This window comes from Asticcacaulis sp. (assembly GCA_024707255.1).
GTDB lineage: Bacteria > Pseudomonadota > Alphaproteobacteria > Caulobacterales > Caulobacteraceae > Asticcacaulis.
On the sequence record JANQAC010000001.1, the window covers coordinates 115,344 to 171,407 of the forward strand.

The 56,064-nt window shown below is 60.7% G+C and carries 56 protein-coding genes, 3 pseudogenes and 2 riboswitches (2 of these 61 running past the window's edge); of the genes and pseudogenes, 31 read left to right on the top strand and 28 right to left on the bottom strand.

From position 1 onward, the window contains the following. Together NVV72_00490 and NVV72_00495 are read right to left on the bottom strand one after the other, a co-directional pair. Positions 1-169, bottom strand: partial view of a hypothetical protein gene (locus NVV72_00490; GenBank protein ID MCR6657874.1) — the 5' portion only. 2 nt of this gene lie to the left of the window's left edge; 169 of the gene's 171 nt are visible here — the first part of the coding sequence; the start codon lies at positions 167-169; its stop codon straddles the left edge of the window (only 1 of its three bases is visible, at position 1). Positions 170-228: 59 nt separating this feature from the next. Further along, positions 229-2,703 (bottom strand): glycoside hydrolase family 9 protein, encoded by a 2,475-nt coding sequence (locus NVV72_00495; protein ID MCR6657875.1) that lies wholly within the window; start codon positions 2,701-2,703, stop codon positions 229-231. 93 nt (positions 2,704-2,796) lie between these two features. On the opposite strand from NVV72_00495, the gene NVV72_00500 reads away from it, so the two are divergent. From NVV72_00500 to rpmB, 5 genes are all read left to right on the top strand, one after another. Further along, a complete protein-coding gene (locus NVV72_00500) occupies positions 2,797-3,141 on the top strand; it encodes an RNA-binding S4 domain-containing protein (GenBank protein ID MCR6657876.1) in 345 nt (114 codons plus the stop codon). Positions 3,142-3,238: 97 nt separating this feature from the next. Then, positions 3,239-3,577, top strand: coding sequence for a ferredoxin family protein (locus tag NVV72_00505; GenBank protein MCR6657877.1), 339 nt, complete (start codon positions 3,239-3,241; stop codon positions 3,575-3,577). Between the two features lie 53 nt (positions 3,578-3,630). Next, on the top strand, positions 3,631-3,870 hold the full coding sequence (locus NVV72_00510; protein MCR6657878.1) for a DUF1294 domain-containing protein: 240 nt from the start codon (positions 3,631-3,633) through the stop codon (positions 3,868-3,870). Between the two features lie 375 nt (positions 3,871-4,245). Continuing rightward, a complete protein-coding gene (locus NVV72_00515; protein MCR6657879.1) occupies positions 4,246-4,761 on the top strand; it encodes a CarD family transcriptional regulator in 516 nt (171 codons plus the stop codon). A gap of 201 nt (positions 4,762-4,962) precedes the next feature. After that, positions 4,963-5,256, top strand: a complete 294-nt coding sequence (gene rpmB, locus NVV72_00520; protein MCR6657880.1) for a 50S ribosomal protein L28 — start codon at positions 4,963-4,965, stop codon at positions 5,254-5,256. Between the two features lie 283 nt (positions 5,257-5,539). Here rpmB and NVV72_00525 read toward each other — a convergent pair whose 3' ends face one another. From NVV72_00525 to NVV72_00565, 9 genes are all read right to left on the bottom strand, one after another. After that, complete coding sequence (locus NVV72_00525; protein ID MCR6657881.1) at positions 5,540-7,168, bottom strand: IS66 family transposase; 1,629 nt, start codon at positions 7,166-7,168, stop codon at positions 5,540-5,542. A 71-nt stretch (positions 7,169-7,239) separates the two neighbouring features. Continuing rightward, positions 7,240-7,587, bottom strand: a complete 348-nt coding sequence (tnpB, locus tag NVV72_00530; GenBank protein ID MCR6657882.1) for an IS66 family insertion sequence element accessory protein TnpB — start codon at positions 7,585-7,587, stop codon at positions 7,240-7,242. Next, positions 7,584-8,000 (bottom strand): transposase, encoded by a 417-nt coding sequence (locus NVV72_00535; protein ID MCR6657883.1) that lies wholly within the window; start codon positions 7,998-8,000, stop codon positions 7,584-7,586. Before NVV72_00535 ends, tnpB begins: the two co-directional genes overlap by 4 nt. Positions 8,001-8,562: 562 nt before the next feature. After that, positions 8,563-9,546, bottom strand: coding sequence for an AraC family transcriptional regulator (locus tag NVV72_00540; protein MCR6657884.1), 984 nt, complete (start codon positions 9,544-9,546; stop codon positions 8,563-8,565). Further along, on the bottom strand, positions 9,546-10,145 hold the full coding sequence (locus tag NVV72_00545; GenBank protein MCR6657885.1) for a hypothetical protein: 600 nt from the start codon (positions 10,143-10,145) through the stop codon (positions 9,546-9,548). The genes NVV72_00540 and NVV72_00545 overlap by 1 nt, the downstream gene beginning before the upstream one ends. Before the next feature lie 377 nt (positions 10,146-10,522). Beyond that, positions 10,523-10,786: a hypothetical protein gene (locus tag NVV72_00550; GenBank protein ID MCR6657886.1), complete on the bottom strand. Its 264-nt coding sequence runs from the start codon at positions 10,784-10,786 to the stop codon at positions 10,523-10,525. Positions 10,787-10,798: 12 nt separating this feature from the next. Beyond that, entirely contained in the window at positions 10,799-12,658 is a 1,860-nt protein-coding gene (cobT, locus tag NVV72_00555) for a cobaltochelatase subunit CobT (GenBank protein ID MCR6657887.1), read from the bottom strand. Between the two features lie 158 nt (positions 12,659-12,816). Further along, positions 12,817-13,818 carry a cobaltochelatase subunit CobS gene (gene cobS / locus NVV72_00560; GenBank protein MCR6657888.1) on the bottom strand — a complete coding sequence of 334 codons (1,002 nt, stop codon included), beginning with the start codon at positions 13,816-13,818 and terminating at the stop codon, positions 12,817-12,819. 97 nt (positions 13,819-13,915) lie between these two features. After that, positions 13,916-14,365 carry a GFA family protein gene (locus NVV72_00565; protein MCR6657889.1) on the bottom strand — a complete coding sequence of 150 codons (450 nt, stop codon included), beginning with the start codon at positions 14,363-14,365 and terminating at the stop codon, positions 13,916-13,918. 72 nt (positions 14,366-14,437) lie between these two features. Between NVV72_00565 and NVV72_00570 the strand changes: the two genes are divergently transcribed. Next, positions 14,438-15,151 carry a GNAT family N-acetyltransferase gene (locus NVV72_00570; GenBank protein MCR6657890.1) on the top strand — a complete coding sequence of 238 codons (714 nt, stop codon included), beginning with the start codon at positions 14,438-14,440 and terminating at the stop codon, positions 15,149-15,151. A gap of 117 nt (positions 15,152-15,268) precedes the next feature. On the opposite strand, the gene NVV72_00575 is transcribed toward NVV72_00570, so the two are convergent. Next, entirely contained in the window at positions 15,269-15,934 is a 666-nt protein-coding gene (locus NVV72_00575; GenBank protein ID MCR6657891.1) for a J domain-containing protein, read from the bottom strand. Positions 15,935-16,005: 71 nt separating this feature from the next. Between NVV72_00575 and NVV72_00580 the strand changes: the two genes are divergently transcribed. Together NVV72_00580 and NVV72_00585 are read left to right on the top strand one after the other, a co-directional pair. Beyond that, the gene (locus NVV72_00580; protein MCR6657892.1) at positions 16,006-16,296 is read left to right on the top strand and encodes a BolA family transcriptional regulator; all 291 of its coding nucleotides are present in this window, start codon (positions 16,006-16,008) and stop codon (positions 16,294-16,296) included. 29 nt (positions 16,297-16,325) lie between these two features. Next, a riboswitch (cobalamin riboswitch) is annotated at positions 16,326-16,514 on the top strand. Between the two features lie 176 nt (positions 16,515-16,690). Next, positions 16,691-18,553, top strand: a complete 1,863-nt coding sequence (locus NVV72_00585; GenBank protein MCR6657893.1) for a TonB-dependent receptor — start codon at positions 16,691-16,693, stop codon at positions 18,551-18,553. A gap of 34 nt (positions 18,554-18,587) precedes the next feature. On the opposite strand, the gene moaC is transcribed toward NVV72_00585, so the two are convergent. The 3 genes from moaC to NVV72_00600 are packed head-to-tail and all read right to left on the bottom strand — an operon-like array spanning position 18,588 to position 19,773. Continuing rightward, positions 18,588-19,070 (bottom strand): cyclic pyranopterin monophosphate synthase MoaC, encoded by a 483-nt coding sequence (gene moaC / locus NVV72_00590; protein MCR6657894.1) that lies wholly within the window; start codon positions 19,068-19,070, stop codon positions 18,588-18,590. Further along, positions 19,067-19,540 (bottom strand): molybdenum cofactor biosynthesis protein MoaE, encoded by a 474-nt coding sequence (locus NVV72_00595; GenBank protein ID MCR6657895.1) that lies wholly within the window; start codon positions 19,538-19,540, stop codon positions 19,067-19,069. Before NVV72_00595 ends, moaC begins: the two co-directional genes overlap by 4 nt. Before the next feature lie 2 nt (positions 19,541-19,542). Beyond that, on the bottom strand, positions 19,543-19,773 hold the full coding sequence (locus tag NVV72_00600; protein ID MCR6657896.1) for a MoaD/ThiS family protein: 231 nt from the start codon (positions 19,771-19,773) through the stop codon (positions 19,543-19,545). Between the two features lie 129 nt (positions 19,774-19,902). On the opposite strand from NVV72_00600, the gene NVV72_00605 reads away from it, so the two are divergent. After that, complete coding sequence (locus tag NVV72_00605) at positions 19,903-21,069, top strand: SDR family NAD(P)-dependent oxidoreductase (protein MCR6657897.1); 1,167 nt, start codon at positions 19,903-19,905, stop codon at positions 21,067-21,069. 70 nt (positions 21,070-21,139) lie between these two features. On the opposite strand, the gene cydX is transcribed toward NVV72_00605, so the two are convergent. The 3 genes and pseudogenes from cydX to NVV72_00620 all read right to left on the bottom strand — a co-directional run bounded on the left by cydX (position 21,140) and on the right by NVV72_00620 (position 24,091). Continuing rightward, positions 21,140-21,262, bottom strand: a complete 123-nt coding sequence (cydX, locus tag NVV72_00610; protein MCR6657898.1) for a cytochrome bd-I oxidase subunit CydX — start codon at positions 21,260-21,262, stop codon at positions 21,140-21,142. A gap of 49 nt (positions 21,263-21,311) precedes the next feature. Continuing rightward, positions 21,312-22,471 (bottom strand): annotated as a pseudogene (cydB, locus tag NVV72_00615) (cytochrome d ubiquinol oxidase subunit II). A 27-nt stretch (positions 22,472-22,498) separates the two neighbouring features. Then, positions 22,499-24,091, bottom strand: coding sequence for a cytochrome ubiquinol oxidase subunit I (locus NVV72_00620; protein ID MCR6657899.1), 1,593 nt, complete (start codon positions 24,089-24,091; stop codon positions 22,499-22,501). Between the two features lie 129 nt (positions 24,092-24,220). On the opposite strand from NVV72_00620, the gene NVV72_00625 reads away from it, so the two are divergent. Further along, positions 24,221-25,891: an ATP-binding cassette domain-containing protein gene (locus NVV72_00625; protein MCR6657900.1), complete on the top strand. Its 1,671-nt coding sequence runs from the start codon at positions 24,221-24,223 to the stop codon at positions 25,889-25,891. Next, positions 25,888-27,429 (top strand): ATP-binding cassette domain-containing protein, encoded by a 1,542-nt coding sequence (locus NVV72_00630; protein ID MCR6657901.1) that lies wholly within the window; start codon positions 25,888-25,890, stop codon positions 27,427-27,429. The genes NVV72_00625 and NVV72_00630 overlap by 4 nt, the downstream gene beginning before the upstream one ends. Here NVV72_00630 and NVV72_00635 read toward each other — a convergent pair. Beyond that, positions 27,419-28,072, bottom strand: coding sequence for a TetR/AcrR family transcriptional regulator (locus NVV72_00635; GenBank protein ID MCR6657902.1), 654 nt, complete (start codon positions 28,070-28,072; stop codon positions 27,419-27,421). The two genes, NVV72_00630 and NVV72_00635, sit on opposite strands and share 11 nt — an antisense overlap. Before the next feature lie 127 nt (positions 28,073-28,199). Here NVV72_00635 and NVV72_00640 point away from each other — a divergent pair, with 127 nt between their 5' ends. The 4 genes and pseudogenes from NVV72_00640 to NVV72_00655 all read left to right on the top strand — a co-directional run bounded on the left by NVV72_00640 (position 28,200) and on the right by NVV72_00655 (position 33,584). Then, a complete protein-coding gene (locus NVV72_00640; GenBank protein MCR6657903.1) occupies positions 28,200-29,648 on the top strand; it encodes an efflux transporter outer membrane subunit in 1,449 nt (482 codons plus the stop codon). 23 nt (positions 29,649-29,671) lie between these two features. Beyond that, positions 29,672-30,825: pseudogene (locus tag NVV72_00645) on the top strand (HlyD family efflux transporter periplasmic adaptor subunit). A gap of 186 nt (positions 30,826-31,011) precedes the next feature. Further along, positions 31,012-32,565: a DHA2 family efflux MFS transporter permease subunit gene (locus NVV72_00650; protein MCR6657904.1), complete on the top strand. Its 1,554-nt coding sequence runs from the start codon at positions 31,012-31,014 to the stop codon at positions 32,563-32,565. A 155-nt stretch (positions 32,566-32,720) separates the two neighbouring features. Further along, positions 32,721-33,584 (top strand): isoaspartyl peptidase/L-asparaginase, encoded by an 864-nt coding sequence (locus NVV72_00655; protein ID MCR6657905.1) that lies wholly within the window; start codon positions 32,721-32,723, stop codon positions 33,582-33,584. On the opposite strand, the gene NVV72_00660 is transcribed toward NVV72_00655, so the two are convergent. Next, positions 33,581-34,495: a polysaccharide deacetylase family protein gene (locus NVV72_00660; GenBank protein ID MCR6657906.1), complete on the bottom strand. Its 915-nt coding sequence runs from the start codon at positions 34,493-34,495 to the stop codon at positions 33,581-33,583. The genes NVV72_00655 and NVV72_00660 overlap by 4 nt on opposite strands. A gap of 162 nt (positions 34,496-34,657) precedes the next feature. Here NVV72_00660 and NVV72_00665 point away from each other — a divergent pair, with 162 nt between their 5' ends. From NVV72_00665 to NVV72_00695, 7 genes and pseudogenes are all read left to right on the top strand, one after another. Continuing rightward, positions 34,658-35,044, top strand: a complete 387-nt coding sequence (locus NVV72_00665; protein ID MCR6657907.1) for a hypothetical protein — start codon at positions 34,658-34,660, stop codon at positions 35,042-35,044. An 89-nt stretch (positions 35,045-35,133) separates the two neighbouring features. After that, positions 35,134-36,351, top strand: coding sequence for an aspartate/tyrosine/aromatic aminotransferase (locus NVV72_00670; protein MCR6657908.1), 1,218 nt, complete (start codon positions 35,134-35,136; stop codon positions 36,349-36,351). A gap of 2 nt (positions 36,352-36,353) precedes the next feature. Next, complete coding sequence (hppD, locus tag NVV72_00675) at positions 36,354-37,397, top strand: 4-hydroxyphenylpyruvate dioxygenase (protein ID MCR6657909.1); 1,044 nt, start codon at positions 36,354-36,356, stop codon at positions 37,395-37,397. Positions 37,398-37,498: 101 nt separating this feature from the next. Then, positions 37,499-38,767 (top strand): homogentisate 1,2-dioxygenase, encoded by a 1,269-nt coding sequence (gene hmgA, locus NVV72_00680; GenBank protein ID MCR6657910.1) that lies wholly within the window; start codon positions 37,499-37,501, stop codon positions 38,765-38,767. 145 nt (positions 38,768-38,912) lie between these two features. Continuing rightward, positions 38,913-40,178: a fumarylacetoacetase gene (gene fahA / locus NVV72_00685; protein ID MCR6657911.1), complete on the top strand. Its 1,266-nt coding sequence runs from the start codon at positions 38,913-38,915 to the stop codon at positions 40,176-40,178. Positions 40,179-40,205: 27 nt separating this feature from the next. Continuing rightward, positions 40,206-40,863: pseudogene (gene maiA / locus NVV72_00690) on the top strand (maleylacetoacetate isomerase). Beyond that, a complete protein-coding gene (locus NVV72_00695) occupies positions 40,860-41,216 on the top strand; it encodes a Rieske (2Fe-2S) protein (GenBank protein MCR6657912.1) in 357 nt (118 codons plus the stop codon). Before maiA ends, NVV72_00695 begins: the two are co-directional and overlap by 4 nt. Here NVV72_00695 and NVV72_00700 read toward each other — a convergent pair. Further along, complete coding sequence (locus NVV72_00700; protein ID MCR6657913.1) at positions 41,213-42,097, bottom strand: DMT family transporter; 885 nt, start codon at positions 42,095-42,097, stop codon at positions 41,213-41,215. The two genes, NVV72_00695 and NVV72_00700, sit on opposite strands and share 4 nt — an antisense overlap. A gap of 14 nt (positions 42,098-42,111) precedes the next feature. After that, a riboswitch (guanidine-III (ykkC-III) riboswitch) is annotated at positions 42,112-42,181 on the bottom strand. A gap of 96 nt (positions 42,182-42,277) precedes the next feature. Between NVV72_00700 and NVV72_00705 the strand changes: the two genes are divergently transcribed. Continuing rightward, a complete protein-coding gene (locus NVV72_00705) occupies positions 42,278-43,318 on the top strand; it encodes a glycosyl hydrolase family 18 protein (GenBank protein MCR6657914.1) in 1,041 nt (346 codons plus the stop codon). A 370-nt stretch (positions 43,319-43,688) separates the two neighbouring features. After that, positions 43,689-44,405: a phenylacetate-CoA oxygenase subunit PaaC gene (paaC, locus tag NVV72_00710; GenBank protein MCR6657915.1), complete on the top strand. Its 717-nt coding sequence runs from the start codon at positions 43,689-43,691 to the stop codon at positions 44,403-44,405. Positions 44,406-44,475: 70 nt separating this feature from the next. On the opposite strand, the gene NVV72_00715 is transcribed toward paaC, so the two are convergent. From NVV72_00715 to NVV72_00725, 3 genes are read right to left on the bottom strand one after another with little or no spacing between them, the layout of a single operon-like run. Then, positions 44,476-45,195 carry a quinate 5-dehydrogenase gene (locus NVV72_00715; GenBank protein ID MCR6657916.1) on the bottom strand — a complete coding sequence of 240 codons (720 nt, stop codon included), beginning with the start codon at positions 45,193-45,195 and terminating at the stop codon, positions 44,476-44,478. After that, on the bottom strand, positions 45,192-45,395 hold the full coding sequence (locus NVV72_00720; protein MCR6657917.1) for a hypothetical protein: 204 nt from the start codon (positions 45,393-45,395) through the stop codon (positions 45,192-45,194). Before NVV72_00720 ends, NVV72_00715 begins: the two co-directional genes overlap by 4 nt. 4 nt (positions 45,396-45,399) lie before the next feature. Beyond that, positions 45,400-46,299, bottom strand: coding sequence for a LysR family transcriptional regulator (locus NVV72_00725; GenBank protein ID MCR6657918.1), 900 nt, complete (start codon positions 46,297-46,299; stop codon positions 45,400-45,402). Positions 46,300-46,400: 101 nt separating this feature from the next. On the opposite strand from NVV72_00725, the gene NVV72_00730 reads away from it, so the two are divergent. The 7 genes from NVV72_00730 to NVV72_00760 are packed head-to-tail and all read left to right on the top strand — an operon-like array spanning position 46,401 to position 53,571. Further along, entirely contained in the window at positions 46,401-47,681 is a 1,281-nt protein-coding gene (locus tag NVV72_00730; GenBank protein MCR6657919.1) for an FAD-binding oxidoreductase, read from the top strand. Between the two features lie 10 nt (positions 47,682-47,691). Next, entirely contained in the window at positions 47,692-49,227 is a 1,536-nt protein-coding gene (locus NVV72_00735) for an aldehyde dehydrogenase family protein (GenBank protein ID MCR6657920.1), read from the top strand. Next, on the top strand, positions 49,220-50,389 hold the full coding sequence (locus NVV72_00740; GenBank protein ID MCR6657921.1) for an acyl-CoA dehydrogenase: 1,170 nt from the start codon (positions 49,220-49,222) through the stop codon (positions 50,387-50,389). The genes NVV72_00735 and NVV72_00740 overlap by 8 nt, the downstream gene beginning before the upstream one ends. Positions 50,390-50,405: 16 nt before the next feature. Next, a complete protein-coding gene (locus tag NVV72_00745; GenBank protein ID MCR6657922.1) occupies positions 50,406-50,732 on the top strand; it encodes a hypothetical protein in 327 nt (108 codons plus the stop codon). 21 nt (positions 50,733-50,753) lie between these two features. After that, positions 50,754-50,924 carry a CoA transferase gene (locus tag NVV72_00750; GenBank protein MCR6657923.1) on the top strand — a complete coding sequence of 57 codons (171 nt, stop codon included), beginning with the start codon at positions 50,754-50,756 and terminating at the stop codon, positions 50,922-50,924. Then, positions 50,921-51,919 (top strand): CoA transferase, encoded by a 999-nt coding sequence (locus NVV72_00755; protein MCR6657924.1) that lies wholly within the window; start codon positions 50,921-50,923, stop codon positions 51,917-51,919. Before NVV72_00750 ends, NVV72_00755 begins: the two co-directional genes overlap by 4 nt. Then, positions 51,916-53,571 (top strand): thiamine pyrophosphate-binding protein, encoded by a 1,656-nt coding sequence (locus NVV72_00760; GenBank protein ID MCR6657925.1) that lies wholly within the window; start codon positions 51,916-51,918, stop codon positions 53,569-53,571. Before NVV72_00755 ends, NVV72_00760 begins: the two co-directional genes overlap by 4 nt. A gap of 73 nt (positions 53,572-53,644) precedes the next feature. Here NVV72_00760 and NVV72_00765 read toward each other — a convergent pair whose 3' ends face one another. The 4 genes in view from NVV72_00765 to NVV72_00780 are tightly spaced (at most 23 nt apart) and all read right to left on the bottom strand, a layout consistent with a single transcriptional unit that may run on beyond the window. Further along, on the bottom strand, positions 53,645-54,631 hold the full coding sequence (locus NVV72_00765; GenBank protein MCR6657926.1) for a hypothetical protein: 987 nt from the start codon (positions 54,629-54,631) through the stop codon (positions 53,645-53,647). A 23-nt stretch (positions 54,632-54,654) separates the two neighbouring features. Further along, a complete protein-coding gene (locus tag NVV72_00770; protein MCR6657927.1) occupies positions 54,655-55,719 on the bottom strand; it encodes a hypothetical protein in 1,065 nt (354 codons plus the stop codon). Between the two features lie 7 nt (positions 55,720-55,726). After that, positions 55,727-55,942 carry a hypothetical protein gene (locus NVV72_00775; protein MCR6657928.1) on the bottom strand — a complete coding sequence of 72 codons (216 nt, stop codon included), beginning with the start codon at positions 55,940-55,942 and terminating at the stop codon, positions 55,727-55,729. After that, positions 55,882-56,064, bottom strand: partial view of a hypothetical protein gene (locus NVV72_00780; protein ID MCR6657929.1) — the final stretch only. It continues 861 nt past the right edge of the window; the window shows 183 of its 1,044 coding nt (coding positions 862-1,044); the start codon falls outside the window, past its right edge; it ends in the stop codon at positions 55,882-55,884. Before NVV72_00780 ends, NVV72_00775 begins: the two co-directional genes overlap by 61 nt.

Below are 56,064 nucleotides of genomic sequence, written 5' to 3' on the forward strand. Positions count from 1 at the left end.
ATTGCGCCAGCACCTGCCGCATAAAACCTGGCAGGTCTGCATCGCTGAAACCGAACACATAAAGGCTGTTCGGATTGGGCTTGCCGTCGATAGTGCTCAGGAAATCATTGTCGCTGGCGATCCACAGGGTGTGCGTGAAAGCGACAAGACAAGCGATCAGCGGGCGCATAGGCAGGTCTCCATTTGGGAGTCCGCTTATGCGCATACCACGTGACAAGCCTGTGACAGTTAATGCTTCTGCGTCGCCGCCAAAACCAGGAACATGTAATTGGTCTCACCACCGCCCATGACATATTCCGTCTGCTGCCAGAAATAGGGCCATTTTTTCAGTTCCGGCAGATCGGGCCGGATCAGGGCCGTGCCGGAAATGACGCCGCCTGGGATATAGGACCAGTCGGCCCGGTTGGCGCCATAGGCGGTAGTGGCCGATTTTGCCCCGACTCCGGAGGCAAAGGACTCGGTATTTTCGCCCGGATGAACACCCAGAACGAAGTTCAGCGCCTCCATCTGCAATGCATCGGGCGTATATTGTGGCCACGCCTTGCGAACAAAATACTGGTCGACTCCGAACTTCTGGATATCCCAGCCAGCGCCCCAGATATAGGGCACGTAAGGGACGCCATATGGCGTCTTCGTCGCTTCGTCGGTGAGCCTGGTCTGCCAGGTTTTCACCGCCTCACCGACCTCACGATTGAAAGCCTTGTCCCTGATCAGCGGCATGGCCGGAGCCAGCACCGCACCGGTCTGGTCGATATGCGCCACGATTTCCGGTTTGAGCGCGACCAGCCGTTTCAAGGCCGTGGCGTCATGCGTCGTCTGGGCCAGTTCGGAGAGAACAAAAACCTTTGCCTGCAAATCCGTGGCGCGGTCATAGGCTTTATCATAAAGATCGCGTGAGGCGGCCAGGGCATCGGCGGCCATTTTCGGATTGGTGGGGGTCAGCACGCGCGCCGCCGTTGCCAGTTGCGCCGCCGTCGTCAGTTCGCGGTTGGGGTTGTCCTCGGTGAAGACATAGCGGTCGTCCGGAATGGATGAAGTCCTGGCCGTGCGCTCACCTTTTGGCAGCGCCGGGTCGTAATCGAGATTATCGGTCTGGCTCGATACATCACCGAGCAGGGTATATTGCTCAAGCGTCGGCTCGATAATGCCGCGATAGGTCCGCCCCAAAGCCTTGTAGCCGCCCAGCACCGACAGCAGCCCGTGCTCGATCTGCTGAAGGGCGTCGTTCCGGCCATCGGGCTGGTGGATTTCGGTCACCTTCTTCGCCTCGTCGATCGTGGTGGCGTCGTAATCCAGACCAAATTCCTCGACCATCTTCGACAGTAGCCACACCGTCCCCATCTGGCTTTCGACACGCAAGTCATAATCGCCGGCATCATGCCAGCCGCCGGCATTGAGCCCCGGCACATGCTCGCCCGGCTGATATTTCGTAAGCGTCGAGCCGCCCTGCAGATAACCGTCGAAATGATTGAAATTAATCGGCGCCATGCGAACATCGTCCTCGTGGTCGAGGCCATGCCAGGTGCGGTACTTCTCTTTCACCAGCATATGGCACATCTGGACCGGCAGAAAATATTCCAGGGTCGGCTGCCAGACATGGCGGTCGTAGACATCGTCGGCGATGCGGAACACGCCGGTCGCTTCGCCGCGATATTCCAGTTCGTACATGCCGGGATCTGTCACGGCCGTGAGATCGGCCGTCAGGTAGTTGTAGCGCAGGAATTGCCCCCAGGGCTTCGGCGTATAGCGCGCGACCTCGTCACGGCCGTTCGCGGTCATGCGATAGAGGATCAGCGGATCGGCCTGGGTGTCGCGCTTGTCCTGCTCGATGATAATGGTCTTGGCCTGCTCCGGCCGATAGCCAACCTGGCTGACCTGCACTACCGGTGTGTAGCGCCAGTCCGGATCGATATTCGGCGTGATCGTCCAGGTGATGGCATCCTTTGTGGCGCCAGGTTTGGTGATTTCGCGGACAATATACCAGCCATTATTGAAATTACCGCGGCCGTCGATCAACTCCAGTTCGCCGGTCTGGCTCCGGATCGTCATGCGCTGTAGCGGATTTTCGGGCGCCACGGTAAGGGATTTGCCTTCGGCCAGAGGCGCGGTGATGATCTGGCCATGGTCATTTTCCATGCCGCCATTGGCCTGGCGCGGGAAAATACCACTCTGCTGATCCATCAGCCACGACTTGCCGAAAAGATCGGTCGGGAACAGCTCGAAATTGAAGCCGACCTTGCCTTCCCAATTGGACGGCAGCGGCTTGTCGAGATCAACCGACACCTGGAAAGCGTTGCCCTCCAGCGGCGTGACGCGCACATGGTAGCTAAAATTCAGATCGGGGTAGTCGATCGGATTGAAGCCCTTGCGGTTCTTTGACTCGTCCGGATAGTGCAGCGCCTGGCTGATGCTGTTGGTGGCGGCATCGACCACCGGCTTGCCATCCCCCGCCGGCATTGGGGACCACTGGCCGGGAGACGGCTCCAGTCGCAGGTCGCCATTGGCCGCCACGCGTACGCCGTGCTGAATAACGGTGACGCCGGTCTGGTGCCCATCCGGGTAGATGTCGGCAAAGACCGTGACGTTAAGCCCCGGCGCTTCAAAATAACCCTTGTCATTGAGCTTCAGGTTTGGCTCAGCCAGCGCCGCCCCCGCCATCAGGGACAGGCATGACACCGCCATCATCAGTTTGCTGATCTTCATGGTCTTCTCCCAATCTGCCCTCTGGAAGCGGGGCATTGATATCGATTACAGGACTATAACGGAGGATCGCCTGATCACAAGAGCCCGTTTGACATGCAGGCTCCGCATCCCAATATTCAGGTCATGCAGACAGACTCCCCCTCCGTTCGGCTCGACGTATGGCTTTGGCGCGCCCGCTTTTTCAAAACGCGCGCGCTTTCGGCCAAAGCGTGCGAAAGCGGCCATATCCGGCTGGAGCGCTTCGGCAAGATGACACGAATTGAAAAAGCCTCCGCCTCGATCAGGCCCGGCGACCGCCTGATTTTCGCCATAGGCACCCGCCTGTTCGACATCATCGTGCAGGATGCCGGGGAACGGCGTGGCCCCGCGACAGAGGCCCAAAGCCTTTACCGGCAAGCCTCTGCGGCGGCTGACACGGATACTAATGCCTCGAATTAGAACAAATCGGGTTTCGCACCGCGCCTGACTCTTGACACAGCGGCCTTATCTGAGCATGACGCACACATTCCTAAGTTTGTAATCGAGGCTTTAGACTATGACCTACATCGTTATGGACCCTTGCGTGAAATGCAAGTTCATGGACTGCGTGGAAGTCTGTCCGGTCGATTGCTTCTACGAAGGCGAGAACTTCCTGGTCATCAATCCGGACGAGTGCATCGATTGCGGCGTCTGCGAACCGGAATGCCCGGTCGACGCCATCAAGCCGGACACCGAGGACGAGGGCACCAAGTGGCTGGAGATCAATACCAAATACGCCGCCGTCTGGCCCAATATCTCGGAAAAGGGCACCCCGCCGGCCGACCGCGAGGACTATGAGCGCGAAACCGGCAAGTTCGAGAAATACTTCTCCGAAAAGCCCGGAGATGGCAAATAAGCCGCTTGCCGCTTTGGCCGGGGCTTCTGCTTTACCTCGCCCTTATCCATCTTGTGACATGGCACGCCTGGCGACTTGATAAAAGAAACGCCGTTATGCGAGAAAGTCGCATTTCCGAACGCACGCTTTTAACCCTCTGCTGGCTCGGCGGATGGCCAGGCGCCTTGATTGGCACACAGGTTTTTCGCCATAAAGGCAGCAAAAAAGCCTTTATTCACAAGGTTTATCTCGCAGCAGGCTTTCAAGCGGCGCTTCTCTGCGCTACGCTGCTGCTGATGTGGCAGCCTGTGTGAGCGCTAACGTAGCCGCCCTTTATTTCGCCGTAAATTTGTGATATACATGTCATATTGCAAGAGTCGCACGGCCCGCTTCTTGTCCTTCATGGATAAACCCAGACCACACGATCCGCGCAAATCTTCGTTTGTTTCAGGCGTTCAGACCTGCGCTTCGCGCGGGTTTTAAATGCACCATCGACGCAGGTCGGATGACAACCTTGTCTTAGTTGAGAAATAGCGCACATCCATCATCCCCATGAGGGCTCTCCTGAGGATGATTCTGTGCGCTCGCGTGCCACCTTCAGCCCCTCCTCGGTTGCTGGAGCGAGACGCCTTGACGCCTATGAGACCCGATTGTCCGCCGGTTTGCCCCAACCTCTCGAAAGGTTCGCCATGTCCGACACCCTCACCCTTTCCCGTCACGATTTCACCGTAGGCGACAAGGTCGTCTATCCTGCCCATGGCGTGGGCCAGGTTGCGGCGATCGAGACCCAGGAAGTGGCTGGCTACACTCTCGAAGTGTATGTGGTTACCTTCGATCATGAAAAGATGACCCTGCGCGTGCCCACCAAGAAGGCCAAGGTGGCCGGCCTGCGCCATCTCGCCCACGAAGCCATTATGTCGCAAGCCCTGGTGACCCTCAAGGGTCGCGCCCGTATCAAGCGCACCATGTGGTCGCGCCGCGCCCAGGAATATGAAGCCAAGATCAATTCCGGCTGCCTGGTCTCGCTGGCCGAGGTCGTCCGCGATCTTTACCGCTCCGACAGCCAGCCCGAGCAATCCTACTCGGAGCGTCAACTCTATGAATCGGCCCTCGACCGCATGGCCCGCGAAGTGGCGGCCATCGAAAAGATCGACCGCGACTCGGCCGTGGCCATCCTCAACAAGAACCTGACCAAGGCTGCCTAAGCCTTTTCCCATTTTGAAATGAAAAAAGCCTCCCAGTTCCCGCCGGGAGGCTTTTTTACAAGCCTCACAAGAAACTCAGACGGCAAAAAATGCCGTTTTACCCTTGACCTCGCCGGCCCATTTGCCTATAGAACCGCCTCTCGCGCGGCGGACAGGTGTCCGGACGTGCTCATATATTCGTTTTAATCGAAGGTATATCCCATGTCGCGTCGTTGCGAACTGACCGGTGTCGGTCCTATGGTCGGCCACAGCGTCAGCCACTCGAACATCAAGACCAAGCGCCGCTTCCTGCCGTCGCTTCGCCAGATCAACCTGCAATCCGACGCGCTCGGCGCTTCGTTCCGCCTGAAGATCTCGAACGCTGCCCTGCGCACGCTCGACTTCAAGGGCGGCCTGGATGCCTTCATCGTCAAGGCTGACGACGCCAACCTGTCGATCCGCGCCCGTCGCCTGAAGAAGCAGATCAAGGACAAGCTGGCCGAAACCGCCGCTTAATCCCTGCGAGATATCGAACACATGAAAAACCCGGCCACAGCGCCGGGTTTTTTGTTGCCTGAAGTACTCTGAAAGACCGATCAATTTCAGAAATCAGCCGGAACCCGGCCTCGATCCGCGCCATGACACCTGCCTCAACAGGAGGTCTCATGCCCGATTTTCATACACTCAATATCATCACCCATATCACCACAGGCTCACTCGCTATTTTGGCCGGCCTGCTCATACTGTCCCGCCCGAAAGGGGATAAAGCGTAAGCATTCGGCGTAGGCCGCAGGTGGGGTTATGCCGCCTTCTGTTCGAGTTGGCGGAGCCGCTTCCAGTTCCAGGGCAGGAGGTCGTCTATTCGGTTGGCTGGGTGAGCGGCGATACGGTCGAGGACGTCCGCCAGCCAGGCCTGGGGATCAATGTCGTTGAGCTTTGCCGTGACGATAAGGCTGTACATGGCAGCGGCCCGCTGACCGCCGCGGTCAGAGCCTGCAAACAACCATGATTTTCGACCCAGGGCGATGCCGCGCAGGGCGCGCTCGGCAGCATTGTTGCTGAGGCAGATTCGTCCATCATCGAGGAAGCGCGTGAAGGCCGGCCAGCGCTTCAGCATGTAGTCCATGGCCTTGGCAAGGTCGTTGCCGCGCGCCAGCTTGGCGCGTTGCGTCACCACCCAGGCATGGAGGTCATCGACCAGGGGCGCAGATGAAACCTGACGTACAGCCTTGCGCTCCTCAGCGCTCTTGCCGTTGATCGTGCGCTCGATATCGAACAGGGCATCCATGCGACGCACCATCTCCAGCGCCATAGGCGATAGGACGGAGGCCACCTTGCCTTGCGCCACGCGACGCGCATTTTGCTCTGCATCAGCCATGGCAAAGAAGGGCCGCCTGGCATGAACCCAGCAGGCCGCCTCCAGGATCGGTCCCGGCCTTCGTTCCGAAAGATAGAGCTTGCTGTAACCGCCATAGGCATCGGCCTGAAAGATGCCGTGCCATGTTTTCAGGTGGTCCTGTGGATGCTCCGCCGTTCGATCCCTTGAATAATAAAACATGGCTGACGGCGCCGATGTGCCGCCGAAGGGCTTGTCATCGCGAACATAGATCCATATCCGCCCCGTGTCGGTCTTGCCTTTTGCAAGCACGGGCACCGTCGTATCGTCACCGTGCAGGCGTCCGGCCGCAAAGGTGTGGTCTTCGATCCGGCGGATGAGGGGATCGAGCACGGCGCAACAGGCGCCGACAGCATCGGCGGCCGTGGACAGGCTGATGGGCACGCCTTCCTTCTCGTAGCGCATGATTTGCCGATTCAGGGGCTGATGCTGGCCGAACTTCTCAAACAGCATCATGGCCAACAGGTTCGGCCCGGCCCAGGCTCTGGGGATGGTGTGGAAGGGGGCTGGCGCCTGGCTGATCTTCTCACAGTCCCGGCAGGTGAACGTCTCGCGCACATGCTGGATCACCTTCCACTGGCGTGGAATGACCTCCAGGGTTTCAGTAACGTCCTCGCCAAGCTTGCGCAGACGATCCCCGCCACAACAGGCGCAGGCTGTGGGACCAGGCACGACAACCCGCTCACGCGGCAGATGCTCGGGGAAGGCCCGGCGCGCCGGCTTATTGCGCACGAAGCCTTCGACCGTGGAGGTTTTGGTGGCAGCGGCCTGCGACGCCAGTTCCGCCTCGGTCGCGGTCGCCTCGATCTCTTCGAACGTCATTTCCATCTGATCGATCAGACGGACACTACGTTCCGAGCGCGGACCGTACAGCGCGTTCTGGAGCTTGGCGATGACCAGCTTCTGGTGCGTGATGGTCGCCAGGGCGTCAGCATTTTCCGCCTTGGCGGCCGCCAGCTCGGCTTGCGCATGAAGGAGCTTCGCCTCCAAAGCGACCACATTGTCCGGAGTGATTTGGGGCGTCGTTTCCATGCCGAAGTGAATCACAAAACCCCTATCTTGCAAAGGAATTTTACGGCTCTCAACCCAATAAACATGCCCGTTCAGCCGACACTTTCCGGCTTCCATGTCATCTGCGGATTGCGCCAATCGATCCCTTCCAGGAGATAGCCCAGTTGGGCTGGCGAGATACTGACACTGCCATCCTTGACGGCCGGCCAGATGAAACGGCCCCGGTCCAGACGCTTGTAAAACAGGCAGGCGCCTTGGCCATCGTGCCAGATGATTTTGATCTTGTCGCCCTGGCGGCCACGGAAGACAAACAGGTGCCCGCTCGATGGATCACGCTTCTGGCTCTCCTGGATCATCAGGGCCAAACCGTTATAGCCCTTTCGCATGTCGGTATGGCCCATCGCCAACCACACCCGAACACCGGCCGGAACCGGGATCATAGCCGTCTGGGCGACACCGCCGCCACCACGTCAGCAGCAAATCGAGCGCCGGCTGAGACCGGAATCCGGATCAACGATCCATCGGGCATAACGATCTCGACCATGCCCTTGGTACATCCACTTGCACGCTTCGGCGTCTTGGCCTCCGTGTCCTTGCCAGGACCTGAAAGGGCCGGCACCAAAGCCACGCCAGCCTCCGGCGTCACCGTGACCGCAACGAAATCTCCGGCAGCCTCATTCACACGTTCTGCCGCAAGGCCATCCCGCCAGCGATATATCTGGTGGTTTTGAAGGCCATGCCGCCGTGCTACGGCCGAAACACTGGCCTCTCCCGAAAACGCCTCGTCCACAATTTGACGCTTCTCTTGCCAACTCCAGGTCCGGCGCTGAACATATATCCCGCTTGTAGCCATCGACAAAACTTTCCAGCACCAGTGCCGGCACTACTGCCAGCACTACCTACAGGCAGATAACTGCGCGAAACAAAGGCGAATGAACAAGGCGGCCCTCGCCGGAGGCTTACGATAAAGCCCACAGGGTGACAGGACGAGTAACGCTGGCCTTGGCCATCCTGTGCGTCTCCACCGCCCTGATCGGCGCCTTCATTTTCCGCGGCAAACTGGATCTCATGGGCGCCAGCCTCATCATCAGCTACAACCTCTGGGCCGGGATGCGCGCCCTGAAGCTCAGGGACAATGGACGACGGACGGCCGATTTGGTGCCCGCCATTGGGGTCTTTATTCTGGGCGTCGGTCTGGTCGCCCTGTCGCAGCTCACTGAACGGCTCAACTGGCCACTCACTCTCGTCTATTCGATCGCCGGCAGCCTGCTGACATTCGGGGCATGGGACATGATACGCACCCTGCTCCCCTCGCGCTGGCGCCTGTGGCTGAATCCCGCTGAACACGCTTTCCGCATGACCGGTCTGATCGGCGCCCTGGCTTCGGTTGCCGCCGCCACCCTCGCGCCCTCACCTTATGTCGCGCTGGGTGTTTCTGGCGGCGGCACCCTCATCGCCTTCGTGTTTGCTTTCCGCGCCGCCCGGAAGGCGCTCGGCGTCACGCCTTCGGCCGCCTTGAACGCCCGATTGAAAGCCGACAGCGAATTGTAGCCGACTGCCAGAGCAAGGGCCAATATGGTGTCATCCTCATCGATGCGCGCCTTGAAGGCGCTGATACGGTAGCTATTGAGCCAGGTGCTGAAATTGCGCTGGCCTTCGCCCAGATGGATAACCCGGCGCAGGCGGTGCTCAGGCACATCCAGGCGCCGGGCCAGGCTCGATAAGGTCAGGCCGGGATCATCATAGACCTCGGCTATAACCTCACGAAGGCGGCGCAGCACCTGTTGTTCACGGTTGTCGAGCGGTGCCTTCCGTTCGTGTGACGTAACCGCCAGATCGCCACCAAAGCCAACGGCCGCAAAGATCATAAGGCAGGTCAGTGCGGCGGCAGCCGGCACAGCCCAAATGGCGCCGCCCAGGGTCGAGGCCAGGGCCACAACGGCACCCGTCAGGGCGGAGAACCCCAGAGCCCAGAAGCGGACATTCCGCCGAGCCACGACCAGATCATCCGGCAGACCACGCCATACAATGATCGGCAATTCCAGAAACAGCCCCAAACTGAGCAGGTTCGACACAGCGCCTGTCCAGACTGGGGCGCCCGCCCGCACCGCCAGTCCTGACGCCAGCAACAGGACCAGCAACGCTATCTCCATCCAGGGATGGCGCCGCGGCGCTTCAAATCCGGCGCGAATGGCGCGATTGCACGCCAAAGGTGCCGCCAGAACGACGGGCAGCAGAAAACGCAGGGCCTCCGGAAAGGCGGCATGGAGAAAATAGGCCGCGCCTGACAGGAGGCTGAGAGCCAGTTCTCCTCGTCCGGGCAATTGCGTCCGCCGCCAGATGAGCAGTCCCATCAGCAACTGGCATGAAGCCGCGGCTGGCGCCAGAATAGTCAGCATCAGGGCATCCAGTCGAAGATCAGCAGTTTCGACATGCCGTCTGCCTTTACGCTGTCGCTGACCAGGAAGATACGGTATCCGGTCGCGGTTTTGACCGATGCGACACCTTCGAAATTATCGACCGGCAGGGGCGGCGTGATCTTGACAAGATCGCTGACTACGGTGAGCGTTTCGCCTTCCAGATGCAGCAGGCGCAGCACATTGCGCGGGCCGGTGATGGGGTCATAATAGCGATAGAGGCCAAGTATATCGTGATCGCGGCGTGGATCGCCGTAATCGACGACGGCCAGCGAGGTCATCATATAGAGAAAGCCAGGCGTAGCGGGACCGTGGATTTCGCTACAAGTATTGAGCGCGAGTCCGCAGCGCCAGAAGCCACCCCCTTCGACACCGATCAGCAGGGCATCGCCCTTCGGTTCCTGGATATAGGTGACCGCCTCCATGCCGAGGTTCGGCGGAAAGCTCGGCAGTCCACCCAATGGCAGGGTTTCGCCCGCCCGTTTCCAGGGAACGACTTTTCCCGGTGCGGCAAATTTCATTACACGCTGATGCCCCTCGAAAGAGACATAGCGATCTCCGCTTAGCGGATCGACCGTCATACCCTCCGAGATCGGCCTCATTCTTGTAAGCGAAACGTTTGCCATCCGAATCGAGCAAAGGATCGATTTCCAAAGGACTGTCGAGATAGCCGCCCTTGCCATCCTCCTTCAGCTCGAATTGCGCCATGGCGCCGAAATCGCTGACGGCTTCCGCTTTCAGCGTGTCGCCATCTGGAAACAGGTGCAGATCGGACAGGCCCACCAGTTCGGATGTGCCTTTTGCCACCAGTTCATAACCACCGACATAGCGCACCTTCGGATTGACCGGTTTCGGGTCGCTGCCCTTCAAGGCACGAAAACTGACAGTGGGCCTTTGCAGATAGGGCAAGGGCTCGGCAGTGGCAGAGGTGGCGAGAAGGGTAAGACCAAGGAAAATGCTAGTTGAACTCTTCATCATGGGCCGCAATTGCCTCTTCTACCGTCGCAAACCATTCAATATCTGGATTAGATATGAAGCTAACCAACATGTCTGCCTGGTAATGGTTATGCTGATCCATTGCCGCAACAGCATTATCTTCATTCGCAAAGGTTGATAACTGCACGGCGAATAAATTGCGCCCGATCTTTTCCTGACAGATATAAATCTGCACACCGTCAGCCTTCGGTTTATAGACTTTATGTTCCAGAAATAACTGTGTCATGGGGCTAAAGAGTTATTTCTCTTCGAAGAGTTCAGTCAGTTTGTCCATAAGCCCGCCGGCCAGATGCTCGACATCGATCAGGGTCAGGGCACGCTTGTAATAACGCGTCACATCGTGGCCGATTCCAATGGCGACCAGTTCCACATGCCTTCCGGATGCTTTGGGCGCCGTCTCGATATCAGTAATCACTTTGCGCAGATGGTTTTCGAGATAATGCCCGCTGTTTACGCTCAACGTCGAGTCATCGACCGGGGCTCCGTCCGAGATCACCATCAGGATTTTGCGTTGTTCCGGCCGTCCCGCCAGCCGTGAATAAGCCCATTGCAGGGCCTCGCCGTCGATGTTCTCTTTCAACAGCCCTTCGCGCATCATCAGGCCGAGGTTCTTGTGCGTACGGCGCCAGGGATTATCCGCCGCCTTGTAGATGATATGGCGCAGGTCATTAAGCCGCCCGGGATTGGCCGGCTTGCCCGCCCGCACCCAGGCTTCGCGTGACAGTCCCCCCTTCCAGGCCTTGGTGGTAAAGCCCAGTATCTCGACCTTGACGCCGCAGCGCTCCAGGGTCCGCGCCAGCACGTCGGCGCAGATGGCGGCCACCATGATAGGCCGGCCGCGCATAGAGCCGGAATTATCAAGCAACAGCGTCACCACCGTATCGCGGAACTCGGTGTCCTTTTCCTGCTTGAAGCTGAGCGGTGCGGAAGGGTCGGTGATCACGCGCGTCAGCTTTGCGGCATCGAGCACACCTTCTTCGAGATCGAACGACCAGGAACGGCTCTGCTGGGCCAGCAGCTTTCTTTGCAGGCGATTGGCCAGGCGCGACACGACCGACGCCATGTTGGCCAGTTGCGCGTTCAGGAAACCACGCAAGCGCTCCAGCTCTTCCGGATCGCACAGTTCCTCGGCGGTGATGACCTCATCAAACTGCTTGGTATAGACCTCGTAGTCCTTCTTGACGTTGGCTTCCGGCTGGTCATTCTCGCGGCGCTCGGCCTCACCGGCTTCGCCATCAGGCGTCTCATCGGTTGAGGACTCTGAGGCCATCTGCGGGTCGCCCTGCATCTGGGTGTAGTCGTCCTCGCCCTCCTGCGGCTGGTCCTGGCCGGTCTGTTCCTCCGGCTGATCCTGTTGCGACTGGCTGTCGTCCTGCTCGTCCTTTTCCGGGGCGTCTTCCTTCGGGCTGTCGCCTTCGCTCTCGCCCTCCTCGCCTTCGTCCTTCTCGTCCTCGGCGTCCTGGCTGTCGTCCTTTAGGTCGAGCGCCGTCAGGATATGGCGCGCCTGTTTGTTGAACGTTTTCTGGTCGTGGATCAGGCTGGCCAGCTTTTCCAGTCCGTCGCCAGTCTTTTCCTCGATCTCGGCGCGCAGCAGATTGACCACGCGCTGCACCGATTGTGGAATCGGATCGCCGGTGACCGCTTCGCGCGCCATCAGACCGAGGATTTCCGGCAGGCCGATCTCGTCCTTGTCTTCCTTGCGATAGAGGCCCGACCGTTCGAGATCGGCTTCCTGAGCCGCCAGCAGATTGCTGCGTACGCCCATCATGGCGCGGGCACCGATCGCTTCCAGCCGGGCTTCTTCCAACGCATCGAAGGCATCAGCGCTGATATCGTCACGCGGACGCGCACGGGCATGAAGAGCGTCGTCGTGGTGGGCACGTTTCAACGCTAACCGGTCAGCCTGGCCACGCACACGCTGGGCCAGTTTCGGCGCCAGATCACGCGGCGGATGCGGCAGGATCAGCTTGTTGCCATCGATACGTGGGCCATCGGAACCGAAGACCACCTCCAGCTCAGCATCCTCCGCCAGCGCCCGGGTGGAATGCACCAGCGCTTTCTTGAACGGTTCGGACAGGATGGTCGGCTTGTTGGCCATGGGGCTTTAGCGTCTTTCTCCTCCCCTGCGTTAGCGGGGGGAGGTGGCGGGCTTGTCCCGCCGGAGGGGGCAAGACGGACGGCGGGGTCGCCCCCTCCGTCACGGACTTCGCCGTGACACCTCCCCCGCTTCGCCAAGGCTCGCAAGGGAGGAAAAGATTAGATGACCTTCACCTTCAGCGCCGATTCCTTCACATCGGTGCCGAAGGCGCGCTGGTAGAACTCGGCCAGGGTATGGCGCTCCAGTTCATCGCTCTTGTTGAGGAAGGAAAGGCGAAAGGCCAGTTCGGGATCATTGTTGAAAATCAGGGTGTTCTGCGCCCAGGTGATGACCGTCCGCGGCGACATGACTGTGGAGATATCGCCATTGGCGAAGGCCGAGCGCGACATGTCAGCCACGCGCACCATGGCGTCGATCATGCCCTTCTTTTCTGGCGTATTGAATTCCGGCACCTTGGCCAGCACGATCTCGACCTCGGCCTCGTGGCTGAGATAGTTGAGCGTGGTCACCAGCGACCAGCGGTCCATCTGGCCCTGGTTGATCTGCTGGGTACCGTGGTAGAGGCCGGTGGTATCGCCGAGACCAATCGTATTGGTGGTGGCGAACAGGCGGAAATATGGGTTCGGCTTGATCACCTTGTTCTGGTCGAGCAGGGTCAGGCGGCCCTGCGCTTCCAGCACGCGCTGGATGACGAACATCACGTCCGGGCGGCCGGCATCGTATTCATCGAACACCAGGGCCACCGGGCGCTGCAAGGCCCACGGCAGAATACCTTCCTTGAACTCGGTCACCTGCTGGCCATCCTTCAAGACGATGGCGTCCTTGCCGATAAGGTCGATCCGGCTGACATGGCTGTCGAGGTTGACGCGGACCAGCGGCCAGTTCAGGCGCGCGGCGATCTGCTCGATATGGGTCGACTTGCCGGTGCCGTGGAAGCCTTGCACCATGACGCGGCGATCGAAAGCGAAGCCGGCGCAGATGGCCTGGGTCGTCTGCGGATCGAAACGGTAGGCCGTGTCGATATCCGGCACATGTGGATCACGGTGCGTGAAGGCCGGCACCTGCATGTCGATATCGATGCCGAACACATCGCGGACATTGACCTTTTTATCAGGCACATGGGACAGCAGCGGATCAGGATATTCAAGCTCGGCGGACATATAATCAGGCTTTCGGCGGCAAGGGTGTACGGGTTTCAGCTAAGACTTTAGCCCTCAGGAAACAACCCGTAATTTCGCGCCGCGCGAAGTTTTTTGCTTAAGGCTCGTCCGGGTACTGATAGCTGACCAGCTTGTCGAGAAACGGCGCCGCTTCAATATCCTCCATAGTGGTGCGGGCCGGCCAGTTATTGACATGATCGAGCCAGCCGATGCGCGCTTCCATGCCGTACTGGATACGCGGCTCCAGCACTTCGGGATGATCGAAGGCGCCGATGGAAATCGCCATGCCGTCTGGCGCCTCATAGGTCAGGGGCGTGCCGCAGTCTGGGCAGAAACCGCGATTGACCAGGTTGGACGAGGCAAAGCGTTTCGGCTCGGCCTTCGCCCAGTGGAAATCCGTGCCGCGCACCGAGACCAGTGGCGCGAAGACATTGCCGAACGCTTTCTGGCACATGCGGCAATGGCAGATGGAGGCATCCGGCAAGGGACCGGTCACTTCAAAACGGATGGCGCCGCACTGGCAGCCGCCTTTCAGAATTGTGTTCATGAGCGTCTTCATACGCATTTATAGCGCAATATTCCGGCAGCAGCCGCATCTCTTTTCTGCTAGATGCCCTCCATGAAAATCACTGAACTGGACAATCCCGCCTGGTCGGCCCTCACCGGCCGTCATTCCCATCTGGCCATTGGCGATGGCCCGGTGCGGCGCTATCCGGCCGAGATCTCCCCTTTCGCCGCTATTGAAACACCCGACGCTCTGCCGGTTCTGGCCGAACGCATGGCCGAGGGCGAAACAGCCGTGTTATGGTCGCCGGAAGAACTGGACACACCGGAAGGCCTGGATCTGCTGGTGCATTTCCCAATCCTGCAAATGGCGGGCTATGACTTCCGGGCCGCCGGTGTGGCTGATGACGCCCAGGCGCTGACGGCTGGGAATGTGGACGAGATGATCGCCTTGACCACCCTGATGAAGCCAGGCCCGTTCGGTGCGCGCACCATCGAGATGGGCAGCTATATCGGCGTGTTCGCAGAGGGCCAACTGGTGGCCATGGCCGGCGAGCGCATGAAGCCGGCGGATTTCACCGAGATCAGCGCCATCTGCGTCCATCCGGATTTTCAGGGCCGCGGCCATGCCCGCCGCCTGACCTCGATCCTGGGCAAGCGCATCGTCGCCGATGGCCGCGTGCCGTTTCTAAATGTTTTGCCGGAGAATACGCCGGCCATCGGGCTCTATGAAAGCCTGGGTTTTGCCCTGCGTCGACGGATGCACGTCCATCTGTTCCGCAAGCCGGGCGGAGACGTGGCTGATGATCCGTTCTTCAGCAGTTTGTAAGTCCCTAACAGAGAAAACCGGGAGATTTGAGTCGAGTAGCAGGCGGCAAGCGACGGCTGTTGTATGCTTATACAGCCTAGCGCAGCCAACGCACTACACGGCCAAAGACCCTGGTTTTCAGGCTAGGGACATTTTTTTCAGGATCTTATACGCCTTGATGACCCGTTGTAGCTTGTCCTCGGCCGAACGGTCGCCGCCATTGTTATCCGGGTGGCAACGCTTGAGCATTTCGGTGTAGCGCACACGGATTTGCTCAGCCGTGGCGCCGACTTCGAGATCGAGATCGGCAAAGGCGCCGCGTTCGATCTTGCCGTACTGGCGTTCGGACTGCACACCCTTTTCCTTCATTGGGGCCGCGCCGGCGCCAAAAACACTATGCGGATCATAGAATCCGCCGGCCTTGGTGCCCTTGGTGGCGAAGTTTGCCGCTTCACGGCTGACGCGCGAAGCGCGGAAAGCCCAGGTCGGGCGGTCACCCGTGGCAATGGCCTCGCGGTGGCGGCGGGCCTCGCCTTCGCTCATGCCGGCGAAGAAGTTCCAGTTCTTGTTGTATTCGGCCGCATGATTCATGCAGAAATTATAATGCTCGTTCATCATTTCGCGCGACTTTGGCGCCTTGGCCGTTGCGGCCTTGTGGCACTCCGGCCATTCGCACGGCTTTTCACCGGGCTTAAGTTGCAGCACGTCGTCTTCGGCACGACGTGTTTTTTCCTCGCCTTCCTTTGGCGGGCGAATACGCATATCCATGCCGAGACGCGGCTTGTACTTAAATCCTTCGCTCATATCTTGAAATATGATCCTTAAATCTTAAAAGACGCTGACATCCGTTCCATACCCAGAAAGTGAGGCAGAATATGGGAATCATAGCCGACCGCCTGAAGGCGAAGCTCAACCAGGCTCTCGCCCCGCAGCAATTGGAGATTCATGACGACAGCGCCAAACATAGTGGACATGCGGGCGCGCGTGAAGGGGGCGAGAGTCATTTTTCCGTGCGTGTGGTATCCGAGCGCTTCGAAGGGCTGAACCGAGTGGCCCGCCAGCGCCTGATCAATACCACCCTGGCCGAGGAACTGGCAGGCCCGGTCCATGCGCTTTCCCTGCAAACCCTGACACCGGCCGAGGCCGAGACGCAGGACCGGACATAGCGACTTGACGCGCCGCACCAAACGCCCTAGTGCGGCCCTGTGCCAATGGTGCCCGCGCGTCAAACCCGCGGGATAATAGGGAATCGGGTTGAAATCCCGGACTGTCCCCGCAACTGTAAGCGCCGAGCGAGCGACACATGTCACTGGTCATTACCGGGAAGACGTCGTCCGCGTTCGAGGTGCGAGTCAGGAGACCTGCCTTGGCTGTCGTCCTTTGCGTGGCCGGGAAGTGCAGCGCGAGCGGTTCAAGCCTCATGCCGAAAAGTGGATTGCCACTTTTCGGATAAACGTGACGGCGTCTGAAAAAACCGAGAGACGATACCTTGTGAGCCGTAACCGGCGCAGGCTTCGTCATGCGCGTTTACGGCTTTCGTTTCTGACTGAAAGACCGATAATGCGTCATCGTAAAACCGCCCTTATCATCTCCACGACCCTGCTGGCTGTGCCCGTTTTCGCGCACGCCGATGAGGCACCGACGGAGATCATTGTATCCGTCACGCGCGAAACCCTCCCGGTTTCCAAGATCGGCCAGAGCGTCGATGTCCTGACCGATGCCGACATCAAATCGTATCAGTCACTGTTCGTCGCCGACCTGTTGACGCACACGACTGACCTGAGCCTCGCCCGCAATGGCGGCCCCGGCTCGGCCACAACGGCTTCAATCCGCGGCGCCGGCGCCGATCACACGCTTTACATGCTGGATGGCGTGCGCCTGAATGATCCGTCGCAGGTCGGCGGCGGCACCAATCTCGGCCTGGTCAGCACCGATGACGCGTCTCGTATCGAAGTGCTTCGCGGGCCGCTTTCCACCCTGTGGGGCTCAGGCGCCATGGGCGGCGTGGTCAGCCTCACCTCGCGCACCCCCACCCGACCGCTGGAAGGCGATCTGCGCGTTGAAGGTTTCGATGAATATGGCTCGGCCCGCGCCGGCATTGGCGGCAAACGGGGCGGCCTGACCTGGCGCCTGTCGGGCAGCACCTACAATGATCGTGGTGTATCGACCTTCGCCGGCGGCACCGAAAAGGACGGCTTCACCCAGACCACGCTGAACGGCAAGCTACGTTACGACATAAATGAGGCCCTCAGCCTCCAGGTATTTTCAACCACCAGCCACAGCCGCACCGACTTCGATGGGTATAACCCTCAGCCGCCCTATGATTTTACCGATACCGGCGATTTCGGCAAGAACGACACCACCCTGTCGGTTATAGCCCTCACCCATCGCTTCACGAAAGGCGAACAGGTTCTGTCAGTCAGCGTCACTGACAATGACAGCAACAATTACAATCCCGACCATACGCCGAATTTCGTCGCCAATGGCCATATCGAGGCGGCCGACTATCACATTGGCTACCGCCTCAGCGACGCCACCCGTTTGCTCGGCGGCCTGAGCTATGAACGCGATACCATGCGCGTGGCCTATCCGGCGAGTTGGGATCCCAACCCCGTGCCGCTCAGGGCGGCTTCAACGCTTGCCAGCGTTTACGGCCAGGTGACGCACGATTTCGGCCCGCTCGACGTGGCCGTGAGCGCCCGTCACGACGATGCTTCGTCCTTCGGCGCCAATGACATCGCCCAGGTCACCGTCAATGCGCCGCTGGGCGATCGCTTACGCTTCCATGCCAGCGCCGGCCAGGGCGTCAAGGTGCCCAGCCTCTACCAACTCTACAGCGATTACGGCACGGACTCGCTGATTGAGGAGAAATCCATCACGCTCGATGGTGGTCTCGATTACGGCTTTGATGGCGGCCTGTTCAGTGTCAGCCTGTTCACCCGTTCGGTGCGCGATCAGATCGACTTCGTCTATGACGGCTGCCGTTCCGATCAACCCTACGGCTGCTACGGCAACATTGGCCGCACTGAGACCCGCGGCGTCGAGTTAGAAGTATCAAAAGACCTCACGGACACCCTGCGCCTACGTGGCAATTACAGCTTCCTGCACGCCCGTGACGGCAATGACGGCCTGTTGCCGCGCCGCCCGAACCAGATGGGCAGTATCGACCTGGCCTGGACCGCCACCGAGAAACTGAACCTGGGTCTTGGGCTGCGCCATGTGGGTGAAGGTCTAGACACGGCTTTTACGGGAATGCTGAAAGCCTATGACCTGGCTGACCTGCGTGCCGATTATGCGCTCAATGACACCTTAAGCCTCTACGGTCGTATCGAAAATGCCGGTGATGCCCGCTACCAGACGGCCGGAGGCTATGGTCAAACCGGACGCCGGGTGTGGATGGGCATCCACGCCAGGTTCTTCTAAACTAAGGTGGCGCGGCGCATAAACGCCGCGCCGCTCAAGTTCTTACCGTCTGCGGCCAGTCAGACTTTCCGCCGCTCTTGGCGGTGACTTCGATGCCTTCGATCCGCATGGCCTTATCCACCGCCTTCAGCATGTCGTAAAGCGTGAGCGCAGCTATGCTGGCGGCCGTCAACGCCTCCATCTCCACACCGGTCTGGCCGGTCGTGCGGACCTCGGCCTCGATATCGAAGCCCGGCAGGTCGTCATTAATGGCAATCCGCACAGCGGCCTTGCTGAGCGGCAAAGGATGACAGAGCGGAATGAGGTTCGCGGTCTGCTTGGCGGCCATGATCCCCGCCAGTTCGGCCGTCGAGATTACCGCCCCTTTCGGCGTTTTGTTTTCACGCACCAGCACGACGGTTTCCGCCGAGCAGATTAGCCGTCCGCGCGCCATGGCCGTCCGCGCTGTTACCGCCTTGTCGGAGACATCGACCATGCGGGCGCGGCCCTGCGGGTCCAGATGGGACAGGTCACTCATGTCTTACTCCAGCGCTTCAAGTCATCGGCATCGCCTGTTGTCGGCTCCACCCAACGGTCGGTCTGCGGCCCGACTTCGCGCTTCCACAGGGCCGCTTCGGATTTCAGCCGGTCCATCATATAGTCCACCGCGTCAAAAGCCGCCCGCCGGTGCGCGCTGGCCGCGGCGACGAAAACCACCGGCTCGCCGGCCCGCACTTCGCCGCAGCGATGATGAATACTGAGGGCGCGAATATCAGATCGCGCCGCCGCAGCATCGGCTATGTCCTGGATCGACGCCTCGGTCATGCCGGGATACCAGTCGAGATAGAGATAATCGACCTGTTTTTCTTTTTGGGCCCCTTTTGCCGCTTCCCGCACCACGCCGGTAAAGGCCGTGACAGCCCCCAGCCGGCCAAACCGTGCCAGAAAATGGCTGTGAACCGCCGCCGGATCAAATCCCGTCGGCAACAGGCGAACCTCCATTTCCATCATCAGCCTCCGGAAAATACCGAGAAAAAGGCCACCTCATCGCCATCATGCAGGGGCCGGTCTTCCGTCACCACTATCTGATTGACGCTCATGCGCAACCGTCCATCGTCTTCGCCGTCAAAAAGCCGCAGGCGCAGGGCAAACAGGCTCAAGCCTTCCGGCGGTAAGGCCATCGCCAGACGGCGCTTGCCAAGGCTATCCGCCACACGGCCAAAAAAGAGAATATCGATCATAGCCTGTCTTTACACCATAGATGGCGTCGGGTTGCAAAAAATAGCGTTACACGGGTGCTTCGCCCTTGCTAAAAGCCGCATAACACGCTCAATACGTTCTCCAATTATCGCCAGCCTGCCGGAATATCCATGAGTCTGTCCAATTATCGACTGCTACGTTTTCTGGCACGCGTGGCGGCTTTCGGAAAGAAGAACGGCGCCCTGCCCCTGCCGGAACCCAGCGATCCGGCCTCTTTCAAGGTGCTTTTGCACCGCCCGCAGGTCAAGCTGGATACGGACGGCCTGAAAAACTTTTACGCCGGTAAACGTATACTCGTCACCGGCGCCGGCGGGTCTATCGGCTCTGAAATCTGCAAGCAGGTGCTGGCCCTGGGCGCTGCCCATGTCAGCCTGATCGATCACTCGGAACTGGCGCTCTACGAAATCGACCGCGCCATCAAACTTGAGTTTCCCGGCAGCGAACGCGCCCGCCCCTTCCTGTGCAGCGTCCGGCGCAAGGAACGGATCGCCGCCGTGGTCGCGCAGCAGAAGCCGGATGTCATCTTCCATGCTGCCGCGCTCAAACATGTGCCGATGGTGGAGTTGAACCCCAGCGAAAGCGTGCTGACCAATGTGCTGGGCACGCAATATGTCATCGATGCCGCCAAGGCCGCCGGCGTCAAGCAACTGGTGCTGATCTCATCCGACAAGGCCGTGGCGCCGTCTTCGCTGATGGGGGCCACCAAGCGCCTGGCCGAGCACCTGATCCGCACGCAGATTTCAGATACCCACCAGGCGTGCGTCGTGCGTTTCGGCAATGTGCTGGGCTCGACCGGTTCGGTCGTACCGCTGTTCAAGTCGCAGATCGAACGCGGTGGGCCGATCACCCTCACCGACCGCGATGTCGAACGCTATTTCATGACCATTTTCGAGGCGGTGCAACTGGTGCTGACCGCCGCGATGACCAATGCCGGCACGCCGGAACATTCCGGGCTTTATATCCTGGAAATGGGCACGCCGGTGAAGATCCACGACCTCGCCACCCGTATGATCAAGCTTTACGGCCTGCGCCCGGAGAAGGACATCAAGATTACCTTCACCGGCCTGCGCGAAGGCGAGAAGATCACCGAAGCGCTGGTCGATGACAATGAAGTGCGCCGCCTGCTGCTTCCGGGTATTTTCGAGGTCGTTAACCAGGCGCATGTCGCCCCGGTCGCCGAAGAGGTGATGCAGACGCTTTACGGCCTGGCCCAGGGCGGCCACGATGATGAGGCCAAGACCATGGTGTTTAATCTCGTCAATTCGCTTCGGGAATAAAAAAGCCGGCCTGACGGATCAGGCCGGCTCCGGGTCAGGTGCGGCAGGGGAAAACCGCGCCTGAAATGTGTTATTCGATGTAAGGATCTTCGGCATCCGGATCGTCAGTGGTATGAAACTCATACCAGATACCGTTGAGAATACCGACGGCGACGGCCAGGCCAACACCCAATATCCATGAAAAATACCACATAGCTGTGTCCTTCTGAGGGGGCTGGGGAGGCGCGCCTCCCCAGCCTTGATTAGTATAGATCGGGATTGGTTTTCAGGTGCTCCGTGCTGATCCGGCCGAACAACACCTTGTAGACCCAGGCGGTGTAGAAGAGCACGATCGGCAGGAATACCAGCGTCACCAGCAGCATGATGAACAGGGTCAGGTGCGAGCTGGAGGCCGTCCAGACCAGCAGGCTGGAATGGGCATCCACCGTGCTCGGCAGGATGATCGGGAACATTGAACAACCGACCGTGCCGATGATGCCGACAATCGCCAGGGACGAACCACCGAAGGCCAGCCAGTCGCTGCGCAGGCGCTGGCCGAGGATGGCCAGTACCGGACCGACAAAGCCGAGCGCAGGCGCCGCCCACATCCACGGATACTTGGCGTAATTGGCCAGCCAGGCGCCGGCCATCGGCACCACTTCCGCACGGGTCGGGTTGGAGGCGCCAGCCGGATTGACGGCATCGACGACGCTGAAACCAAGACCGGAAAAGCGGACAAAGACATAACCAGCGGCGAACAGCACGATCACAGCCAGGGCGGCGAAAAAGCCGAAGCGCAGCGCCCGATCACGGACAATGCCTTTTTCCAGCTTGAGGCCGAGCCAGGTCGCTCCCTGCAGGACAAGCATGGCCGCGGAGACAAGACCGCACAGCAGGGTGAAGGGTGTGAACAGGCCCAGCAGCCCCCCAGGAACATGTCGTGATAGCTGGCGCGCAAGTCGCTATCCAGGCTGAAGGGCGCGCCTTGCAGCACATTGCCCATCGCCACGCCGAAGACCAGGGCCGGCACAAAACCGCCTACGAACAGCGCCCAGTCCCAGTTGCGGCGCCAGGCCTTGCCCGGACGCTTGGAGCGGTATTTGAAGCCCACCGGCCGCAGGATCAGCGCCGTCAGCACCAGGAACATGGCCAGGTAAAAGCCGGAGAAGCTTACCGCATAGACAAAGGGCCAGGCGGCGAAGACGGCGCCGCCGCCCAGGATGAACCACACCTGGTTGCCTTCCCAGGTGGCGCCCACCGTATTGATGACGGCGCGGCGTTCGGAGTCGCTTTTGGCGACGAAGGGCAGCAGGGCCGCCACCCCCATGTCGAAGCCGTCCATGATGGCGAAACCGATCAGCAGTACGCCGACAAGGCCCCACCAGATAACCCTCAGGGTCATATAGTCGATAGGAAGTTCCATAATTTATTCCTTTAGCTCAGGCGGGGATTATTCAGCGGGACCGACAACCGGCAGCGAGGGATCGTCCGTGGCGCTGACTTCGGGATCGTCGTGCATACGGCCGAGCTTGCTTTCATACGGGCCTTTATTGATGGCGCGGATCATCAGCCTGACCTCGATCACCGCCATGATGCCGTAGACCAGGGTAAAGCCTATGATGGTGGCCCATATCTGCCCTTTGGTGAGCGAAGACGCCCCCATAAAGGTCGGCAACACGCCATCCACCGCCCAGGGCTGGCGGCCGATTTCGGCCAAAACCCAGCCGGCTTCGATGGCGATCCACGGGAAGGGTATGGCGATCATGCAGACCAGCAGGAACAGGCGATTATTGTGCTTCTCGAAGGTCACCATCAGGAAGGCGACGGCGAACAGGGCGATGAAGGCAAAACCCAGCCCGGCCATGGCGCGGAAGCTCCAGAACATCACCGGCACATTGGGAATGGTGTCGAGCGACGCCTGGACGATCATTTCGTTGGTGGCCATGCGCGGATCTGGCACATACTTCTTCAGCAGCAGGGCGTAACCCAGGTCGGCCTTGTGCGCCTCGAACAGCGCACGGGCGTCCATATCGTCGGCATTGACCTTCAGCTTTTCGACACCGTCATAGGCGATGATGCCGGAACGGATGCGCATTTCCGCCTTGTCGGTCAGGTCGAGGATACCCACGACCGGCGTATCGACGCTGCGCGTGGCGATCAGGCCCAGCACATAGGGGATCTTGACGTCAAAATCAGTGCGCTGTTCCTTGACGTTCGGAATGCCGAAAATCGAAATCCCGGCGGGCGCCTTTTCGGTGTGCCACATCGATTCCAGAGCGGCCAGCTTCATCTTCTGGTTATCGGTCAGGGCATAGCCCGACTCATCCCCCAGCACGACGACCGACAGCGAGGAGGCCAGTCCGAAGGCGGCAGCCACCGCCATGGAGCGCTTGGCGATGCTGGTCCATTTATTATTCCACAGATAGATGGCCGAAACACCCATTACGAAAACCGCCGCCAGCACATAACCGGCGCTGACCGTATGGACGAACTTGGCCTGTGCCACCGGGTTGAACAGCACATCGATGAAGTTGGTCACCTCCATGCGCATGGTGGCCGGATTGAACTCGGCGCCGGTGGGGTGCTGCATCCAGCCATTGGCGATCAAGATCCACAGCGCCGACAGGTTGGTGCCGAGCGCCACCATGAAGGTCACCATGAGGTGCGCCGGCCGGGACAGCTTTTCCCAGCCGAAGAACATCAGCCCGACAAAAGTGGCTTCCAGGAAGAAGGCCATCAGTCCTTCGATCGCCAGCGGCGCGCCGAAGATGTCGCCGACATAGTGCGAGTAATAGGACCAGTTCATGCCGAACTCGAATTCCATGGTGAGACCCGTTGCCACACCCAGAACGAAGTTGATGCCGAACAGGAGCCCCCAGAAGCGGGTGATGGTGCGCCAGATTTCCTTGCGCGTAAGGACATAGACGCTTTCCATGATCACCAGCATGAAGCTGAGACCTAAGGTCAGCGGCACAAACAGAAAGTGGTACATAGCGGTCAAGGCGAATTGCAGCCTTGAGAGTTCTACGGTACTGAGGTCCATAAAGGCTTCTCCCCAAAAAACTTCGCGTCTCCGGTGAGAAGACACTTAAAAACAGCCCTTAGCAATGCCTAACTTCAACCCTTGGGCGAAATGGCGAGGCTAAAACCATAGAAACTTTAAGGCTTAACCTTGCGCCGCACAATAACCAAGATGTCGCACCCGGATGCCGCACCGCCTGCTGGTGACACGTCGAAACACTTTCGCCGGCAGTTGCACGTCTGGGCGCAAGCGGACGCCAGGTCATTGCGACTCATGTACGGCTTGGGCCTGCTGGAAGGCATCTGCATCGCCGGGTTCGCCTGGGGCCTGAGCCACATGGTCAGCGATCTGTTCGGCAAGTCGGCCAACTTTGGTAACCTCGTCCTTCCGCTGGCCGCAACCGTTGTCTCCCTCGCCGCACGCGCTATGTTAAGCCTTATGAATCAGAAGCTTGCCATGCAGTCGGCACGGCGGATCATACGCGCCATACGGCTGGATATCATGGCGAAGGCGCTCGGCGGCCATATAGATTCCGGCCGCCATCAGACCCGGCTGAATGCCCTGTTCGAGGACACCGAAGCGCTCGAAGGCTATTACGCCCGTTTCCGCCAAAGCGACTTCCAGGCGCGTCTCCTGCCGCTGGTTTTCATCGCCCTGATGGCCATGGCCAGCCCCGTGAGCGCCGGCATCCTGCTGCTCACCCTGCTACCGTTTGTCGCAATGATGGCTGTTCTCGGCCTGACCAGCGCCGGGGAATCGAAGCGCCAGCTCGACGCTCTCTCCCGCCTGTCCAACCTGTTCGTCGATCGCATCAAAGCCCTGCCACTGATCCTGAGCTTTGAAACCGGCCCCAGGCAGGTGCGTACCGTGGGCCGTGCCGCCCATGAGGTCGCCGAACGGACGCTCAGCGTCCTTAAAATTGCTTTCGTCACCTCGGCCGTGCTGGAATTTTTCAGCGCGCTCAGCGTGGCGCTGATCGCCATCTATTGCGGCTTCTACCTGCTGGGTGAATTGCCGTTCAAGGTGCCGGAAACCCTGACCTTCGCTGCGGCCTTTTTCGTCCTGGCCCTGGCGCCGGAAGTCTATGCCCCCATGCGCCGGCTGGCGGCCGCCTATCACGACCAGCAGACCGCCCTGGCCGCGACTCACAGACTGATGGCGATAGACTGCCGGCCCGAACAGGCCACCGCCGCGCACCTGACCGCCGCCCCTCAAATAACCTATCAGGAGGTCGTCTGCGGATTTGCCGACGATCCCGGCTTTCGCATCGGCCCCGTCAGCTTTACCGCCAAACCCGGACATATTATCGCCCTCAAGGGGCCGACCGGTTCGGGGAAAACCACCCTGCTGCGCCTGCTGCTGGGGCAAGGCCATCTGCTAGCCGGCGCGGTCACGATCGACGGCCAGCCCCTGACCGATATCGGTGAGAGCATCGCCCGGGTCTCCCAGGCGCCGCCGATCCTGGCCGGCAGCCTGGCCGACAATCTTCGCGTCGCCAATCGTTCTGCCAGCGATGATCAGGTACGGCGGGCGATCGACCTGTTCGGTCTCGACACAGTGGCCGAAGCGCGCACCGGCGCTCTCAACGAGCGCGGTTCCGGTCTTTCGGGCGGCGAACGGCGGCGGATCGGCCTGGCGCGCGCCTGGCTGAAAGACGCGCCAATCCTGCTGCTCGATGAGCCGACGGCTGATCTGGATGCAAAAGCGGAAGCCGAACTGATCACGCAACTGCCGGCGCTCTTCAAGGGGCGGACCGTTATCCTCTCCAGTCATTCGCCGAGGCTCTGTGTTTTGGCCGATCAGGTGGTGGATCTGTCATGAGCTTCGATGACTATTTCAGAAAACTGATCGACCGGTTCCGCACGCGCCTCCTCCTGACGGCTCTTTTCGCCGCGGGGGTCAGCGTCTCCGCCGTCATGCTTCTGGGGGTTTCCGGCTGGTTCCTGACCGGCGCGGCCGTGGCAGGCGCCGCCGGTGTCGTGGCGGCGCAAGGGTTCAACTACCTGCTGCCGAGCGCAGCTATCCGCTTCTTCGCTATCGCCCGAACCGTCTTGCGTTATGGCGAACGCTATACCGGCCATTCGGCGGCCCTGCGGGCCATGGCCGAGCTTCGCCCTGCCCTCCTCGGCCGTGTGCTGGCCGGCAATCCGCAAAACAGCCTGCGCTTAAGCCGGGGCGAGGCATCCAGCCGCTTCATCCAGGACGTGACCACGCTCGAAAACGCGCTGGTCATGCGCAGCGCGCCCTGGGCCGGCGGCGCGGGCATCCTGACATCGCTCTTGCTAACGGCCATCGCTTCCCCCTGGGCCGCGCTGCTCCTGCTGGTTTTCCTGGCCGGCGCCGTGGCCACCGGTGTCCATATCCATCGCCGCCCGGCTGATAACCTGTCCGAAGCGGCCGCCGTGGGCGACCTCAAGGCGCGTTTCTTCTCGCTCATGGCCCTGCTGCCGGATATCCGCGCCTATGATATGCGCAGGTTTCTTCTGACGGAACTGCAGGATCTGGAAGTAAAACTGTTCGCCGCCAAAACCCATGCGGTTGGCAAGGAGGCCGTCAGCAACGCCATCACCACGGCCTTGACCGGCCTGTGCCTGGCCGGCATTGCCGTAGCCAGTCTGGACCAGCCCCTGGCCCATATGGCCCTGGCCTTGCTGGCTGGCAGCATGGGCTTTGAATCGGCGACCATCCTGACGCGCGCCCTCAGCCAGAAAGCCGGCATCGACCACGCGCACAAACGCCTGGCGGAAATCCATGACCAGCCGCAGGCCGAAAAAGGCGACACGCAGACACGTGTTTCAATAGGCGACCAGACCTTCACGCCCGATCGAAACCTGCGTCTGCGCATCGATGGCCCTTCGGGCAGCGGCAAAACGCAGTTGATCGAAACCTTGGTTGGCCTCAGAGGCACGAGCGGCGCGCCCGGCCTGTTTGCGCTCTGCCCGCAGGATGCCGCCCTGCTGACCGGCACGATCCGCGAAAACCTGCTGATGGCAATAAGTGACGCCGCATTGAAAGCCCTGAGCCGCTCCGATCAGGAAAAGCGAATGCTGGAGGCCCTGGATACCGCCTGCCTGAAGGATCGCGTCACAGCCTTGCCGAAAGGACTAGATACCTGGATCGGTGATGGCGGGGTCACGCTGTCCGGCGGCGAACGCAAGCGCCTGGCTCTGGCGCGCGCCCTGCTGCGGGAGGCGCCGATCCTTATTCTGGATGAACCGACCGAAGGGCTTGATCTGGCCACCGAAGCGCGGGTGGTCGAAAACCTGTCACGACGACTGGCGGAACGGCCGCAGGGCCTGATTCTGATCAGCCACCGCGAAGGCCCGCGCGTCCTGGCCGATCAGGTGGTCAGTCTTTAGGCCCGTAGGCAGCGAAGAAGACGAACATCGCGGCCTCGACCTCGGCGGCGATCTCTGCATCGGTCGGGGCCGGAATATAGTTGAGCAGGCGCGCCTTGATCATGCGGCCGTGAATCAGCGAGGTGAAATGATGCGCGGCCACCATGATGTCCGGCACGACCAAGGCGCCACGCGCCACGGCTTTTTCAATATAGGCCGCCAGGATGCGCGCGCCGGCGAGCGGACCGCTTTCATAGAACAGCCGGCCGATTTCTGGCGATTTGTGGCTTTCGGCGGAGATGACACGCCAGTTCTGCAGGGCCGGTTCCGCCGTGAAAGCGCGCAGATATCCCCTGGCGAAAGCGGTCAGGACCGTGCGCGCATCGCCATCTTCCAGCAGCAGGTCGGCGATCTCACCACGATGGAAAATGCAACTGCGCTGCACATAGGCCGCGAACAGCTCTTCCTTGCTCTTGAAATAGTTATAAAGCGTGCCCTTGGAGCCGCCCAGCTTCGCCGCTATGGTCGACATTGACGCGCTGGCATAGCCTTCCGACAGGAAAATATCGGTCGCCACGTCGAGAATGGCTTCGCGGCGGTCTTCGCTGCTCATGCGCCCTTTGGATTCGCAGGCTTTCAACTCTTGTACTTTCTCGTTCTGCATCGCAAAATAATTCCTAAACCGTACGGTATGGTCAGTTGACAGATACATCGTGCCGGACTATATGTCCACCACAAATGACCATACCGTACGGTTGTTTCAAGAGTCCGCCCTTATGAGACTTAATAATATGACACATAACACGCCCTCCGCCCAAATGCCGCGCCGCCGCCTTTTTGTCGCGGCCCTTCTGGCCGCTACGACCTTAAGCGCCTGCACCACGATTCCGCAAAGCGCGCCATTCGCATCAGAGCCCAGTCAGGCCAAGAAGGTCAACCCCATCAATACGATAAGCGAACAGATGTGGTGGAAGGACCTCGGCGACCCGCAATTACAGCGCCTGATGACCCAGGCCCTCAACAATTCGCCTTCGCTCGCCATGGCCGAGGCGCGCCTCAACCAGGCTCAAGCCGCCGTTTCGCAGTACCGCGCCGCGAATCGCCCCCAGGTCGGTCTCGATGCCACGGCTTATGAGGGCAAGCAGAGCTATAACTACCTCTTCCCCAAGGAAGCCGTGCCGGAAGGCTATAAGGATTATGGCCAGACGACCCTGAGCTTTAACTGGGAACTCGATTTCTGGGGTAAAAACCGCGCCGCCATCGCCGCCGCCAGTTCTAACGAACAAGCCGCGGCCGCAGATGCGGCGCAGGCCCGGCTGGTGCTTTCGACCGCCATCGCCACGGCCTATATCGATCTCGACCGCCTCTACCAGGAACGCGACCTGGCCGAGCGCGCCGTCGGCATCCGTTCGGACAGCGCCAAACTGGTGCAGGACAAGCTCAATAATGGCGTCAGCAATAAGGCGCAGGATGCCCAGGCGCAGGCGGGCGTCTTCGCCGCCCGCGCCGACCTGGCCGCGCTCGATGAACAGATCGAACTCAACAAGCACCTGATCGCCATGCTGACCGGCGCGGCCCCGGATTTTGCCAATACGCTGGAGCGCCCGGCCCTGGCGCTGGACACTAAGGCTATGGGCAACGTGCCCGCCCAGGTCAATCTCGACCTGATCGGCCGCCGCCCGGATATCATCGCCGCCCGCTGGCGCGCCGAAGCCGCTTCGGCCCATATCAAACAGGCCCACGCAGCCTTCTATCCCAATATCAATATCGCGGCCTTCGCCGGCTTCCAGTCACTGGGGCTCGATAAGCTGTTCTCGTCCGGCTCCGATATCGGCCAGGTCGGGCCGGCGCTCAGCCTTCCGCTGTTTGATGGCGGCGCGCTGAAGGCCAATCTCAAATCGGCCGAAAGCGAACACGCCCTGGCTATCGCGGCCTATAATCAGGACGTGCTCGAAGCCATGCAGCAGGTCGCCGACACGCTTTCCAGCCAGAAGGCGCTGCAAGGCCGGCTCGACAATTCCGAACAGGCACTGACGGCTTATGAAGAGGCATACCGCCTCAGCAAACTGCGTTATGATGGCGGCCTGTCCGATTACACCTCCCTGCTGGTGGCCGAGCAAAGCCTGATCAGCCAGCGCCGTACAGTGGCCGACCTCAGGAGCCGCGCCATGACCCTCGATATCGCCCTGATCAAGTCGCTGGGCGGCACCTATGCCTCCCAGAATATTGCCCAAAATTAAGCTCTTAACACAGAGATCCGCACATGCCCGATACTGCACAAACGGCTGATAAAATTCAGTCCGCGCCCGTCGCCCCCTCGCAAGCCGCCAGCAATGCCAAACGTAAGCGCCTGCTCACCTATCTCGGCATTGCCGTCGCTGTCGGCGCCGTCGCCTACGGCGCCTACTATGGCCTCGTCGCCTCACATTATGTCTCGACCGACAATGCCTATGTCGGCACCGATACGGCCCAGGTCAACGCGCTGGTCGCCGGTCCGGTAGCCAGCATCGCCGTTTCCGAAACCCAGATGGTAAAAGCCGGCGATGTCTTGTTGACCATCGATGACTCCGACGCGAAAATCGCCGTTGCTCAGGCCCAGGCGGCACTGGCCCAGGCCCAACGCCACGTTCAGGGCTATTATGCCAGTGATGAGGCCCTGGCCGGCCAGTTGGGCGCCCGCCAGGCCGATGTCGCCAGTGCCGATGCCCAGATCGCCGCCGCCCAGGCCAATCTCAGCAACGCCAAGACCGAACTGACCCGCCGGCAGAATCTGGCACAGTCGGGCGCGGTATCGCAGGAAGAACTGACCACGGCGCAGAACGCCTTCACCCAGGCCAGGCCGCGCTCAACGCCGCCCAGGCGGCACGCGCTCAGGCCCTGGCCGGCGTTAAGGCCGCCGGCGGCCAGCGCGCCACCAATGCCGCCCAGTTCGCCGGCGTCGATGCCGAGCAAAACCCGGAAGTGCTGGCGGCGCAGGCCGGGCTTGACGCCGCCAACCTGGCGCTGGAGCGCACCATTGTCCGCGCCCCCACAGACGGCATCGTCTCCAAAAAGGCCGTTCAGGTCGGCCAGCAGGTCGCCGTTGGCACCCCGCTGATGACCGTGGTGCCGATCGCCCGCGCCTATGTCGACGCCAATTTCAAGGAAGGTCAGTTGCGCAAGGTTATTCCTGGCCAGGCAGTGGAATTGCACTCCGACCTCTACGGCAAGGGCGTGGTTTTCCACGGCACCGTCCGTGGCATTTCCGGCGGCACCGGCTCGGCCTTCTCGCTGATCCCAGCGCAGAACGCTTCCGGCAACTGGATCAAGGTGGTCCAGCGCCTGCCCGTCCGCATCGATCTCGATCCGAAGGAACTAAACGCGCACCCCTTGCGCGTCGGGCTTTCGATGAGTGCGAAAATCGATACCAAGAATTAAAGAAAGATACCCCACCACCGCATCTAGCGCTTCGCGCGTCGTGCGGTCCCCCTCCCCGACAAGTCGGGGAGGTATAAGAATTTGCCTCCTTTTATACCTCCCCAGTTTACTGGGGAGGGGAACCATGAGCGAAGCGAATGGTGGTGGGGCTTCTTACTTTTGCCATTAAAACGAACCGAGACATCCATGTCCACTGCTTCACCCGCCGCCGCCCCTGCCCCCATGACGGGCGGTCTGCTGGCCCTGACTGCCATCGCCCTGGCGCTCGGCACCTTCATGCAGGTGCTGGATTCGACCATCGCCAACGTCTCGATCCCGACCATCGCCGGCGATCTCGGCGTCTCGACTTCGCAGGGCACCTGGGTCATCACCTCCTTCGCCGTGGCCAACGGCATTTCCGTCCCCCTCACCGGCTGGCTGATGGGGCGCTACGGCGTGGTCAAGACCTTTACATCTGCCGTTGTCCTCTTCACCATCGCCTCCTTCCTGTGCGGCGTGGCCTGGGACATCAACTCGCTGATCTTCTTCCGCATCCTGCAGGGCGCGGTTTCCGGCCCGATGATCCCCGGCTCCCAAGCCCTGCTGATGATGATCTTCCCGCCCAACAAGCGCGGCACGGCCCTGGCCATCTGGTCGATGACCACCCTGGTGGCCCCGATCTGCGGTCCGATCTTCGGCGGCTGGATATCCGACAACATGACCTGGCCGTGGATCTTCTTCATTAATGTGCCGGTCGGCGCCTTCTGTGCCTTTTTCTGCTGGCGCGGCATGTCCGACCGCGAAACCCCGACCTTCCAGCGGCCGATCGACCGCACGGGCTTTGCCCTGCTGGTCGTCTGGGTCGGCGCGCTACAGGTCATGCTCGACACCGGCAAGGAAGCCGACTGGTTCAATTCGCCCGCCATTGTCGTCGAAACCATCATCGCCATCATCGGCTTCATCGCCTGGGTGATCTGGGAACTGAACGACAAGAATCCGATGGTTGATCTGTCCTTCTTCAAGACGCGCAACTTCGCCTTCGGCACCCTCATCCTGTGCATCGCCTATGCCATCTTCTTCGGCGCCAACCTGCTGATGCCTTTGTGGCTGCAAACCAACATGGGCTATATCGCCACCTGGGCCGGTCTCGCCGCCGCGCCCTCCGGCGCCGTGGCCGTGATCATGACGCCGTTTGCCGCCCGCCTGCTTAACAAGTATGACGCGCGTATACTTGGCTCGGTGTCCCTGCTGCTGTTCGCCCTGTCCTTCTACATGCGGTCGCTTTTCACCACCGACGCCAGCTTCTTTGTGCTGACCCTGCCCATGCTGGTGATGGGGGCGGCGATGAGCATGTTCTTCATCTCGTTCATCAGTATCGGGCTGAATGGCATCCCGCACCAGCGCGTGCCAGCGGCTTCGGGCCTCAGCAACTTCGCGCGGATCATTGCCGGCTCCTTCGCCGCTTCACTGGTCACCACCCTGTGGGAACGCAGCGAAACCCAGCATCAGACCCGCCTGGCCGAGGTGATGGGCATGACCGATCCGGCCTTCCAGAACGCCCTGCATCAGGCGCAGGATTTCGGCCTGACAGCGGGCCAGAGCCTCGGCGCAATCGTGCGGCAGGTCTCCAGCCAGGCCTTTCTGCTGGCCACGGTCGACCTGTTCCGCATTTCGTCGATCATCATCCTGCTGCTGGTGCCCGCCGTCTGGCTGTGCCGCAAGACCCTAGTCCAGGGCCCCGTCACCCACGCGGCAGATTAAGAATGGTTTGAGCCACAGATGTCACAGATGGGCACAGATATTTTTACGCGCTGAAAACTATCTGTGCCCATCTGTGACATCTGTGGCTCCCTTTCTTACTTGCATCCCTCAGCGCATGGCGTCATAGCCGGTTACAAACGTAACGGAGTCTGAAGATGATCGCTTTTGCCTTGCACGGCGGCGCCGGCGCCAAAAAGGGCCGCGACTATTCCGCCGAGATCGCCAATATGCGCGAGATCACCGAAGCCGCCCGCATCTCCCTGAAAACCGGGACAACCGCGTTGGATGTCGTCACCGAAGTGGTGCGTAAGCTTGAAGACTCCGGGCTTTATGTCGCCGGCCGAGGCGCTTCGCCCAACCAGGCCGGCCATTACGAACTCGACGCCAGCCTGATGAATGGCGCCGACCAGACCTGTGGTTCGGTCACCGCCCTGCAAGGCTTTGCCAATCCAGTCCTCGTCGCCCGCGCCGTCATGGAAAAGACGCCCCACGTCATGCTGGCCGGTGATGGCGCCGCGCTCTTCGCTCACGAGCAAGGCTTTGCGCCGATCGCCGACGAGGCGGAATATTTCACCCGCGCCGGACGTTTTGAGTCCAACCATCCGCCCGGCACATTGGCGCACGGCACGGTCGGCTGTGTCTGCCTTGACTCAAACGGCAACCTCGCTTCAGCCACCTCGACCGCCGGTGTCTTCGGCAAGATGGCCGGACGCGTTGGCGACACGCCGATCATCGGCGCGGGCACCTGGGCCGACCGCCAGACCGCCGTCTCCTGCACCGGCCAGGGTGAATACTTCATTCGCGTCAATGCCTCGGCGCAACTGGCCTTCCGCCATGCCGGCGGGCAGAAGCTCAGCGAAGCCGGCGATACGGCCCTGCAACAGATTGTCGATATGGGCGGCGAAGGCGGCCTGATCGCGCTGAACCGCAACGGCGAGGTGATCGCGCCCTTCCGCTCGCAGGGCATGAAACGCGCCTGGTTCTCAGGCGACAGCGAGATTATCTCGGAAGTGTTTTAGCGGCACATCCCGTCCAGATTGCTGATATCGACATCGGGCGGCGCGTCGCTTCCCAGGTCGATGCCCTTTTCCTTCGCCGTGCGCTCGATCAGCAGCCCCTCGCCCTGGTACGCACTCGGCGCGCTGTAGGCCGGATCGCTCTGTGCCTGGTCGAGCGTCACGAAATGCGCGCCCTCTTCCTCGAAGGCGGTCAGCACCTCCGGCAGCATCAGGGCGGTAAAGGCGCCTTCATGGATCAGCAGGACGTGTGAAATCTGGCGGCCATACACCTTCTGTGATGCCATCAGAGAGCGCGCGATCGACGCCTTCACCCCCTGCATGTATTGAATCTTCATGCTCTCGATGGTGTCCTGGTCGCCCTTTGCCATGCAGCGCGCATAGGTCTCGGTATAGGCCCAGTCATTGAAACTGATCGAAACATCGGCGATCCGGTATTTATGCACCTTCAGATAGGCGATAATCCCGGCATGATGGGCCTCGTCGCCGGCACTCAGATAGGGAAAGCGCAGCACGCGCCAATCCTGGCCGGCCATGCGGTCGCGGATGGCCGGCTCGCCCTTTTCCAGATCGGCCTCGAAGGCCTCCAGCGTGCCGGCATTGATATTCATGTGGCTGTAGGTGTGGTTGCCCAGCGGATAACCGGCCGCCCGCCACATATCGAGCGCCGCCCCGCTGCCCGGTTCGCGCTCCAGCGCCACGGCATTGACGAAGCCGTAAACACCGGGAACATTGTGCGCCTTCAATGCTGCCAGATAATCGCGCGCTACATCGATACGGCTGACGCCAGGCGGCACACTGCCATGCGCCGGCAGGTCATCCACGGTAATGGCGACATCGAAACCGGTCTGGGCCTGTGCCGAAAAAGCAGCAAGGGTCAGTATGGCGGAACACAGGACAGCAACAGGCTTCATGGGGCTCATCTCCTTATCCGCCTCTGATGGGCGTTAGCGCTACCCTGCGCCGGAACATGGCGTCTGACAATCACCCCGAACACACAACTTGCAGAAATATCAGCGTTACGTTAACTATGCGCATCCAAAAACGGGGCCACGGGGCCCCATAAGGGGGATGTCATGAACGGTAACATTTTTCTGCGTACCAGCGTTGTTTTCCTCTGCATCGGCATCGGTCTCGGCCTGTATATGGGCGGCACGCACGATTTCACCCAGATGCCGACCCACGCACACCTGAATCTTGTCGGCGGCGTGCTGATGTTCCTGGCTGGCCTGTTCTATAATACCCACCCCCAGCTATCGCGTAAGGTCACCCTGATTCACTACTTTATCGCTGTCATCGGTCTGGTGATCTTCATCCCCGGCATATGGGGCGCGCAGATCCGGGCGGCCTGGGCGGAACCGGTGGTCGGCATCGGCTCGCTGCTTACCGCCATCCAGATCATTTTCTTTGCGGTCATGGTCTTTTTGGGCACCGGCAAAAAAGCTGCTGTCACGGGCTCGTGACAGCAGAGCGGCCATAACTTCAAAAAAGGGATTGCCACGGGGCGACAACAGGCATAGTTTCATTAGATACTATATCTGTGAGACCCGCCATGACCGCCGACGCCCTGGCCTGCCCGACCGAAAGCCGGCTTTTCGACACGCTGGACGACCAGCCGCTCGATGCCATGCTGACTCTATTGCGCCAACTGCGCAGTGATCCGCGCGATGGCAAAATCGACCTCGGCATCGGCGTTTATGGCGATGAACAGGGCCGCACGCCGGTCATGCAGGCGGTCCGCCAGGCTGAAGTAATGGTTGCCGAGGCGCAAACCACCAAGGCTTATGTGGCGGCCGAGGGCGATGTGCGGTTTGTCTCGCTGCTGGCGCCGATTGTACTGGGTGCCGCCCGCGCCGCCAATGATCGTTATTGCGGAATGCAGACGCCCGGCGGCACCGGCGCTTTGCGCCTGGCAGCCGAACTGATCGCCCACGCCAATCCGGATGCCCGTATCTGGGTCGGCACGCCAAGCTGGGTCAATCACTATGGCCTGATGCGCGCCGCCGGTCTGCAAGTGCTGGAGCATCCGTTCTTCAATCAGGCCACACAGACCGTTCTCTTCGACGAGATGATGAGCGCACTCGAAGCGGCCCGTGCCGGTGATGTTTTGCTGCTGCACGCCTGCTGCCATAACCCGACCGGTGCCGGTTTTACCGCCAATCAATGGCGCACAATCGCCGATCTGTGCGCGCGCAAAGGCCTGTTGCCGCTGGTCGATATCGCCTATCAGGGCCTGGGTCACGGCCTGGAAGAGGACGCCGCCGATATGCGCGCCCTGCTCGACATTGTACCGGAAGCGCTGATTACCGCCTCGTGTTCCAAAAATTTCGGGCTGTACCGCGAACGCCTCGGCGCCCTGTGGATCAAGGGTAGCAACGCTCAGGCGGCGCTGCGCGCCCGCGCCACCTGCATGAAGGTCGGCCGCTCCATGTGGTCCATGCCGCCCGATCACGGTGCTTCCGTTGTCCGCACCATTTTGGAATCGCCTGAACTGACTGCAAGCTGGCAGGCCGAACTCACCATCATGCGCACCCGCCTGAACGCCATGCGCGCCGAACTGGTCCGTGCCGTGCCGCAACTGGCCTCGGTGGCGCAACAAACCGGCATGTTCGCCCTGCTGCCGCTCAACCGCGAGGCCGTGACCGATCTTCGCGTCAGGCACGGCATCTACATGATCGAAAACGGCCGCATGAACATCGCCGGCCTGACCTCTGAAAACCTGCCGCGTTTCGCCGCGGCCTTAGCCCCGTACCTCAGCAAAGGAGAATAAAAATGAATGCTAATCCTTTAGGCTTGAACGGTTTCGAGTTTGTTGAGTTCACCGGTCCGGATACCGCCGCCATGGCCGCGCAACTGGAGATGATGGGCTTTGTCGCCGCGTCGCGCCACAAGACGCGTGATATTGTGCGCTACAAGCAGGGCACGATCAACTTCCTGCTCAATACCGCCGCCAGCCCGCAGGCCATCGATTTCGCCGGACATCACGGCCCTTCTGCCAATGGCATGGCCTTCCGCGTTTCGGATGCGAAAACGGCCTATGAACTGGCTTTGCAAAATGGCGCTCAGGCGGCCGACGCGTCTCAGGGCGCGCTGGGCGAAGGCAGTTACGCTTTGAAGGGTATCGGCGGCTCGCTGCTCTATCTCGTCGATCACGATATTTACGCAGACTGGGACGCCGTGCCCGGCGCGGCGGACGATGAACACCTGAACAGCGTTGGCTTTCAGGTGCTGGACCACCTGACGCACAATGTGGCGCGCGGCCAGATGCGCACCTGGTCAAGCTTCTATGCCCAGGTTTTCGGCTTCGAGGAGCAGAAATATTTCGACATCAAGGGCCAGGCGACCGGCCTGTTCTCGCAGGCGATGATCGCGCCGGATGGCAAGCTGCGCATACCGCTCAATGAGAGCCAGGACGACACGAGCCAGATCGAGGAATTCCTGCGTCAATATAATGGTGAGGGCATCCAGCATATCGCGCTGACCACCGACAATATTTATGAGACGGTCGAGAAGCTACGCGCTCGTGGCGTGAAATTGCAGGACACGATCGAGACCTATTACGACCTCGTCGATAAGCGCGTGCCCGGCCATGGCGAAGACCTGTCACGCCTGAAGGCCAACCGCATCCTGATCGATGGTAATGTCGGCGAAGAAGGCATATTGTTGCAGATCTTCACCGAGAACACCTTCGGGCCGATCTTCTTCGAGGTCATCCAGCGCAAGGGTAATCAGGGCTTTGGCAACGGCAATTTCCAGGCGCTGTTTGAGTCAATCGAACTGGATCAGATCCGGCGCGGCGTGATCAAGGTAGCGTAACCTCTTGTACCTCCCCATCTATGATGGGGAGCGGGACCGCGCCGCTTCAGCGGCGGGGCGGTGGGGTTTCTTGCTTTCTATAATAACGGGAGGAAGCGCAGATGTCAGACTACATGACCGGCTTCGGCAATCACTTCGCCATCGAGGCGGTGACGGGTGCGCTGCCAGTTGGCCAAAACTCACCGCAACACATGCCTTTCGGTCTCTATGCCGAGCAACTTTCCGGCTCGGCCTTCACCGCGCCGCGCACTGAGAATCGCCGTTCCTGGCTCTACCGCCTGCGGCCTTCAGCCAGCCACGCACCGTTTACCCCTTACCGTGACGCGCCCGCCTTCGCATCGCCAACCCCCAACCGCCTGCGCTGGTCACCGCTGACTGCGCCTGACAAACCGACCGATTTCATTGACGGCCTGACCGCCTACGTCGCCAATGGCGACCCGACGGTACAAACCGGCGTAACGGTATGGCTCTACGCGGCGAACCGCTCGATGAACCGCGCCTTTTTCGATGCCGATGGCGAATGGCTGATCGTGCCACAATGGGGCCGACTCGTAATTTTCACCGAAATGGGGGTGTTAAAGCTCGAACCACTCCAGATCGCCGTCATTCCACGCGGCGTGAAGTTCCGCGTCGCCCTGCCAGAAGGTCACGCGATCGGCTATGTATTGGAAAACCATGGTCATCCCTTTCGCCTGCCGGACCTTGGACCGATCGGCGCCAATGGCCTGGCCAATCCGCGCGATTTTGAGACACCCGTCGCTGCCTTCGAGGATATCGATGGTGACTATGAACTGATCCAGAAGTTCTGCGGTCGGCTGTGGACGGCACGCGTGGACCATTCGCCGCTCGATGTCGTGGCCTGGCACGGCAATCTGGCACCGTATCGCTACGACCTGCGGCGCTTCAACACGATCAATACGGTCAGCTTCGACCATCCCGATCCGTCGATCTTCACTGTCCTGACCTCACCCTCGGAAACACCCGGCACGGCCAATGCCGATTTCGTCATCTTTCCGCCGCGCTGGATGGTGGCCGAACACACCTTCCGCCCCCCGTGGTTCCATCGCAATATCATGAGCGAATTCATGGGCCTGATCACCGGCGCCTATGATGCCAAGGCAGACGGCTTTGCCCCCGGCGGCGCAAGCCTACACAACTGCATGAACGGCCACGGCCCGGACAAGGCGAGCTATGAGGCCGCTGTCGCCGCTGAGCTGAAACCGCACAGGATCGAAGGCACCATGGCCTTCATGTTCGAGAGCCGCCTGCCCTTTATCCCGACGACCTGGGCCATGGAAACGCCGCTGTTGCAACGCGACTACGACCATTGCTGGGACAATTTCAAAAAGGCCGAACTGCCAAGAAAGTAAGATTTAGCCACAGATGACACAGATGGGCACAGATATTTTGCATGAATAGCAGACACCTCATCAAAGTGCGCGAAGCGCATCTGTGCTCATCTGTGTCATCTGTGGCTAAACCTTTAAATGCGCCTTGCCAGGCGCAGGAGCCAGAATGATAGATACAACCCACGATCCGAAACTGACCTCATGGGTCGCCAGTGCCAATGGCCATGCGGATTTCCCGATCCAGAACCTGCCGCTCGGCCTGTTCTCACCGGCCAATGAAGCCCCGCGTCCCGGCACGGCCATCGGTGATCAGATCGTCGAATGGCAGGCGCTCGTGGCCGCAGGCCTGATGCAGGACAGTCTGATCATGGAGGCCGTTCTGGCCACGCCGGCCCTGCGCAAATCCCTGCGCCAGCAACTGTCGAAACTGCTCAGCGATCCGCAGTACCGCGAAGCCGCCGAGCCCTACCTTCATACCGCCGCCGACTGCACATTGCACCTGCCGACCCACATCGGCGACTATACAGACTTCTATGCCGGCATCCACCATGCGGTGACAGTCGGCAAGCTATTCCGGCCGGACAATCCCCTGCTGCCGAATTACAAGCATGTGCCGATCGGCTATCACGGCCGCGCCTCTTCCATCCGCCCCAGCGGCGCACCGGTCATCCGCCCAAAAGGGCAGACCAAGGCGCCGGATACGGAAACGCCCTCCTTCGGGCCAAGCAAGCGGCTCGATTTCGAACTTGAACTCGGCATCTGGATAGGCCCAGGCAATGATCTCGGCCAGCCCATCGCGATGACTGACGCCGCCGAACATATCGCCGGCTACTGCCTGCTCAATGACTGGTCGGCGCGCGATTTCCAAGCCTGGGAATACCAGCCGCTAGGCCCATTCCTGGCCAAGAACTTCATGACCACGATCTCGCCCTGGATCATTACTCCGGAAGCCCTGGCGCCTTTCCGGCTGGCGCAGGCTCCACGCCCCGAAGGTGATCCCAAGCCCTTGCCCTACCTATGGGACGCGACCGATCAGGCCAGTGGTGCGCTGAAGCTCTCGCTGGAGGTATTGATCGAGACGGCCGAAATGCGCGCGCAAAATCTGCCGCCGTTTGCCCTCAGCCACAGCGAGGCGCGCCATATGTACTGGACGCCGGCACAACTGGTCGCCCATCACGCCAGCAATGGCTGCAATCTGCAAACCGGTGACCTGTTGGGCACAGGAACCATTTCCGGCCCTTCCCCGGACAGTGCCGGCAGCCTGCTCGAACTGTCAGAAGGCGGTAAAAAACCCGTGACTTTGCCATCAAATGAAACACGAACCTTCCTTGAAGACGGCGATGCGCTTATCTTGAGAGCCTATGCCGAAGCCGACGGCTGTGTCAGCATCGGGTTCGGAGACTGCCGCGGGCGCATTTTACCCGCCGGATAAGAGCCAGATAAGAGAAAGCAGGCGAGGATGCTCAAATTGCATGATTACTGGCGCTCCAGCGCCGCCTATCGCGTTCGTATCGCTCTTAATCTCAAGGGGCTGGAGTACAAACAGGACAGTCATGACCTGCGCACCAATGCCCAGCATCTCGACAGCTATAAGGCGCTCAATCCGCAAGGGCTAGTGCCGGCGCTAGATATCGGCGGCCATGTCCTGACGCAAAGTTCGGCAATCATCGAATGGTTGGAGGAAACCTGCCCGGAACCGCCGCTTCTGCCGCGCGCCGCCGCCGACCGCGCCGTGGTTCGTGCCATGGCAGGGATGATCGCCTGCGATATCCACCCGCTCAATAATCTCCGTGTTCTGCGCGAACTGAAGAACGACTGGGGCGCCGACGAAACGCAGACGAAGATGTGGGCCAAAGGCTGGATTGCCGAAGGTTTCACAGCCCTGGAAACCCTGATCGCCCGCCATGGCGACGGCTACTGCTTCGGTGAGCGGCCGACCCTGGCCGATTGCTTCCTGGTGCCGCAGGTCTTTTCTGCCCAACGTTTCGGCGTCAGCCTGGATCCCTATCCAAATATCCGCGCGGTCAATGAGCGCTGCGATGAGCACCCAGCCTTTTTCGCGTGCCCACCCGGCACATCAGCCCGATGCCGATACGGTCGATTTCAATACCAGATGAGTTTAAGAGTCTACGCCACGCCCGCCGGCGTAAAACTGGGGCCAAAGGATCTCATCGCGCCTGACAGCGCGCGCAACTTCGTGCTGGAAATTGGCGAGGCGCATTTTCATGGCTTCGTGGTACGTAAAGCCGATGACTATTACGGCTATGTCGATCGCTGCCCACACGCCGGCCTCCCCCTGGCGCAGGAACTGGACGACTACCTGACACCCCAGGCCGACCTGATTTCCTGTAGCTGGCATGGCGCCCTGTTCCGCATCTCCTCCGGTCAGTGTGTCGGCGGTCCCTGCGCCGGGCAGTCGCTGACACCGTGGCCGGTACGCGTGGAAGACGGTTTTATAGTGACCGCTTAAGCCGTGGCGTCGTTTGAGCCGCGCTTGGCGGTCAGGCTGGAACCGACCGAGGCGATGATCACCAGCGCCACCGCCAACCATTGCAGCGGCGTCAGTAGCTCATGCAGGATAGCCAGCCCCAGCAGAGCGGCGACGGCCGGCTCCAGGCTCATCATCAGACCAAAGGTTTTGGCCGGCATGGCTTTCAGCGCGATCATTTCCAGCGCATAGGGAATGGCGCTGGCCAGGATACCGATACCGACGCCGTAGAGCAGTATGATCGGCGACAGCAACGACGCCCCAGCAAAGGCGACGCCGATCGGCACGGTGAAAATGGTCGAAAAGGCCATGCCAAGCGCCACAGCCTTGCCCCCGTGTACCCGATCGCCGACCTTCTGACCGACAATGATATAAAGCCCCCACAGCACACCAGCGATCAGGGCATAGACCACGCCCAGCAGATCGAGCGCCGTGCTGCCGTCTCCCCACGGAAGCAAGATCAGCAGCCCTGCCACGGCGCAGGCCACCCAGATAAAGTCACTCCATTTGCGTGACCCCAGGATCGCCACGGTGAGCGGCCCGGAAAATTCCAGTGCCACGGCTATCCCTAACGGAATGCGGGCGATGGAGGCATAGAAGACCAGGTTCATGACGCCGAGTATGGCGCCGTAAAGCGCCAGCACAGGCCAGTGCTTCCGCTCCGGCCCACCGCGCCAAGGCTGGAAGACAATAAGCAATGAAACCGTGGCAAAGAACTGGCGCAACGCCGTGGTGCCTTCGGAACCGACCAGCGGAAAGACATGCTTGCTAAGCGTGGCGCCAAGCTGCACGGAGACAATGGCGATCAGAACGGCGATGATCGCCCATACTTTCGTATTTTTGGGTTTGGGATTTTTAGACATGATTCGACTCCGGTTAGGCGTCGTCTTGTCATGACCGGGTACGGCGCACCTCGTCCGGAGAATATCTGCGCCCAGGATAGCGGCTCGATATGACAATCTCAACGGATGTGAAAAATAAAATTGGTCTTATTGCTTATGACAAATAGGTAGGCCACCCTTCGGAAAAATGGAGGAAAAACCATGAAATCGCTCGTCGCCCTGATGGCGTCCGCGGCCCTGATGGCTGCGCCGGTAATGGCCAAGCCCGCGCCCAAACCGGTAATTATCGGTTATCTGCCAGCTTTCAAGGGCCCCATGCTGCCCTATATGGACTCCGTCGACCTGACCAAGGTCACCCATATCAATCTGTCCTTCGTCAATCCCGATCCGCAGGGCCAGGTCGTCAATGGCGCCCTGATGGCCTGCATGGATACCGAAGGACATGGCGCCCTGCCGGTGGCCGATGTGCAGGCGGTGATCGACCGCGCGCACAAGGCCGGCGTCAAGGTGCTGATTTCCCTGGGCGGTGGCATTATCCCCAAATGTTCCGGTGACTGGCCTAAGCTGCTGAAGCCGGAAAACCGCGCCGCCACCGTGGCCAACCTCATAAAGTTTCTCGATAAGACTGGCCTCGATGGCCTGGATGTCGATCTCGAATGGGACGTTCTGACGGCTATCGACACCGCCGGAGACTATACGCCCTTCATCCAGGAACTCAGCGCCGAACTCAAAAAGCGTGGCAAGCTGCTGACCTGCGCCACGGCCTCGGCTGAAGGCGGCATGGTGCCCGTGTCTTCCGTGCCGTATTTCGACTATGTGAACATTATGTCCTATGATGCCATTGGTCCTTCATGGGGTACGCCTGGTGATGAGCACGCCACCTTGGGCATGGCGAAACACGATATCGCCGTCTGGCAGGCGCGCGGGGTGAAAAAGGGCCAGTTGGTGCTGGGCGTGCCCTTTTACGGTCACGCCTTTGGCAGTTACAAACTCGGCTTCCATGATTACAAGGGCCTGCTGGCGGAATATGGCGATTCGGTCGCCGAAAACGATATCCTCGGCAAGGCGTGCGCCGGTTGCGATTACGTCACCTATAATGGCCGCCCGACGATCCGCCAGAAGGCCGAACTGGCCCGGCAGAACGGCGCTGGCGTCATGATCTGGGAACTGACAGCCGATCAGCCGGGGCCGAACAGCCTGCTTGATGCCTTGCACGACTCGCTCAATTCTACCGCAGAGTGAATTGCGCAGCATAATTTCCGATTGCATCGCGTCATGCGACAAAATATCTCGATCCGTCGTCAATTTTCCAAATTTGACATAAATGTCAGTATTTGAAATTGACCCTGCGTCGGGTTTTTTGTATTGTGTTTTCAATAACAAGAGAAAACGCCACAGACAGCACAATGTTTACGCCTCCGCGCCTCAGCCAGGGTTCGAGCACCACCTCGGCCCCAAGCCACACCCAGACAGCGTGCGTAAACCGGGCGGCGTCACTCGCCAGACATAGCGAAAATGCTGCATCCTGCCACGGTGCAGCATTTTTTTGTCACTGGCGTCGAAACGCATTAGCCCCACCATCGATGAAAAAGGATACAGGGAACAAAACGCCATGAAAACCAGCACAAAAACAAAGCCCGCCCCTCAAGCCGACAACGACGTTTTTGAATATGCGCTGCGCCTGGGCGACGATGCCCTCATTCTCGGCCAGCGCCTGAGCGCCTGGTGCGGCCACGCCCCCAGCCTGGAGGTCGACCTCGGCCTCTCCAGCCTGGCGCTCGATCTGGTCGGCCAAGCCACCTTCTGGCTGGAACTGGCCGCCAGGCATGACCCGCGGGGCCGCGATGCCGATACCCTGGCCTTCCGCCGCGACACCCACGATTTCCATAACTGCCTTCTGGTCGAGCAGCCGAATGGCGATTTCGCCCAGACCCTGGCGCGGCAGTTCCTGTTTTCCAACTACCAGCTTCTGTTCCTGGAAGCCCTCAAGGGGTCATCCGACAAGGCCATGGCCGAGATCGCCGCCAAATGCGCCGGCGATGTCGCCTATCACGTCGATTTCGCCCGCGACTGGATGATCCGGCTGGGAGATGCCTCCTGCGTCAGCCATCAGCGCCTGGTAAAGAGCATGGACTTCATGTCCCACTTCGTCGATGAGCTGTTTATCATGGACGAGGTCGATAATGCCCTGCTGACGGACGGCATATCCATCTGCAAAGCGGCTCTGCGCGACGAGTTCGATCATCGCATCGCCAGCGTATTGAGCGAGGCCGGCTTGAGCGCCGCCAAAGGCAAGGCGCTCTATAATCCTGGGCCGCAAGGGCCATGACAGTGAGCATGTAGCCCTGCTGCTGCACGACATGCAGATCCCGCCACACGAAGCGGATCCGCGCTGGTAATCAGCCTACAGCGAGCGCCGCCGCCGCCAGATCCTGCGCAGCGTCGCCCACGCTCTTGAACAGCGTGATGCGGCCTTCCCGGCCAGGCACAGACTCACCGGCGCAAAGCGTCTGCAAGGTGCCCTTGATCATTTCATGATGTAGCAGGCCCGCGGCGATCGGCTGGGTCAGGTCACCGGCCTCGCTCAGGGCAGCGAAGCTATCGACCCAGATGTCGGCGCGCGTCATGGCGGTATCGTCGGCCTCGCGCATATCCTTCAGATAGCCGCCGATCAGGGCCACATGCTGGCCATTGCGCAGCCATTCCCCTTTGATCAGCGGCGCTTTGGAAAGGGTGGCGCAGGCGATGATATCGGCCTTCGCCACGTCGGCCGCCAGATCAGTGCAGACCTCGGCATGGAAACCGCCCGCCTTGAGGGCCGAAACCAATTTCTCCGCATTGGCTGCGGTCGGGCTGAAAACCTTAACCGTTTCGATTTCGCGCACTGCGCGGTAGGCGAAGGCTAACTCGCTGGCAATTCGTCCTGAACCGACCAGCAGCAGATGCCCGGCGCCCTCGATCGCCAACCGGTCGGCCGCGATCGCCGCCACCGCCGCCGTGCGCCGCGCCGTCAGTTCGCCGCCGTCGAGCAGGGCCATATGCTCGCCGGTCACCGCATCGAACAACAGATAACTCGCCGTCACCGCCGGCAGGTGACGCCGCGCATTGCCGGGCGTCACATTGACGATCTTGACTCCCCCATGCCCTGGCTCCAGGCCGGCATCATCAGCAGGGTTGCGTCCGGCTCGCCTTGAATACTAACCGTGTGGACATGGCGCTGCGGCGAGGTCGTCTCGCCCTGCAACAGCTTGGGCAATTGCTTCGTCAGCAGCGCATAGGGCAAACGTTCGATCAGGTCGTGCGCGGTCAGGTTTTGCATGGGACTATCCGTTATCAATAGCGGTTTCGGTCAGTAGCCAGTCACGAAAAGCGACCAGAGGTGGGTGGTCGGCGCGATCTTCCGGCCAGGCGAGATAATAGGCTTCGGCGTTTTTCATGGGCAGGTCGAGCGCCCGAACCAACTGGCCGGTGCGCAGTTCTTCCTCGATCAGGAAATCCGGCAGGAGGGCCACGCCCAGTCCGGCGCGCGCCATCTGGGCCATGGTGGCGAACTGATCGAACAGCATCCCTTGCACATGCTCGGCCGGCGCCTCATTCTGACGCAGCCAGCGCTCCCAGGCGTCGGGCCGCGTGGTGATATGCAGCAACGGCGCCTTACGGATATCCGCCGGAGTCTCGAACCTGTAGCGCTCCAGCAGGGCCGGACTGCATGCAGGCACGACATATTCTTCGCGCAGGATTTGCGTCTGCGCGCCCGGCCAATCGCCGGTGCCATGATAGATGGCGGCGTCCATCGCTTCCTGGCGAAAATCAAACTGGCTCAGGCGGGTGGTCAGGTTGAGCGTGGTCGCCGGATTCTGCGCCAGGAACTGCGGCAGACGCGGTGCCAGCCAACGCGCACCGAAGGTCGGCAGGACCGCGAGATTGAGCGTGCCGCCCAACGGATTGGCGCGCAGGTTGAGCGAGGCGGTACTGATCTTCTTCAGCGCATCGCGGACTTCGCGGGCATAGACCTCGCCGCCGGGGGTCAGGCGAATGGTCTGGCGTTCGCGGTGGAACAGCTCGACCTCCAGCAAATCCTCCAGCGCCTTGATCTGGCGGCTGACAGCACTTTGCGTCAGGGCCAGTTCGCGCGCCGCCGTGGTGATGCTGCCGGTGCGTGCGGCGGCCTCAAAGGCTTGCAGGTGGGCAGTCGGCGGCAGAAAACGGCGTGGGGCAAGCATCAGACTTCATTCCAAATAAGAATGATATATTGCCGAAATGGCAATGGATAAGACCCATATTAGCGCGTATAAGCCTATTGTCCATACAAATACGGAATGACATGCAGGGTAGCAAAACACACGGCCTATGGGAAACCACCGCGCCTGCCGCACCGGCCACCGCCGTGCTGACCGGTGATGTGCACACGCAGGTCTGCATCATCGGCGGCGGCTATACCGGCAATTCGGCGGCCCTGCATCTGGCGAAAAAGCGCGTGGCCTCGGTTGTCCTGGAAGCCAGGGAAATCGGCTACGGTGGCGCCGGGCGCAATGTCGGGCTGGTCAATGCCGGCATGTGGGTCATGCCTGATGAACTGCCGAATGTGCTGGGCGAGGTCCACGGCGACCGTCTGCTGAAATTGCTGGGCGATGCCCCATCGGCAGTTTTCGATATTGTCGATACTTACGGTATCAAGTGCCAGTTGCAAAAGCACGGCACCCTGCATTGCGGCGTCGGCCAGGCCGGTCTGGAAGAGTTGCAACAACGTGAACAGCAGTGGCAGGCGCGTGGTGCGCCGGTGCGCCTGCTTTCCGCTGAGGAAACCGCCGAAAAGGTCGGTTCCAGCGCCTATACCGGCGCCCTGCTCGACCTGCGCGCTGGCACCATCCAGCCCCCGGCCTATGTGCGCGGACTGGCAAGGGCGGCGCTGAAAGAGGGCGCAACAATCCACACCGGCTCTCCCGCGCTTGAAGTGACGGCCGATGGTTCACAATGGCGCGTGAAAACGCCGCAGGGCTCGGTCACGGCCAGCTGGGTGATCATGGCCACCGACGCCTATACCCAGGGTCCGTGGGAGATTATCCGTCGCGAACAGATCCACCTGCCCTATTTCAATTTCGCCACCGTGCCCCTGCCGGAAGATATCCGCGCGACTATCCTGCCGGGCAAGGAAGGCGTATGGGACACCAAGGAAGTCCTGTCCTCCTTCCGCATGGATGTGCATGGCCGCCTGATCTTCGGCAGCGTTGGTGCGCTGAAAGGCATGGGCGAGGCGATCCACCGCGACTGGGCCCTGCGCGCCCTGCACAAGATTTTCCCCCAAATCGGCAATGTGAAGTTTGAAGCGGAGTGGTATGGCCAGATCGGCATGACCGACGACAACCTGCCGCGTTTTCACAAATTCGCGCCCAAGGTCATCGGCATCAGCGGCTATAATGGCCGGGGAATCGCGCCGGGCACCGTCATGGGCCGCACCCTGGCCGAACTGATCGCCGGCGAAAAGGGTGAAGACGACCTGCCCCTGCCCGTCACCACGCCCGCCGAGGCGAAGATGCGGGCCATTAAAGAAGTATTTTACGAGGTCGGCGCGCAAGCCGTCCATTTGACTGACTCACGTTTCTAAGGAACCGAACATGATCACCGAAACCACCAAGACAGCGACTGAGGTCTCTGACCTGCTGAAAGCCCTCGGCGTCGAAGCCAAATCCTATACCGGCGGCTCTCTGGCCGTTCATTCCCCGATCAATGGCGATCGCATCGCCGATGTCTTCGAGAGCTCGGCCGCCGACGCCAAAAACGCCATCGACGCCGCGCATAAGGCGTTCCTCGACTGGCGCGTCATCCCGGCCCCGAAGCGTGGCGAACTGGTACGCCTCTTCGGTGAAGAACTGCGCGCCCACAAGGCCGAACTGGGCAAGCTGGTCTCGCTCGAAGTCGGCAAGGTGACCTCGGAAGGTCTCGGCGAAGTGCAGGAAATGATCGACATCTGCGATTTCGCCGTCGGTCTCTCCCGCCAGCTCTACGGCCTGACCATCGCCACCGAACGCGCCAGCCACCGCATGATGGAAACCCGGCAGCCGCTGGGCGTCGTCGGCATCATCTCGGCCTTCAACTTCCCGGTTGCCGTCTGGGCGTGGAACGCTGCCCCGGCCCTGGTCTGCGGCGACTCGATCGTCTGGAAGCCATCGGAAAAGTCTCCCCTAACCGGCCTGGCCACCCACGCGCTTTTTGAACGCGCGCTCAAGGCCTATGTCAATGCTGGGTTTGATGCTCCGGAAGGCCTGTCGGCCCTGATCATCGGCGCGCGCGAAATCGGTGAAGTCCTGGTCGATCACGAAAAGGTCGCGCTGGTTTCAGCCACCGGCTCGACCGCCATGGGCCGCGCCGTCGGTCCGAAGCTGGCCGCCCGCTTCGCCCGTTCGATCCTCGAACTCGGCGGCAACAACGCCGCCATCATCGCCCCCACCGCCGATCTCGATCTCGCCCTGCGCGGCATCGCCTTCTCGGCCATGGGCACCGCCGGCCAGCGTTGCACGACTCTGCGCCGCCTGTTCGTCCATGACAGCATCTACGACACCCTGGTGCCGCGCCTGAAAAAGGCCTATGGCTCGGTCAAGATCGGCAATCCGATGGAAGACGGCGTGCTCGTCGGTCCTCTGATTGACAAACTGGCCTTCGACGGTTTTGAAAAGGCGCTCGGTGAAGCCAAGGCGGCCGGCGGCTTGGTCATCGGCGGCGAACGCGTTAGCGTCTATGGCGACAACAGCTACTATGTCCGCCCGGCGATTGTCGAAATGAGCAAGCACGAAGGCCCGGTCCTGCGTGAAACCTTCGCCCCGATCCTCTACATCCTGCGCTATTCTGATATTAAAGACGCCATCGCCATGCAGAACGATGTCGGGGCCGGCCTGTCCTCTTCCATCTTCACCAACGACATGCGTGAAGCCGAACTCTTCATGTCGGCCGCCGGCTCGGATTGCGGCATCGCCAATGTCAATATCGGCACCTCGGGCGCCGAAATCGGCGGCGCCTTCGGTGGCGAAAAGGAAACCGGCGGCGGCCGTGAATCGGGCTCCGACGCCTGGCGCGCCTATATGCGCCGCACCACCAACACCATCAACTATGGCAGCACCCTGCCGCTGGCCCAGGGCGTGGTGTTCGATGTCTGATTTCCAATGGGATGATCCGCTTTTGCTCGTCGAGCAACTGACGGATGACGAACGGATGATCATGGAAGCCGCGCGCGACTATGCGCAGGGTTCCCTGATGCCACGAGTGCTGAAGGCCTATGGCGAAGAGCACACCGACCGCGCCATCTTCAACGAGATGGGCGAACTTGGTCTGCTCGGCGCCACCCTGCCGGAACAATATGGCGGCGCCGGCGCCTCCTATGTTGCCTACGGCCTGATCGCCCGCGAAGTCGAGCGCGTCGATTCGGGGTACCGCTCGATGATGAGCGTGCAGTCGTCCCTGGTCATGTATCCGATCTATGCCTATGGCACCGAAGAGCAGCGGATGAAATACCTGCCCAAGCTGGCCTCCGGCGAATGGGTCGGCTGCTTCGGCCTGACCGAACCAGACGCCGGCTCCGATCCCGGCTCGATGGCCACGCGCGCCGAAAAGATTGACGGCGGCTATCGCCTCAACGGCACCAAGATGTGGATTTCCAACTCACCCATCGCCGATGTTTTCGTGGTTTGGGCCAAGCTTGATGGCGTCATCCGCGGCTTCGTGCTGGAAAAGGGCCTGAAGGGGCTTTCCGCGCCGAAGATCCACGGCAAGCTGTCTTTGCGCGCCTCGATCACCGGCGAGATCGTCATGGACGGTGTCGAGGTCGGTGAAGACGCTCTGCTGCCTAACGTGTCGGGCCTCAAGGGACCGTTCGGCTGCCTCAACCGTGCGCGCTACGGCATCGCCTGGGGCGCCATGGGTGCCGCGGAAGATTGCTGGCATCGTGCGCGTCAGTATGGCCTTGATCGCAAGCAATTCGGCAAGCCGCTGGCGCAGATGCAGCTTTTCCAGAAAAAGCTGGCCGATATGCAGACCGAGATTACCCTGGGCCTGCAAGCCGCCCTGCGCGTCGGACAACTGTTCGACGCCGGCCAGATGCAGCCGGAAATGATCTCACTGATCAAGCGCAACAACTGCGGCAAGGCGCTCGATATCGCTCGTCAGGCGCGTGACATGCACGGCGGCAACGGCATCCATGAGGAATACCACGTCATGCGTCATGCGCAGAACCTGGAGTCGGTCAATACCTACGAAGGCACACACGATGTCCACGCCTTGATCCTTGGGCGGGCGCAGACCGGATTGCAGGCGTTTTATTAAACCTCAGGCAAACTCAATGTCGCAACGTCGTCCGACCGAAAAAGAAATGACGCTGATAAGCGATATCTTGAAGCGTACCGCAAATTATTCTCCGCCTGAACATTGGCAAGATCGCCTGCTTGTAATCCCAATGCGTGATGGGGGCATGGGAAGCCTGAAGCTATGTCTTGATGGGCATAACCAAGAAGGTAGAAAATTCAAGGTACAAATCGGCGATCTGATTCTGAAGGACAATGACAATATCGATGTCATTGTATCTTTGAATATTGATGACAATGACCAGTTATTTGAACTGGACATTTGGAAAATAAATTATGAGCCGACGAAAAGCATTTCAACTTGAGCAAGATTTGGCCAAATGTGGATGACCAAACCACACGCTAAACCCCTCGCCGGGCTCAAAGTCCTCGAACTCGCCCGCATCCTCGCCGGTCCGTGGTGCGGACAGGTGTTGGCCGATCTCGGCGCCCAGGTCATCAAGATCGAGCGTCCCGAAGTTGGCGACGACACCCGCACTGGGGGCCGCCGTTCGTGACCGACGCCGGGGGCAAGTCATGGGGCGCGGCCTATTTTCACGCCACCAATCGCGGGAAATCCTCGGTCGCCATCGCTTTCGAGACGCCGGAAGGTCAGGCCGCCATCCGTGCCCTGGCCGCCGAGGCAGATATCCTGATCGAGAACTTCAAGGTCGGCGGTCTCAAAAAATATGGCCTCGATTACGAGTCGCTCAAACAAATAAATCAACGATTGATTTATGCGTCCATAACCGGCTTCGGCCAGACCGGCCCCTATGCTGCCCGCGCCGGCTACGACTATATCATTCAGGGCATGAGCGGCCTGATGGACATTACCGGCGAGCCGGACCGCGAACCGCAGAAAGTGGGCGTCGCCGTGGTCGATATCTTCACGGGCGTCTATACCTCGACCGCCATTCTCGCCGCCGTGCGCGGCCGGGAGATCAGCGGCGAAGGCTGTCATATCGATATGTCGCTGTTCGATACCGCCACCTCGATCCTCGCCAACCAGGCCAGCAACTATCTCGTCTCCGGCAAATCGCCCTCGCGCCTCGGCAATGCCCATCCCAATATTGCGCCCTATCAGGTCTTCAAGGTGTCGGACGGTCATATCATTGTGGCAGTCGGCAATGATGGCCAATTCCAGAAGTTTTGCGCCACCCTCTGCGCTGGCGATGTCGCCCTCAATCCGGACTACGCCACAAATGCCCTGCGTGTCGCCCGCCGCACGGATTTACAATCCGCTGTGCAACCTTACCTGATGCAAAAGACCCGTGCCGAATGGCTGGCGGCGTTCGAGGCCGCCGGGGTTCCCGCCGGACCGATCAATCGCATCGAGGACGTCTTTAACGATCCCCAGATCATCCATCGTGGTATGCGGCTGGAATTGACCGCCGCTGATGGCTCGAAAGTCTCAGGCGTCGCCTCGCCCATCGTTATCAACAGCGAACGCATGTCCGCCCCCTCTCCCTCCCCTATGCTCGGCTCCGGGCAAGCCCAATGGACTTCCAAATGACTCAGCGCACTGGCGGCCAAATTCTCGTTGATCAACTATTGATTCAAGGCGTCGATCGCATCACCTGCGTGCCGGGTGAAAGCTATCTGGCCGCGCTCGACGCCATGTACGACGCCAATATCGACGTGCTGATCTGCCGCCACGAAGGCGGCGCGGCCATCATGGCCGAAGCCTATGGCAAGCTGACCGCCCGCCCCGGTGTCTGCTTCGTCACCCGCGGCCCCGGCGCCACCAATGCCGCCCACGGCGTTCATATCGCCCAGCACGACTCGACGCCGATGATCCTCTTCATCGGTCAGGTGGAGCGCGCCATGCTGGGGCGGGGCGCTTTCCAGGAAATGGATTATGAAGCCTTTTTCGGCAGCACCGCCAAATGGGTGGTCGAGATCACCGATGCCAAACGCATCCCCGAAATCGTCGCCCGCGCCTTTCGCATCGCCATGCAGGGGCGCCCCGGTCCCGTGGTCATCTCCCTGCCGGAAGACGTACTGACCGATATAGAGGACGTGGCTGACGCGCCGCCGCTGACCTTTGCCAGGCCGGAACTGTCGATCGATGTTTTCCAGCAATTCGATGCCCTGCTGACAACCGCCAAACGCCCGCTGATCATCCTGGGCGGCAGCAACTGGAGTTATGAAGGCTGCGAGGCCATTGCAGATTTCGCTACGCGCTTCCAAATCCCGGTCGCTACTGAATTCCGCCGTTCGGCGCTGTTCCCCGCCGATCATCCGTCCTATGCCGGCGATCTCGGCTTCGGCCAGAACCCCAAGCTCAGCGACCGCGTGAAAGACGCCGACCTGCTGATCCTGCTGGGTGCGCGCATGGCCGAGGTGCCTTCTTCCGGCTATACTCTCATCGACATCCCGCAACCAAAGCAGACCCTTGTTCATATCTTCCCGGATGCCGGGGAGATCGGCAAGGTCTATCAACCGGATCTCGGCATTGTCTGCGCACCGGACGCCTTCGCGCAATCCTTGAGTTACCTCAAGACGCCCGAGCGCGTCACATGGGCCGAAGAGACCGAAAACGCCCATATGGATTTCCTGATGTGGACCACCACGCCGGCGCAGATCCCCGGCGATTTCCAGTATGGCGAGGTCATGGTATGGTTGCGCGAAAACCTGCCGGCCGACACCATCACCTGCAACGGTGCCGGCAATTACGCGATCTGGCTGCACCGTTACTGGCGCCATACCCGGCCGCGTACCCAGATCGCCCCAACCTCTGGCAGTGTCGGCTACAGCGTACCCGCCGGCATCATGGCCAAGCGTCAGTTCCCGGACAGGACGGTGGTTGTCTTCGCCGGTGACGGCTGCTTCCTGATGCACGGCAACGAGTTTGCCACCGCCGTACAGTACGACATCCCGGTCATCATTCTGGTCATCGACAACGGCATGTATGGCACCATACGTATGCACCAGGAAAAGACCTATCCACACCGCGTCGTCGGCACCGACCTGAAAAACCCGGATTTCAAGACCTATGCCGAAGCTTTCGGTGGCCACGGCGAGACTGTACGCACCACGGCCGAATTCGCCCCGGCCTTCCAGCGTGCGCAAGCCTCAGGCAAGCCCGCCATCATCCATTGCTTCATCGATCCCCAAGCCATAACGCCGGCTAAAACACTTGATCAGGTCGCTCGCGGCGAATAGGTTTCAAACCAAACAGAAAAATGGCGGCTGGATATTTCAGCCGCCATTTTTATTTGTCTTTGCTCAGTCGAACCTACAGGTATCCCTGCTGTTCATCGGTCAGGGCTTCAAGCTGCTCGACCGAGAAGGCCGCCAACTGAATAGCCGTGATCCCGCCGATCTGAGTCGTGCTGAGCGTGGGTATCTGGTCGGTCGTCAGGCCGGCAATCGCCGAAGTCGTCAGGGCGCCGATCTGCGAGGTCGAGAACAATGTCAACTGCGTCGTCGTCAGGGCCGACAACTGGGTCGAGGTCAGGCCGGCCATAGCCGTCGTCGTCAGTGATGACAATTGGGTCTCGTCAGCGGCTCCCAGTTGGGCCGTACTCATCGACTTGAGTTCCGCCGCCGTCAGGACGCCGATCTGGGTAGTTGTCAGCGCGCCTACGACGGTGGTCGACAGGGAGCCGAAGACGGTCGTGTTCAGACCGGCCAGTTGTGTAGTCGACAGGCCGTTGACCTGAGTTGTCGTCAGGCTGTTGGATTGGGTCTCATTCAGGCCGGCGATCACCGCATTGCTCAGCGAACCGAACTGGGTTCCGTCTAGGCCCGCAATCTGGTCAGTCGTCAGGCCCGCCAGTTGCGATGACTTCAGTCCGGACAGTTGCGTCGTCGTCAGACTGCTCACCTGGGTCGTCGTCAGGCCGTTCAGCGCCGTATCCGTCAGGACACCGATCTGGGTCTGTGTGAGGCCCCCGACCTGGGTCGTCGTCAGATTGCCGATAATGGTTTCCGTCAGGCCGGCGAGCGTGCGCGTCGAGATGGCGCCCAGTTGAGTGGCCCCCAGACCAGCCAGTTGCGTCGTATCAAGCGCCACCAGGTCGGACGAGGTGATACCCGCCACCTGGGCCGTGGTCAGGCCACCCAGTTGCGTCGTATTCAGGCCGGCAAAGGCCGTCGAGGTCAGGGCAGCGACCTGGATGGCGCCAAGGCCCGCCAGTTGCGTGGTATCGAGCGCGCCCAGCTTGGTTTCATCGAGCACACCGATGCTGGCCGTGGTCAGGGCCGCAAGTTGCGTGGACAACAGGGTGGCAAACTGGGTCGAGGTCAGGTTGCCGACCTCGGGTCGAGCTGATGCCGGAAATCTGGCCCGTGGTCAGGGCGGCAACATCGGTCGTTTCCAGTGCCACCAAGGGCGGTGGACGTCAGGGCGTTCAGTTGCGCCGCCTTGAGGGCCGGCACCTGGCCAGCCGTCAGGCTGCCGATCTGTGTCTCATCAAGCGCGGCCACAGCACCCGTCGTCAGGGCGCCCAGGACGGTATTGGCCGTGCCGCTGATCTGGGTGGTGGTCAGGGCCTCCGCCAGGGTGGCATTGAGACCGCCCACCGCCGCCACGGTCAGTTTGTTGAGTTGATCGGTCGAGAGGGCAGCGACCTGGTCGGTGGTCAGGTTGCCAACCTGCGACGCAGTCAGGCCGATGGCCTGGGTCGAGGTCAGGCCCGTCAGCGCCGTGGTCGTCAGGGCCGTCACCGCTGACGTGGTCAGGGCGCCGATGCGTGTCACCGCCGGGCCGGAAAGCTCGGTGCTGCTGATCGCCGCCGCCTGGTCCGCCGTCAACGATTTGAGCGCGAGGGTGGTCAGCGAATTGAGCTGCGTGGAGGAGAGCGCACCAACCTGGGTGGAAGTGAGCGCCGACACCTGGCTGGAGGTGACACCGGTTAATTGCGCCGCCGTCAGGAGGGCCAGGTTTGTGGTCGAGAACTGCGCCAGGTTATCGGCACCCAGCGCGCCGACCTGAACGGCGCTGAGCTTGCCGATCTGGGTCGTGGTCAGGGCATCGATCTCTGTCGTGGTGAAGCCACTGACCGCTGTGGCCGACAGGCCGGCGATCTTGGTTTCCGACAGGCCGGAAACCTGGGTCGTGGTCAGGTTGGCGACCTGACTGGATGTGATGCCGATAAAGGCCGGCGTGCCGATGCTGTTAAGCTGGTCCGTGCCAAGCGCGGTGATCGCTTCGGTCGTGATCCCCTTGACCTGCGATGAGGTCAGGCCGGCCAGCGCGGTCGAGCTGAGCGCAGCGAACTGGGTCGAAGTCAGGTTCGACAATTCGGTCGTTGTCAGTTTGCCGACCTGGGCCGAAGTGATACCCGCCAGTTGGGTGGTTGACAGCACGGCGATATCATCCGCCGAGAAGGTTGAAATCGTCGCCGGTGCCAGGGGCGCTCAGTTGGTCCGAGGTCAGAGACCCCACCCGGGTGGAGGTCAGGCGCTCGACCGAAGTGGCGTTGAGGCCCGCCAGTTGCGTGGTGGTCAGGGCACCGACATCGGTCGTCGTCAGTTCAACAAAGGCGGTGCCGCTGATGGCGTTGAGCTGGCTCGTCTTAAGCAGTCCCACCGGGTAGAGGTCAGGGCATCGACCTGCGTCGAATCCAGGGTGCCAAGGACGGTGGCGTTCAGCGCCTGCAGGCGTGTGGTGTCGAGACCGGCCAGTTGCGTCGTCGTCAGGCCGGCGGCCTG

Excerpts from the sequence above, each read along its gene's own strand:
- NVV72_00660 (MCR6657906.1), bottom strand. The coding sequence starts at position 34,495 with ATGAAGCCTGTTGCTGTCCTGTGTTCCGCCATACTGACCCTTGCTGCT.
- NVV72_00505 (MCR6657877.1), top strand. The coding sequence starts at position 3,239 with ATGACCTACATCGTTATGGACCCTTGCGTGAAATGCAAGTTCATGGAC.
- NVV72_00700 (MCR6657913.1), bottom strand. The coding sequence starts at position 42,097 with ATGTCTAAAAATCCCAAACCCAAAAATACGAAAGTATGGGCGATCATC.
- NVV72_00565 (MCR6657889.1), bottom strand. The coding sequence starts at position 14,365 with ATGAACACAATTCTGAAAGGCGGCTGCCAGTGCGGCGCCATCCGTTTT.
- NVV72_00630 (MCR6657901.1), top strand. The coding sequence starts at position 25,888 with ATGAGCTTCGATGACTATTTCAGAAAACTGATCGACCGGTTCCGCACG.
- NVV72_00695 (MCR6657912.1), top strand. The coding sequence starts at position 40,860 with ATGAGTTTAAGAGTCTACGCCACGCCCGCCGGCGTAAAACTGGGGCCA.
- NVV72_00585 (MCR6657893.1), top strand. The coding sequence starts at position 16,691 with ATGCGTCATCGTAAAACCGCCCTTATCATCTCCACGACCCTGCTGGCT.
- NVV72_00635 (MCR6657902.1), bottom strand. The coding sequence starts at position 28,072 with ATGCAGAACGAGAAAGTACAAGAGTTGAAAGCCTGCGAATCCAAAGGG.
- NVV72_00655 (MCR6657905.1), top strand. The coding sequence starts at position 32,721 with ATGATCGCTTTTGCCTTGCACGGCGGCGCCGGCGCCAAAAAGGGCCGC.
- NVV72_00495 (MCR6657875.1), bottom strand. The coding sequence starts at position 2,703 with ATGAAGATCAGCAAACTGATGATGGCGGTGTCATGCCTGTCCCTGATG.
- NVV72_00725 (MCR6657918.1), bottom strand. The coding sequence starts at position 46,299 with ATGCTTGCCCCACGCCGTTTTCTGCCGCCGACTGCCCACCTGCAAGCC.
- NVV72_00740 (MCR6657921.1), top strand. The coding sequence starts at position 49,220 with ATGTCTGATTTCCAATGGGATGATCCGCTTTTGCTCGTCGAGCAACTG.
- NVV72_00735 (MCR6657920.1), top strand. The coding sequence starts at position 47,692 with ATGATCACCGAAACCACCAAGACAGCGACTGAGGTCTCTGACCTGCTG.
- NVV72_00760 (MCR6657925.1), top strand. The coding sequence starts at position 51,916 with ATGACTCAGCGCACTGGCGGCCAAATTCTCGTTGATCAACTATTGATT.
- NVV72_00650 (MCR6657904.1), top strand. The coding sequence starts at position 31,012 with ATGTCCACTGCTTCACCCGCCGCCGCCCCTGCCCCCATGACGGGCGGT.
- NVV72_00580 (MCR6657892.1), top strand. The coding sequence starts at position 16,006 with ATGGGAATCATAGCCGACCGCCTGAAGGCGAAGCTCAACCAGGCTCTC.
- NVV72_00535 (MCR6657883.1), bottom strand. The coding sequence starts at position 8,000 with ATGGCTACAAGCGGGATATATGTTCAGCGCCGGACCTGGAGTTGGCAA.
- NVV72_00525 (MCR6657881.1), bottom strand. The coding sequence starts at position 7,168 with ATGGAAACGACGCCCCAAATCACTCCGGACAATGTGGTCGCTTTGGAG.
- NVV72_00640 (MCR6657903.1), top strand. The coding sequence starts at position 28,200 with ATGACACATAACACGCCCTCCGCCCAAATGCCGCGCCGCCGCCTTTTT.
- cobT (MCR6657887.1), bottom strand. The coding sequence starts at position 12,658 with ATGGCCAACAAGCCGACCATCCTGTCCGAACCGTTCAAGAAAGCGCTG.
- NVV72_00620 (MCR6657899.1), bottom strand. The coding sequence starts at position 24,091 with ATGGACCTCAGTACCGTAGAACTCTCAAGGCTGCAATTCGCCTTGACC.
- NVV72_00600 (MCR6657896.1), bottom strand. The coding sequence starts at position 19,773 with ATGATCGATATTCTCTTTTTTGGCCGTGTGGCGGATAGCCTTGGCAAG.
- tnpB (MCR6657882.1), bottom strand. The coding sequence starts at position 7,587 with ATGATCCCGGTTCCGGCCGGTGTTCGGGTGTGGTTGGCGATGGGCCAT.
- moaC (MCR6657894.1), bottom strand. The coding sequence starts at position 19,070 with ATGAGTGACCTGTCCCATCTGGACCCGCAGGGCCGCGCCCGCATGGTC.
- paaC (MCR6657915.1), top strand. The coding sequence starts at position 43,689 with ATGAAAACCAGCACAAAAACAAAGCCCGCCCCTCAAGCCGACAACGAC.
- NVV72_00605 (MCR6657897.1), top strand. The coding sequence starts at position 19,903 with ATGAGTCTGTCCAATTATCGACTGCTACGTTTTCTGGCACGCGTGGCG.
- NVV72_00730 (MCR6657919.1), top strand. The coding sequence starts at position 46,401 with ATGCAGGGTAGCAAAACACACGGCCTATGGGAAACCACCGCGCCTGCC.
- NVV72_00540 (MCR6657884.1), bottom strand. The coding sequence starts at position 9,546 with ATGCTGACTATTCTGGCGCCAGCCGCGGCTTCATGCCAGTTGCTGATG.
- NVV72_00720 (MCR6657917.1), bottom strand. The coding sequence starts at position 45,395 with ATGCAAAACCTGACCGCGCACGACCTGATCGAACGTTTGCCCTATGCG.
- NVV72_00595 (MCR6657895.1), bottom strand. The coding sequence starts at position 19,540 with ATGGAAATGGAGGTTCGCCTGTTGCCGACGGGATTTGATCCGGCGGCG.
- NVV72_00670 (MCR6657908.1), top strand. The coding sequence starts at position 35,134 with ATGACCGCCGACGCCCTGGCCTGCCCGACCGAAAGCCGGCTTTTCGAC.
- NVV72_00750 (MCR6657923.1), top strand. The coding sequence starts at position 50,754 with ATGACCAAACCACACGCTAAACCCCTCGCCGGGCTCAAAGTCCTCGAA.
- hppD (MCR6657909.1), top strand. The coding sequence starts at position 36,354 with ATGAATGCTAATCCTTTAGGCTTGAACGGTTTCGAGTTTGTTGAGTTC.
- NVV72_00665 (MCR6657907.1), top strand. The coding sequence starts at position 34,658 with ATGAACGGTAACATTTTTCTGCGTACCAGCGTTGTTTTCCTCTGCATC.
- NVV72_00545 (MCR6657885.1), bottom strand. The coding sequence starts at position 10,145 with ATGACGGTCGATCCGCTAAGCGGAGATCGCTATGTCTCTTTCGAGGGG.
- NVV72_00550 (MCR6657886.1), bottom strand. The coding sequence starts at position 10,786 with ATGACACAGTTATTTCTGGAACATAAAGTCTATAAACCGAAGGCTGAC.
- fahA (MCR6657911.1), top strand. The coding sequence starts at position 38,913 with ATGATAGATACAACCCACGATCCGAAACTGACCTCATGGGTCGCCAGT.
- rpmB (MCR6657880.1), top strand. The coding sequence starts at position 4,963 with ATGTCGCGTCGTTGCGAACTGACCGGTGTCGGTCCTATGGTCGGCCAC.
- NVV72_00570 (MCR6657890.1), top strand. The coding sequence starts at position 14,438 with ATGAAAATCACTGAACTGGACAATCCCGCCTGGTCGGCCCTCACCGGC.
- hmgA (MCR6657910.1), top strand. The coding sequence starts at position 37,499 with ATGTCAGACTACATGACCGGCTTCGGCAATCACTTCGCCATCGAGGCG.
- NVV72_00575 (MCR6657891.1), bottom strand. The coding sequence starts at position 15,934 with ATGAGCGAAGGATTTAAGTACAAGCCGCGTCTCGGCATGGATATGCGT.
- NVV72_00515 (MCR6657879.1), top strand. The coding sequence starts at position 4,246 with ATGTCCGACACCCTCACCCTTTCCCGTCACGATTTCACCGTAGGCGAC.
- cobS (MCR6657888.1), bottom strand. The coding sequence starts at position 13,818 with ATGTCCGCCGAGCTTGAATATCCTGATCCGCTGCTGTCCCATGTGCCT.
- NVV72_00745 (MCR6657922.1), top strand. The coding sequence starts at position 50,406 with ATGTCGCAACGTCGTCCGACCGAAAAAGAAATGACGCTGATAAGCGAT.
- NVV72_00705 (MCR6657914.1), top strand. The coding sequence starts at position 42,278 with ATGAAATCGCTCGTCGCCCTGATGGCGTCCGCGGCCCTGATGGCTGCG.
- cydX (MCR6657898.1), bottom strand. The coding sequence starts at position 21,262 with ATGTGGTATTTTTCATGGATATTGGGTGTTGGCCTGGCCGTCGCCGTC.
- NVV72_00500 (MCR6657876.1), top strand. The coding sequence starts at position 2,797 with ATGCAGGCTCCGCATCCCAATATTCAGGTCATGCAGACAGACTCCCCC.